This window comes from Enterococcus ureilyticus, from assembly GCF_001730315.1.
Classification (GTDB): Bacteria; Bacillota; Bacilli; order Lactobacillales; family Enterococcaceae; genus Enterococcus_L; species Enterococcus_L ureilyticus.
On sequence record NZ_MIKC01000034.1, the window covers coordinates 1 to 57671 of the forward strand.

62 protein-coding genes, 1 tRNA gene and 1 other annotated feature (1 of these 64 running past the window's edge) are annotated in these 57671 nt (G+C 35.8%); of the genes, 53 read left to right on the forward strand and 10 right to left on the reverse strand.

The window, feature by feature from the left end; genetic code table 11:
* Positions 1-388: IS3 family transposase (locus BCR24_RS10430; RefSeq protein ID WP_167351676.1), on the forward strand; the 388-nt coding region annotated here is incomplete at its 5' end.
* 83 nt (positions 389-471) lie between these two features.
* Here the strand turns inward: BCR24_RS10430 and zwf are convergent.
* Together zwf and efaR are read right to left on the reverse strand one after the other, a co-directional pair.
* Positions 472-1992 (reverse strand): glucose-6-phosphate dehydrogenase, encoded by a 1521-nt coding sequence (gene zwf, locus BCR24_RS10435; protein ID WP_069640465.1) that lies wholly within the window; start codon positions 1990-1992, stop codon positions 472-474.
* Positions 1993-2009: 17 nt separating this feature from the next.
* On the reverse strand, positions 2010-2657 hold the full coding sequence (efaR, locus tag BCR24_RS10440; protein ID WP_069640466.1) for a transcriptional regulator EfaR: 648 nt from the start codon (positions 2655-2657) through the stop codon (positions 2010-2012).
* A 346-nt stretch (positions 2658-3003) separates the two neighbouring features.
* Between efaR and BCR24_RS10445 the strand changes: the two genes are divergently transcribed.
* The 5 genes from BCR24_RS10445 (at position 3004) to BCR24_RS10465 (ending at position 6646) form a co-directional block, all read left to right on the forward strand.
* Entirely contained in the window at positions 3004-3390 is a 387-nt protein-coding gene (locus tag BCR24_RS10445; RefSeq protein WP_069640467.1) for a hypothetical protein, read from the forward strand.
* A gap of 133 nt (positions 3391-3523) precedes the next feature.
* Positions 3524-5029: a glycerol kinase GlpK gene (gene glpK, locus BCR24_RS10450; protein ID WP_069640468.1), complete on the forward strand. Its 1506-nt coding sequence runs from the start codon at positions 3524-3526 to the stop codon at positions 5027-5029.
* Positions 5030-5056: 27 nt separating this feature from the next.
* On the forward strand, positions 5057-5854 hold the full coding sequence (locus tag BCR24_RS10455) for an AraC family transcriptional regulator (protein WP_069640469.1): 798 nt from the start codon (positions 5057-5059) through the stop codon (positions 5852-5854).
* Between the two features lie 41 nt (positions 5855-5895).
* Positions 5896-6279: a VOC family protein gene (locus BCR24_RS10460; protein ID WP_069640470.1), complete on the forward strand. Its 384-nt coding sequence runs from the start codon at positions 5896-5898 to the stop codon at positions 6277-6279.
* A gap of 4 nt (positions 6280-6283) precedes the next feature.
* Positions 6284-6646 carry an MmcQ/YjbR family DNA-binding protein gene (locus tag BCR24_RS10465; RefSeq protein ID WP_069640471.1) on the forward strand — a complete coding sequence of 121 codons (363 nt, stop codon included), beginning with the start codon at positions 6284-6286 and terminating at the stop codon, positions 6644-6646.
* Positions 6647-6693: 47 nt separating this feature from the next.
* Here the strand turns inward: BCR24_RS10465 and BCR24_RS10470 are convergent, their stop codons facing one another.
* The 4 genes from BCR24_RS10470 to BCR24_RS10485 form a co-directional block, all read right to left on the reverse strand.
* Entirely contained in the window at positions 6694-7611 is a 918-nt protein-coding gene (locus tag BCR24_RS10470) for an NAD(P)-dependent alcohol dehydrogenase (RefSeq protein WP_069640472.1), read from the reverse strand.
* Between the two features lie 33 nt (positions 7612-7644).
* Positions 7645-7857, reverse strand: coding sequence for a helix-turn-helix transcriptional regulator (locus tag BCR24_RS10475; protein ID WP_069640473.1), 213 nt, complete (start codon positions 7855-7857; stop codon positions 7645-7647).
* Between the two features lie 2 nt (positions 7858-7859).
* Positions 7860-8297: a hypothetical protein gene (locus BCR24_RS10480; protein ID WP_069640474.1), complete on the reverse strand. Its 438-nt coding sequence runs from the start codon at positions 8295-8297 to the stop codon at positions 7860-7862.
* Between the two features lie 128 nt (positions 8298-8425).
* Positions 8426-9169, reverse strand: a complete 744-nt coding sequence (locus tag BCR24_RS10485; RefSeq protein ID WP_069640475.1) for a TraX family protein — start codon at positions 9167-9169, stop codon at positions 8426-8428.
* Between the two features lie 444 nt (positions 9170-9613).
* Here BCR24_RS10485 and BCR24_RS10490 point away from each other — a divergent pair, with 444 nt between their 5' ends.
* The 12 genes from BCR24_RS10490 to hisE all read left to right on the forward strand — a co-directional run bounded on the left by BCR24_RS10490 (position 9614) and on the right by hisE (position 18502).
* Positions 9614-10282, forward strand: coding sequence for a DUF4947 domain-containing protein (locus BCR24_RS10490; protein WP_069640476.1), 669 nt, complete (start codon positions 9614-9616; stop codon positions 10280-10282).
* A 24-nt stretch (positions 10283-10306) separates the two neighbouring features.
* Positions 10307-10621: a GyrI-like domain-containing protein gene (locus tag BCR24_RS10495; RefSeq protein ID WP_069640477.1), complete on the forward strand. Its 315-nt coding sequence runs from the start codon at positions 10307-10309 to the stop codon at positions 10619-10621.
* A gap of 185 nt (positions 10622-10806) precedes the next feature.
* Complete coding sequence (locus BCR24_RS10500; RefSeq protein ID WP_069640478.1) at positions 10807-11256, forward strand: GyrI-like domain-containing protein; 450 nt, start codon at positions 10807-10809, stop codon at positions 11254-11256.
* Between the two features lie 360 nt (positions 11257-11616).
* Positions 11617-11885 (forward strand) — a binding site (T-box leader).
* 164 nt (positions 11886-12049) lie between these two features.
* Positions 12050-13240 carry an ATP phosphoribosyltransferase regulatory subunit gene (hisZ, locus tag BCR24_RS10505; protein WP_069640479.1) on the forward strand — a complete coding sequence of 397 codons (1191 nt, stop codon included), beginning with the start codon at positions 12050-12052 and terminating at the stop codon, positions 13238-13240.
* Complete coding sequence (gene hisG / locus BCR24_RS10510; RefSeq protein WP_069640480.1) at positions 13237-13878, forward strand: ATP phosphoribosyltransferase; 642 nt, start codon at positions 13237-13239, stop codon at positions 13876-13878. Before hisZ ends, hisG begins: the two co-directional genes overlap by 4 nt.
* Positions 13875-15155: a histidinol dehydrogenase gene (gene hisD, locus BCR24_RS10515; protein ID WP_069640481.1), complete on the forward strand. Its 1281-nt coding sequence runs from the start codon at positions 13875-13877 to the stop codon at positions 15153-15155. The genes hisG and hisD overlap by 4 nt, the downstream gene beginning before the upstream one ends.
* Positions 15156-15209: 54 nt before the next feature.
* Positions 15210-15794 carry an imidazoleglycerol-phosphate dehydratase HisB gene (gene hisB / locus BCR24_RS10520; protein WP_069640482.1) on the forward strand — a complete coding sequence of 195 codons (585 nt, stop codon included), beginning with the start codon at positions 15210-15212 and terminating at the stop codon, positions 15792-15794.
* The gene (gene hisH / locus BCR24_RS10525; RefSeq protein ID WP_069640483.1) at positions 15795-16421 is read left to right on the forward strand and encodes an imidazole glycerol phosphate synthase subunit HisH; all 627 of its coding nucleotides are present in this window, start codon (positions 15795-15797) and stop codon (positions 16419-16421) included.
* Positions 16399-17124 (forward strand): 1-(5-phosphoribosyl)-5-[(5-phosphoribosylamino)methylideneamino]imidazole-4-carboxamide isomerase, encoded by a 726-nt coding sequence (gene hisA / locus BCR24_RS10530; RefSeq protein ID WP_069640484.1) that lies wholly within the window; start codon positions 16399-16401, stop codon positions 17122-17124. The genes hisH and hisA overlap by 23 nt, the downstream gene beginning before the upstream one ends.
* Positions 17114-17869: an imidazole glycerol phosphate synthase subunit HisF gene (hisF, locus tag BCR24_RS10535; protein ID WP_069640485.1), complete on the forward strand. Its 756-nt coding sequence runs from the start codon at positions 17114-17116 to the stop codon at positions 17867-17869. Before hisA ends, hisF begins: the two co-directional genes overlap by 11 nt.
* Positions 17866-18171, forward strand: a complete 306-nt coding sequence (gene hisI, locus BCR24_RS10540; RefSeq protein WP_069640486.1) for a phosphoribosyl-AMP cyclohydrolase — start codon at positions 17866-17868, stop codon at positions 18169-18171. Before hisF ends, hisI begins: the two co-directional genes overlap by 4 nt.
* 19 nt (positions 18172-18190) lie before the next feature.
* Complete coding sequence (gene hisE / locus BCR24_RS10545) at positions 18191-18502, forward strand: phosphoribosyl-ATP diphosphatase (RefSeq protein ID WP_069640487.1); 312 nt, start codon at positions 18191-18193, stop codon at positions 18500-18502.
* A gap of 55 nt (positions 18503-18557) precedes the next feature.
* Here the strand turns inward: hisE and BCR24_RS10550 are convergent, their stop codons facing one another.
* Positions 18558-18956, reverse strand: a complete 399-nt coding sequence (locus BCR24_RS10550) for a DUF4828 domain-containing protein (protein ID WP_069640488.1) — start codon at positions 18954-18956, stop codon at positions 18558-18560.
* Between the two features lie 220 nt (positions 18957-19176).
* On the opposite strand from BCR24_RS10550, the gene sfsA reads away from it, so the two are divergent.
* From sfsA to BCR24_RS10610, 12 genes are all read left to right on the forward strand, one after another.
* Positions 19177-19914 (forward strand): DNA/RNA nuclease SfsA, encoded by a 738-nt coding sequence (sfsA, locus tag BCR24_RS10555; protein ID WP_069640666.1) that lies wholly within the window; start codon positions 19177-19179, stop codon positions 19912-19914.
* Between the two features lie 8 nt (positions 19915-19922).
* Positions 19923-20924 (forward strand): Gfo/Idh/MocA family protein, encoded by a 1002-nt coding sequence (locus tag BCR24_RS10560; RefSeq protein WP_069640489.1) that lies wholly within the window; start codon positions 19923-19925, stop codon positions 20922-20924.
* 26 nt (positions 20925-20950) lie between these two features.
* Positions 20951-22234 (forward strand): DEAD/DEAH box helicase, encoded by a 1284-nt coding sequence (locus BCR24_RS10565; RefSeq protein WP_069640490.1) that lies wholly within the window; start codon positions 20951-20953, stop codon positions 22232-22234.
* Positions 22235-22261: 27 nt separating this feature from the next.
* Positions 22262-24976 carry a sigma-54-dependent transcriptional regulator gene (locus BCR24_RS10570; RefSeq protein WP_069640491.1) on the forward strand — a complete coding sequence of 905 codons (2715 nt, stop codon included), beginning with the start codon at positions 22262-22264 and terminating at the stop codon, positions 24974-24976.
* A 166-nt stretch (positions 24977-25142) separates the two neighbouring features.
* The gene (locus BCR24_RS10575; protein ID WP_069640492.1) at positions 25143-25463 is read left to right on the forward strand and encodes a PTS sugar transporter subunit IIB; all 321 of its coding nucleotides are present in this window, start codon (positions 25143-25145) and stop codon (positions 25461-25463) included.
* 30 nt (positions 25464-25493) lie between these two features.
* The gene (locus BCR24_RS10580; RefSeq protein ID WP_069640493.1) at positions 25494-25814 is read left to right on the forward strand and encodes a PTS lactose/cellobiose transporter subunit IIA; all 321 of its coding nucleotides are present in this window, start codon (positions 25494-25496) and stop codon (positions 25812-25814) included.
* A 152-nt stretch (positions 25815-25966) separates the two neighbouring features.
* Positions 25967-27400 carry a PTS sugar transporter subunit IIC gene (locus BCR24_RS10585; protein WP_422851604.1) on the forward strand — a complete coding sequence of 478 codons (1434 nt, stop codon included), beginning with the start codon at positions 25967-25969 and terminating at the stop codon, positions 27398-27400.
* A gap of 77 nt (positions 27401-27477) precedes the next feature.
* Positions 27478-27696 carry a hypothetical protein gene (locus BCR24_RS10590; protein ID WP_069640495.1) on the forward strand — a complete coding sequence of 73 codons (219 nt, stop codon included), beginning with the start codon at positions 27478-27480 and terminating at the stop codon, positions 27694-27696.
* 20 nt (positions 27697-27716) lie between these two features.
* Positions 27717-27914: a DUF3188 domain-containing protein gene (locus BCR24_RS10595; protein WP_069640496.1), complete on the forward strand. Its 198-nt coding sequence runs from the start codon at positions 27717-27719 to the stop codon at positions 27912-27914.
* A complete protein-coding gene (locus BCR24_RS10600; RefSeq protein ID WP_069640497.1) occupies positions 27914-28327 on the forward strand; it encodes a DUF3284 domain-containing protein in 414 nt (137 codons plus the stop codon). The genes BCR24_RS10595 and BCR24_RS10600 overlap by 1 nt, the downstream gene beginning before the upstream one ends.
* Before the next feature lie 273 nt (positions 28328-28600).
* A complete protein-coding gene (locus BCR24_RS10605; protein ID WP_069640498.1) occupies positions 28601-30004 on the forward strand; it encodes a PTS sugar transporter subunit IIC in 1404 nt (467 codons plus the stop codon).
* Positions 30005-30206: 202 nt separating this feature from the next.
* Entirely contained in the window at positions 30207-31382 is a 1176-nt protein-coding gene (locus tag BCR24_RS10610; protein WP_069640499.1) for a GNAT family N-acetyltransferase, read from the forward strand.
* Between the two features lie 52 nt (positions 31383-31434).
* Here the strand turns inward: BCR24_RS10610 and BCR24_RS16895 are convergent, their stop codons facing one another.
* Complete coding sequence (locus tag BCR24_RS16895; protein WP_167351677.1) at positions 31435-31581, reverse strand: hypothetical protein; 147 nt, start codon at positions 31579-31581, stop codon at positions 31435-31437.
* 180 nt (positions 31582-31761) lie between these two features.
* Here BCR24_RS16895 and BCR24_RS17300 point away from each other — a divergent pair, with 180 nt between their 5' ends.
* Positions 31762-31884: a hypothetical protein gene (locus BCR24_RS17300; protein ID WP_275579434.1), complete on the forward strand. Its 123-nt coding sequence runs from the start codon at positions 31762-31764 to the stop codon at positions 31882-31884.
* Between the two features lie 93 nt (positions 31885-31977).
* Positions 31978-32051: transfer RNA gene (locus BCR24_RS10615), tRNA-Arg, on the forward strand.
* A 56-nt stretch (positions 32052-32107) separates the two neighbouring features.
* Here BCR24_RS10615 and BCR24_RS10620 read toward each other — a convergent pair.
* Positions 32108-33346, reverse strand: coding sequence for an aminopeptidase (locus tag BCR24_RS10620; protein ID WP_069640500.1), 1239 nt, complete (start codon positions 33344-33346; stop codon positions 32108-32110).
* Between the two features lie 255 nt (positions 33347-33601).
* Between BCR24_RS10620 and BCR24_RS10625 the strand changes: the two genes are divergently transcribed.
* Positions 33602-34174 carry a TetR/AcrR family transcriptional regulator gene (locus BCR24_RS10625; RefSeq protein ID WP_069640501.1) on the forward strand — a complete coding sequence of 191 codons (573 nt, stop codon included), beginning with the start codon at positions 33602-33604 and terminating at the stop codon, positions 34172-34174.
* A 69-nt stretch (positions 34175-34243) separates the two neighbouring features.
* On the opposite strand, the gene BCR24_RS10630 is transcribed toward BCR24_RS10625, so the two are convergent.
* On the reverse strand, positions 34244-34687 hold the full coding sequence (locus BCR24_RS10630; protein ID WP_069640502.1) for a flavodoxin: 444 nt from the start codon (positions 34685-34687) through the stop codon (positions 34244-34246).
* 404 nt (positions 34688-35091) lie between these two features.
* Here BCR24_RS10630 and map point away from each other — a divergent pair, with 404 nt between their 5' ends.
* From map to BCR24_RS10730, 20 genes are all read left to right on the forward strand, one after another.
* On the forward strand, positions 35092-35856 hold the full coding sequence (gene map / locus BCR24_RS10635) for a type I methionyl aminopeptidase (protein WP_069640503.1): 765 nt from the start codon (positions 35092-35094) through the stop codon (positions 35854-35856).
* 19 nt (positions 35857-35875) lie between these two features.
* The gene (locus tag BCR24_RS10640) at positions 35876-36790 is read left to right on the forward strand and encodes a YihY/virulence factor BrkB family protein (protein WP_069640504.1); all 915 of its coding nucleotides are present in this window, start codon (positions 35876-35878) and stop codon (positions 36788-36790) included.
* Positions 36791-36921: 131 nt separating this feature from the next.
* Positions 36922-38058: a glycosyltransferase family 4 protein gene (locus BCR24_RS10645; protein ID WP_069640505.1), complete on the forward strand. Its 1137-nt coding sequence runs from the start codon at positions 36922-36924 to the stop codon at positions 38056-38058.
* A gap of 229 nt (positions 38059-38287) precedes the next feature.
* Entirely contained in the window at positions 38288-39070 is a 783-nt protein-coding gene (locus BCR24_RS10650) for a glycosyltransferase family 2 protein (RefSeq protein WP_069640506.1), read from the forward strand.
* A complete protein-coding gene (locus BCR24_RS10655) occupies positions 39070-39903 on the forward strand; it encodes a glycosyltransferase (RefSeq protein WP_069640507.1) in 834 nt (277 codons plus the stop codon). The genes BCR24_RS10650 and BCR24_RS10655 overlap by 1 nt, the downstream gene beginning before the upstream one ends.
* Positions 39904-40620, forward strand: coding sequence for a glycosyltransferase family 2 protein (locus BCR24_RS10660; RefSeq protein ID WP_069640508.1), 717 nt, complete (start codon positions 39904-39906; stop codon positions 40618-40620).
* Between the two features lie 119 nt (positions 40621-40739).
* Complete coding sequence (gene rfbA / locus BCR24_RS10665) at positions 40740-41609, forward strand: glucose-1-phosphate thymidylyltransferase RfbA (protein WP_069640509.1); 870 nt, start codon at positions 40740-40742, stop codon at positions 41607-41609.
* A 13-nt stretch (positions 41610-41622) separates the two neighbouring features.
* Positions 41623-42195 carry a dTDP-4-dehydrorhamnose 3,5-epimerase gene (gene rfbC / locus BCR24_RS10670; RefSeq protein ID WP_069640510.1) on the forward strand — a complete coding sequence of 191 codons (573 nt, stop codon included), beginning with the start codon at positions 41623-41625 and terminating at the stop codon, positions 42193-42195.
* Between the two features lie 22 nt (positions 42196-42217).
* Positions 42218-43246 (forward strand): dTDP-glucose 4,6-dehydratase, encoded by a 1029-nt coding sequence (rfbB, locus tag BCR24_RS10675; protein ID WP_069640511.1) that lies wholly within the window; start codon positions 42218-42220, stop codon positions 43244-43246.
* 100 nt (positions 43247-43346) lie between these two features.
* Positions 43347-44177 carry a dTDP-4-dehydrorhamnose reductase gene (rfbD, locus tag BCR24_RS10680; protein ID WP_069640512.1) on the forward strand — a complete coding sequence of 277 codons (831 nt, stop codon included), beginning with the start codon at positions 43347-43349 and terminating at the stop codon, positions 44175-44177.
* A gap of 162 nt (positions 44178-44339) precedes the next feature.
* Complete coding sequence (locus BCR24_RS10685) at positions 44340-45509, forward strand: nucleotide sugar dehydrogenase (RefSeq protein ID WP_069640513.1); 1170 nt, start codon at positions 44340-44342, stop codon at positions 45507-45509.
* Positions 45510-45656: 147 nt separating this feature from the next.
* Positions 45657-46610, forward strand: a complete 954-nt coding sequence (locus BCR24_RS10690) for a glycosyltransferase family 2 protein (protein WP_069640514.1) — start codon at positions 45657-45659, stop codon at positions 46608-46610.
* Between the two features lie 234 nt (positions 46611-46844).
* A complete protein-coding gene (locus BCR24_RS10695; RefSeq protein ID WP_141707054.1) occupies positions 46845-48659 on the forward strand; it encodes a hypothetical protein in 1815 nt (604 codons plus the stop codon).
* A 119-nt stretch (positions 48660-48778) separates the two neighbouring features.
* Positions 48779-49714, forward strand: coding sequence for an NAD-dependent epimerase/dehydratase family protein (locus BCR24_RS10700; protein ID WP_069640516.1), 936 nt, complete (start codon positions 48779-48781; stop codon positions 49712-49714).
* On the forward strand, positions 49711-50868 hold the full coding sequence (locus tag BCR24_RS10705) for a glycosyltransferase (RefSeq protein WP_069640517.1): 1158 nt from the start codon (positions 49711-49713) through the stop codon (positions 50866-50868). Before BCR24_RS10700 ends, BCR24_RS10705 begins: the two co-directional genes overlap by 4 nt.
* Before the next feature lie 88 nt (positions 50869-50956).
* Complete coding sequence (locus BCR24_RS10710; RefSeq protein ID WP_069640518.1) at positions 50957-52414, forward strand: oligosaccharide flippase family protein; 1458 nt, start codon at positions 50957-50959, stop codon at positions 52412-52414.
* 38 nt (positions 52415-52452) lie between these two features.
* Positions 52453-55254 carry a GBS Bsp-like repeat-containing protein gene (locus tag BCR24_RS10715; RefSeq protein WP_069640519.1) on the forward strand — a complete coding sequence of 934 codons (2802 nt, stop codon included), beginning with the start codon at positions 52453-52455 and terminating at the stop codon, positions 55252-55254.
* Positions 55255-55591: 337 nt separating this feature from the next.
* Positions 55592-56398: an ABC transporter permease gene (locus tag BCR24_RS10720; RefSeq protein ID WP_069640520.1), complete on the forward strand. Its 807-nt coding sequence runs from the start codon at positions 55592-55594 to the stop codon at positions 56396-56398.
* A 21-nt stretch (positions 56399-56419) separates the two neighbouring features.
* Entirely contained in the window at positions 56420-57634 is a 1215-nt protein-coding gene (locus BCR24_RS10725; protein WP_069640521.1) for an ABC transporter ATP-binding protein, read from the forward strand.
* A protein-coding gene (locus tag BCR24_RS10730; protein WP_069640522.1) for a glycosyltransferase crosses the window boundary here: on the forward strand, positions 57631-57671 show its 5' end (the start). 3169 nt of this gene lie beyond the right edge of the window; only the first 41 of its 3210 coding nucleotides appear in the window; its start codon is at positions 57631-57633; its stop codon lies off the right edge, out of view. Before BCR24_RS10725 ends, BCR24_RS10730 begins: the two co-directional genes overlap by 4 nt.

Below are 57671 nucleotides of genomic sequence, written 5' to 3' on the forward strand. Positions count from 1 at the left end.
TCTGTCCTATCGAATATCAGAAAAACCAAATGCAAAGGCCGTTCTTGATGCTCAAAAAGAAGCCATAGAACAAACCGCGGACTGCCCCTATCGTCGGACTTTCCATTCTGACCAAGGCTGGGCTTACCAGATGAATGGTTATAGAAAGCCTTTAGCGGAGAAAAAAATATTCCAGAGCATGTCCCGAAAAGGGAATTGTCTTGACAATTCACCGATGGAAAGCTTCTTTGGTCTATTAAAGCAAGAAATTTATTATGGTGTGATTTATACAAGCTTTAAAAGGTTGAAGAGGGCAATTAAAGAGTGGATTAATTACTATAATCATCACCGAATCAAAACAAGGCTCGGCTGCAGTCCCGTTCAATATCGCAAACGGATGACCGCATAAAAACCCGACCAAATTTCTTCGGTCGGGTTATGGTCTAACTATTGGGTCTCACTTCATTTTTCGTTTTGATTCACACTCTTTTTTTATTCTAATTTTCCACGTTCTCGGTACCAAATATCAGGTTCCCAATCCCAAGTGAAACCATCTTGTTTCAATAAATCAAATGCAGCATCAGGTCCCATGGAACCCGCTGCATAATTTGGGAAATCAACAGATGTTTTATCCCAAGCTTGACGAATAATATCCACAATGCGCCAAGATTGCGCAACCTCATCCCAATGAGAGAAGTTTGTACCATCACCATTCAAACTATCTAATAAAAGTTTTTCATACGCTTCAGGGCTATTTCCTGTCGTTTCAGCGCTGTGTCGATAATCTAATTTTACAGGCGTTGTAGTAAATCCTTGCCCGATTTCTTTGCCATTCAATGTCATTGAGAAGCCTTCTGTTGGTTGGATGTAAATGGTTAAGACGTTCGGTGGTAGATCGGTTTTCTCTCCACATTTATCGATATCATCTTTGAATACATTGACTGGGACTTGTTTGAAAACAATATTGATTCGTGTCCCTTTTTCGGTCAGACGTTTTCCTGTACGGATGTAAAATGGAACCCCAGACCAACGGAAATTATCAATCAGGAATTTACCAGCAACAAATGTCTCAGTCTGAGAATCTTCCGCAACATTTGGTTCTTTACGATAGGCAACAAATTTTTGGTCATCAAGTTCTCCTTGACCATATTGCCCTCGAATAAAGTTTTCTAGGGCTTCTTTTTCTGAATACAGACGAATCGCTTGTAAGGCTTTGACTTTTTCAGCACGAATTTCAGCTTCTGAAAAGGCAACAGGAGGCTCCATTGCAAGTAAAGCCACGACTTGCAGGATATGATTTTGAACCATGTCTTTTAAGGCCCCACTATGGTCATAATAACCACCACGGTCTTCAACACCGAGACTTTCTGCAAACGTGATCTGAACATTATCGATGTAACGATTATTCCATTGTGATTCAAAAATGTTATTTGCAAAGCGGATCGCTGAAATATTTTGGATCATTTCTTTTCCTAAATAATGATCGATTCTAAATATATCTTTTTCAGGAAAGACTGCTCGAATTTCTTCATTTAATTGATAAGCTGAAGCATAATCAGAGCCAAATGGTTTTTCGATCACTAAACGATCAAAGCCATTATCAGTTAAAATCGCTTGTGATTTTAAGTGTTGGACGATCGTGCCGAAAAATTGTGGCGCCATCGCTAAGTAGTAGATATGATTACCGCCTAACTCATATTGTTCATTTAAGGTGTCGGATAATTTTTTTAGAGTATCGTAATGGTCAGAATCATTCACGTTATGAGCTTGGTAGTAGAAGTGACTTGAAAAAGCTTCTGCTTCTTCCTTTGTTGGATTCAAGTCTTTAATTGTCTCGCGTACGATTTCACGATAGTGATCATCTGACCATTCTCTTCTTGCTGTTCCGATAACAGCAAAGTGATCAACTAAGTTTCCTTTGCGATATAAACGGAATAAAGAAGGATACAGTTTTCTTTTTGCTAAATCGCCAGTGCCGCCAAATATAGTAAATAGCGCTATTTTTTCGTTCATTTTATGTCCCCACTTTCTTATAGTTGATCAACAAAAATCGTACTTGCCGCTTTATAGCTGATCGCTAATTCTTTTTTAGTATTGCTTATGCTGATTGGACCTTCATAGGCTGCAATTGCATCAATCGTGTATTCCTCATGAATTTGTAAATCGATCGAGACTAGATAGTCTAATAACTCTTTTTCATCCAATACTCGAGCAATCCGTATGATCGTTCCAACAGGATAATCTATTAAAGTTTGTCGTTTTTCTTCGTGAACAGGTTGATCATCTCCCGGGATGACCCCACCATGAGGACAAAATTTAGGCTGATTCAAATATGCAGATAAACGATTCGCCAACGTCTGAGACGTAACATGTTCCAGCACCTCTGCATCATCATGTACTTCATTCCAAGAATAATTTAGATGTTCAACTAAAAATACTTCCCATAAACGATGTTTACGAATCAGCGTACTGGCTTTTTTTAAGCCTAATTCAGTAAGTTGAACACCTTGATAAGGTGAATGTTCAACCAGTTTTTCTTTTACTAACTTTGAAATCATTTCACTGACAGAAGCGGCTGAAACGTCTAAGCCAGAAACGATTTGTTTATTGTTGATTTTATTTTCATCGCCACCTAATTCAAATATCAGTTTTAAGTAGTCTTCGCGATTCGGGGTCATATAGTTCATCCTTTCAAAGAAGCCATCAGGATAAGTTTATCAGAAAATTGTTTTTTTGACCATTTAATAATATGTTAATCTTCAAAAAAATCTTTGTCCTGCTATTTATAGACGAACAGGATAAACAAACATCGTATTGATAACGTTTTCTTTAGGGATAATGGAATGAAAGCTCAAATGCTTAGTGCATTTTAGTATCTAATAAAAATGAATTGTTAAAAAATGATGAGAAATCAGTTTTAGACAGAAAAATTCTTAATATCTTTTTATGAGTAAAATAACTATTGATTATTCTTTTAGGAATGGTTAAACTAACAAAGTAACTGAAATGTAAAGGGGGAGTAAAATGAAAGTACCGGGGATTTGGAAGGGACTAGGTTGGTTTTTAGTGATCATTCCGTTGATTGGTTTATTTGGTCTACTAAAATTAATTGTTGAAATAGGTATTGGTTATACCTTTGCTGTATTGGGCGTGTTAATGTGGCTAAGTTTGCTCAGCGTAGTCTTTTCAATTGTTGTTGGAGTATTGCTGATCAGAGGAAGTATTTGGGGCTATTATTTAACAAAAGTTTTAATGGTTATTTCGGTCATCAATATTGTTTTTCTGTTGTTCGATTTTGATTTAAGATCATTTGTATCTTTGATCTTTAGATTAATTATATTAAGTAAAGTTATATATGCTGATACAACGAATTTATACTTATCAGAATTAAGAAGTGCTTCAAAAAACTAAATGCTTAAACAAAATAGAAAAACATGCTGAGAGTCTAAAAATCTTAGCATGTTTTTTTATTTGTGCTAGAACAGGACTTTTGATTGAATTATGTTTTATAATGAAAGTATCATTTTTGGGGAGCGAACGAGGCATGTTAAAAAATAAATATATCTTATCGATTGATCAAGGAACGACAAGTTCAAGAGCGATTATTTTTAATCATCAAGGACAAGAAATAGCGAAAGCACAAAAGGAACTGACACAATATTTTCCAAATCCTGGCTGGGTAGAACATGATGCAAATGAAATTTGGAACTCGGTTCAATCTGTGATTGCAGACGTATTGATTGAGTCTAAGTTAAAACCTGTTCAAATCAAAGCGATTGGGATTACGAATCAGCGTGAAACAACAGTTGTTTGGAATAAGGAAACGGGAGAACCGATTCATCGGGCGATTGTCTGGCAATCAAAGCAGACAAATGAGATTGCTGATGAACTAAAAGCTAATGGACATCAAACCTTTATTCAACAACAGACAGGATTGATCGTGGATTCTTATTTTTCAGCAACTAAGGTAAAATGGCTGCTGGATAATGTTGCAGGAGCGAAAGAACAGGCACGAAATGGTCAATTGCTTTTTGGCACAATCGATACTTGGGTTTTGTGGAAATTAACAGGAGGGAAAGTCCATAAAACAGATTATACCAATGCTAGTCGTACGATGCTGTTTAATATCCATACCTTAGATTGGGATCAGGAGATTTTGGATATCTTGGATATTCCTCGAATAATGTTGCCAGCAGTCTGCTCTAATGCAGAAGTGTATGGCTATACAGAAGATTATCATTTTTATGGAGAAAATATTCCGATCGCTGCCATGGCAGGTGACCAGCAGGCGGCTTTATTCGGTCAAGCGGCTTTTGAAAAAGGAATGGTCAAGAATACCTATGGAACTGGTGCGTTTATTGTGATGAATACTGGTGAAACAGCGATTCTATCTACCAGTGGTTTACTGACGACGATCGGTTATGGACTCAATGGAAAAGTGACGTATGCATTAGAAGGAAGCATTTTTGTTGCAGGTTCTGCTGTACAGTGGTTGCGTGATGGGCTAAAACTGATTGAAAAGGCGAATGAATCGCAAGCCTTAGCAGAGCAAGTCACGGATTCTGATGGCGTGTATGTCGTTCCAGCGTTTACTGGTTTAGGAGCACCTTATTGGGACCAAGAAGCACAAGGCGCAATCTTTGGGTTGACTAGAGGAACAACAAAGGAGCATCTGATTCGTGCCACATTAGAATCGATTGCTTATCAGAGTGCGGATGTGATCAAAACAATGGAAAATGATTCAAATATTGAGATCAAATTATTAAGAGCTGATGGCGGTGCCTCAAAGAATGACTTATTGATGCAATTTCAAGCAGATATCATTGATAAACCAGTGGAAGCGGCTGATTTTTCTGAAACAACGGCCTTAGGTGTAGCTTATTTAGCAGGTTTAGCGGTAGGTTTTTGGCAAGACTTAGCTGAAATCAAATCATTTGTACAGACCGGCAAACGATTTGAAGCGCAAATCACAGAAGAAAAACGCAATGATCTATATGATGGTTGGCGTCAAGCGGTTCATGCAACGATGGCTTATAAAAAGAAAGAATGAATCTGATGATATAAAGGAGGCGAATCAATGTATCAACCAGAAGTTTGGCAAGGCCTGACCAGTACGTACCAAGAAATCAAACCTGATAATCGTCTGAACGCTTACATTCAATCTTACTGGTTTAGCCATGGTAATCGTACCGAGGAACCAGCTAGGATCATCCCAGATTTATGTTCAGATTTGATTGTTCAATTAAGCCCTGAGTTGGATATTTTATCCATTGAGCTTTGCGGTCCAAGCACGAACTTCTTTTATTCAATTTTAGAACAACCAGTTATATATCTAGGGATCCGATTTTATTTAGGTGGTCTGTATCCTTTTTTCAATCACTCTTTCAAGGAAATGAAAAATCAGCTTTTAGCATTAAATTTTATTGATAAGGTATTTGCTAATGATTTAGCTGACGTACTTTCTGGGAAAAAATCGTTTGCTGCGATAATTAAAAGTGTCGATTTTTATTTCCTGAAGCGTTTTAATCGTTTGGAAACAAAAAAGATTTCTCAGCCAGTTCGAGAATTTATCACGAGTCATTATGAGACGATAGACTATCGAAAAGAGGGAATAAATAATCTGATTTCTGAGAGAAGTTTACAGCGCTTGTTTAGAGAAGAAACTGGCTTGTCACCTTATGAAGCCTTTGACGTACTGCGTTTTCAAAAAGTTTACCAAGAGTTATTGATCGATCCTCAGATCAAGCAACTGGATCTTGTGGAAAAGTACCATTTTTTTGATCAGGCGCACTACACGCGAAAAATGAAAAAAATGACGGGTTTAACGCCTAGTCAAATAAAGCAATATGTCGGAATTTTACAAGACAAGTATTAAGCGACTGATTATAATAGAAGAAAAGAATGGAGGGCATCAAGATGCGTTTAGATATGGTCGGAATCATTGTAGAATCAATGGCGCAAGCAATTCTATTTTATGAACGCTTAGGTTTTGAAGCAATAGGAGAAAAACAGGCTGATTATGTAGAGCTGAATCAGTCAGAGATAAGAATTTCACTAAATACAAAAAAAATGATTGAAGGAATTTATGGTTACCCACCAAAAAGTGACGGAGATAAAATCGAATTAGCCTTTCTTTGTGATGATCCAGCCGAAATCGATCAGCGGTGTGAGGAAATGAAAAACTTTGGTTATGAGATTTTTCGTGAACCTTGGCAGGCGTTTTGGGGACAATATTATGCGATCATAAAAGATCCAGATGGTAATCTACTCAGTCTATTTTGTAATGAGCAGAAGGTATAAAAAGATGAAAGAGACCATTCACTATTTAAAAGAAGAAGCAAAAAAATGGCCCGGTGCAACGGTCAATTACCGAGAAGACTGGGATTGCGATTATTTTGGGATCGAGAAAAAATGCTTTTGCATGCTTGGAATCAATAAAACAGGTGACTGGGTGATGACAGTTAAAGGTGATCCTAAGGAAAATGAATTGCTACGTGAGCAATACTCCGATGTGATTCCTGGATACTATGCGAACAAGACCCATTGGAATTCGTTTTTACTGGAAAAGTCATCATTTCCAGATGAACAGTTGGCGGTGTTTTTGAGAAAATCCTATACATTAGTTTTTGGGAAATTGACTAAGAAAGTGCAAGCAAAGTATGAATAAGTGAAGATAAAAACGACAAAGGCAACCGCGGTCTTTGTCGTTTTTATCTATGGTAAAGTGTAATTATTGGTCACAGTTAATGCTACATTGCCTTTTTTTCGACCAGTTTCCACATATTCATGCGCTTGCGCTGCATTTGCTAATGAGTAGGTTCTATCGATCGTTGCTTTGAATCGTTCTTTTTCAACTAGCTCTTTAAGAAGATACAAATCCTCTACAAGCCCTTTGACCATTCCTTTGGATACGGAAACGAATTTCCCATTTTTACTTGTAAGCTGTTTTCTCTTTGATTTGTTTAGCTTTCCAACAGCATCAAAGACAATATCATATGTTTTATCTAGTGTGTTAAATTCTTCGGTTGTGTAGTCAATAGTAGTATTGGCACCAAGTGAGTGAACAAATTCAAGATTTTGAGTGCTGCAAATTCCAGTAACATCTGCGCCAAAGTAGGTAGCAAGCTGTATAGCTGCTGCACCGACGGAGCCAGAAGCGCCGTAAATCAAGACTTTTTGATTGGGTGCAATACTAGCTTTTCTTAAAAAATGAAGAGCTGTTGTTCCGCCAAAAGCCAATGTAGCAGTTTCTTCAAAAGTAGCATTTCTAGGAGCTAACGAAACTACAGCGTTTTCGGGTAAACAGATATATTCTGCATAACCACCAAACTTCATTCCAGTTAAGGCAAATACAGCATCTCCCACCTTGAATTTTGTGCTATTTTCACCAACTTCTTCAATAATACCTGAAAACTCAGTGCCTAAAATGGGTTGTCTAGGTCGCTTAAAGCCAAACATGATTTTCATGATCGGACCATATCGTTTTGCTCCTCTAACAACACAGTCGCCAGATGTCACTGTTGTTGCATGGATCTTTATAAGAATTTGGTTGCTTTTCGGCGTAGGTTTTTCGATCTCTTGTAACATAAGAACATCTGGTACTCCATAGCCTGTACAGATGATGGCTTTCATATCCTTTTTCCTCATCTCCTAAAATTTCGGTTACTATCCTTTGTAAGAAAATACTACTTCTAATGGTTGATCAAATACTTTAGCAATCTTAAATGCTAGTTCCAAGGATGGAGAATATTTTTCTTGTTCCAATGAAATAATCGTTTGTCTTGTAACACCTACAGCATCAGCCAAAGCTTGTTGGGTCATTTCGCCATGCATAAAGCGCTGTTTCCGAATCGTATTGCTAATTAATGACTTTCCCATATTTAATACCCTCTTTCATAATAAAAAATGTAAGAAACGTAAGAAATAACATCGGAGACGAACACAGTGAAAGCCAAAATTGTAAACATTGTAGAAATAGGTTGATGGATGGCTAATGCACCCATTGCTAAAAATAAACCAAAAGCCAATAGAAAACAAAAATTTCGAACAGCTCTGAGCTCGATCAAACGATCCCGTTCATCTGAAATGGTTGGAGCCTTATTTTTGCTGAACATGTCATTGAGTAGATTAAAAATAATCAATACAACGATATTAGAGATGACTAAAACTAACAATAGTGTTAGAAAGAACCCGCCCCATAATGAAAGAACGTCAGCTTGATTTAATTGCAATTTATTTAAGTGACCTAAATATAAATAAAAGAAAATAACCACATTTGAAACCAACAAAACCAACGCCTTTTTTGATTGATAAATCATAAGAATCCTCCTAAATAGTTTTGTGTATAAACGTTTATTCAAGTTGTAAAAACATTTATACATAGATTATCATGAAAAAAGACCTGTGTCAAAGTATTTTGACACGGGTCTTTTTTTTCTATCTAATTCTAGTGATTCAAATACCAATTAACCAAGGTAATGATCCATAAATGTGCTGGATAAAATACATAAAATAAGTATTTAAAGCCTGGATTATCGCTGCCTTTTTTCCCATTATACAGATGAATAAAAGGAATCACTAAAATAAATAGAAAATCAGGATTTCCTTCAAGCATCATTCTGATTGTGTTAAAAGAGTAATCTGGTAAGCCTAATAACGGTAGTATAACCAATGGAATTGCTAAAACAAGATAAGATATATCTCTTTTTCTAGGGGTATCTCGGAAGAAATAACTAAGCAACATAAATGGAATAACAACGATACCTCCCTCAGCAGGAATCAGTCCTAAAACAGTTGCTACCGTTAAAATGATGGCTAAGACACTTAAGGAAATTTTAGAGACTGGTTTTTTTGTGTGTTTTGCAAAATCAATCAATGTTAAAATGCTCACGCCGATTGCTAACGTTAGAAAGATATTGTTGTAAGAATAATACATTGGGTCTTTGATGATCAGTGTGTTGATCAATGTATTCCCTACAAACATGATTGCAGCCCAGACATAAAGACGAAGCAGATAATTTTTTCGGTTTCTTGTATAATGAAACCCTTCAACTGCCATAAAAGCAAAGAATACAGCAACACATCGTGTGATCATATGGATTGGATCACCAAATTGTAGTGGTAAAAGTGGGACAAGATGATCTAATAGCATCAAGCTCATCATAATTAGTTTTAATTGATTCCCGTTCATTTCATTCTCCTAAATACATGTTATTTTATTACTTTTTATAGTATAAAAGAAATAAACATTTTTGGCGTTGGAAACGTCGAACAAATGCCTTACAAAAATGAGAGAGAACGGTAAGATGATTATTTAATGGTAGGATTCACTTTGATGGAGATAAACACATCAATGGATGTTGTATTAACATAGTAGGTATAAATTTATTTTGAAAAGTATTGGCATCTATTTTTATGGGGTTGTTCATTTGATTGCCTTCTTTTACACGATCACAGTCATGCCTTTTTGCATCGCATTCATCATGTTTTCTCATAACAAATAATATAGTAATAATAGAGTTGCTAGTTAGGCAATTCTATTTAAAACGATTATCTTCTTCAATCTATTTTCTTTACTTTAGAGTTATGATAAGCTTGATTAAGGGTTGACGAATATAAAACAAAGGAGAGTAAAATGAAAAAAACAATAGTATTTTGTGGGGTATTTCTAGTATTAATGAGCGGTTGCACTGCGAAAGAAGAGGCAAGTTCCAAAACGAATAAAACAACAAAAGAGACAAGTACTTCTAGTGTTCTCGCTGAAAGTACAACAAAAGAAACTGAAACTTCTACAAGCACAAAAAAAAGTGAAACAAAAAAAGCAGCCACAACTGAAAGCAGTCCGAAAAAAGAAACGAAAAAGACTGAGGTAAATGGGCATCTTTTTACACCTAATCCAGAGGATGATGATGAGGAAGTAAGCTATCAGTCATCAGGTGATGGTAATATCTCTGCTTTTGTTCCAGACTATTCGCAATACAATAAAGAACAAGTAATCAGTATGCTAGGTGAACCAAGTCAGATCATTACTGATTCTGCTACAATCCGTGACAGACTAGAAGATAGCGAATGGCAATTGATCAAAGCACAATATGATCTTGGTAAATTAAGTGAAGAGCAAGCGAAAGCGTTTATGTTTGCGACAAAAGATTTGTCACTAGCGGCTTCTATGAGCATGAAATTAGAATTACTAGTTTACGAAGACCAAGGCAAACCCAATGTTTACTTATCAGAAGATAGCGTTAAGTTTATTACACCGATGACCGACTATATTGATTTTAACGGAAAAATAGAAACGATTTAATTTGGCTAATGGAGAGGTTGAGATGTGACTTGTAGAGTTATATTTCAGCTATTTGTAGAGAATAACCTTACGAAAATTGGGAAGTCGACTTACCGACTTACCTGTCTGATTGCTGAAAAAAATGAACAAACAAGAGTTTTTCCAAAAAGCTTAGGTGCCACATCCACATACACTGGACCATACACCGAACTGGCTTCAGTATATAGTAAAATTTTGAAGTGGATCGAGGAACAAGGATATAAGATGAACGGTGCACCTTTTGAAATCTATCAAACTGATCCTAACACCACAGAATCAGACAAAAATATTGTTGAAGTCTATTTCCCAGTAGCACTTTAAAGAGATAGTGAGCGTTAATAGCAGGTCAACAGATAATTATTCTGTTGGTCTGCTATTTTTAATTTGTATTCATGGCTTTAAAAAAGTTTTAAAATAAGTCTTGAAAATCATTTTAATAGGCATTACTCTATATTTGAGAACGACATTGATCAATATCCTCTCAAATATAAAGGAGGAGATAACGGATGAAAATTGATATCATACCCAGCCAACGAATTTTTTATTTAAGACGAATCGGAGGCTATGGAAAAGCCAACAAAGAATTGATGACAACCTTTAAAGAACGAGTAAAAGCAGAGAATTTGTTTGATGAAGAGACAATTATCTATGGGATCGCTTGGAGTGAACCAAATACACCGAAAGAGAAGTGTATCTATGATGTTTGTGTGGTTGTATCAGTAGAACAAAACAACATCGAAGGCATGGAGGAGACGATACTTAAAAATGGAAAATATGCGATTTTTAAGGTAAACCATACTGACGAAGCAGTTCAAGAATTTTGGATGGCGTTGATGAAACCTGATTTTCAAAAGAAACATTCTATTACGATTGATTTCAAACGTTCTATTTTAGAAAGATATGCTGTAAATCAAATTGAGGCAGGTTATTGCGAATTTTGTGTGCCGATTAATTAAATGAAGCTTGAGATGAAGCTACGCAGTTATGCTTTTGGAGTGTGTCTCTATAACTTAATGCTATTTGTTTAAATACCTCTTAATCAAAAATTGCTTCAATTTATCTTTGCTTGTGGATAATGAATTCTAAGATTTCCCGATTGCTTTAGCTAATGGAGTTATTCAGTTTTTTTCGATATCTTTTTAGAACAAAATCAATTGTTCTGGTAGCATAATCTGCCTCCTTTTTCATGAATAATTAAAGTACACACGATTTTAAATAGAAAAAAATTTCTCCAGTGTTTAATGTGAATTTTTCAAAAACTATTGACTATATTTGTTTTTCGTGATAAATTGTTTAAAAATATATGAGAAAAAAATGAAAGAACGATGATCAGAATAGTAGATGAATTGCTTCGTTTTAGAGAGTTTCCGTTTGCTGCAAGGAAATAACGAACACTCATCGAACACGCCTGTAAGTTGTTTTTCTGAAATACAACATTTGGTTAAACAAAAATTGTTTTCTAAATGAGTAGGAAAAATCGGAGAGTCCGTTATCACTCCTTAGTTTATCTAACTAACAGAGGCTTTTACTGTGAAGTAAAAGCGAATCTGAGGTGGGACCACGTGAAAAGTTTCTCGTCCTCTTGGCTTATTTGCCAAGGGGACGATTTTTTTATCTAGCTTCGCAAGCTAGCTCTTTAGGAAAAAGATAAAAATAGTTTGTGGTAAAAAAACACCACAATCGATTTTTCCTGCTTTTCAGTTAGAGCTGAACGAGCGCGCTGCACTTTTAAGTTTAGGAGGAATTCATATGAAATGGAATCGCAGTTTACCGTCAGGAACAAAAGATAAGCTATTCCGAGAAGCAAATGGGGCATATCAATTAGAAAAACAAGTCAATGATATTGTGAAAAAAAGAGGGTACCAACGAATCGATACACCAGTGATCGAATTTGAAGATGTCTTTTACAGTGAAGAAAAAAATGAAAAAGAATTTTACCGTTTTTTTGATAAGCAAGGACGCTTACTTGTTTTACGACCGGATATGACGATGCCAATTGGTCGTGTCATTGCCACAACAGGTATTCAGCCTCCTCTTAAATTAGCTTATAGTGGCAAAGTTTTTCGCTCAAATGATGATATGTTGGGCGAGCAAAATGAATTGACACAAGCCGGAATTGAATTGATCGGCTATTCTTCTTTAAAAGCAGAAATTGAATGTATTACCTGCGCTATTGAAATTCTAGAAGCCTTAAAAATACCCAATTTTCATTTTGAATTAGGCCATGCACAAATTTTCCGCTTGATCGTAATGAAACTGGGATTAGATGAAGCCGCAAAAACAGAACTTCAAAACCATTTTAGTAATAAAAGCTTAACCGATCTCAAGCAATTTGTTGAATGTTATCCTAGTGAATTAGATGCATTTATTTGTGCAATTCCGCGACTATTTGGTGAAGCACAAGAGGTGCTGCCGATTGCTAAGGCACTGTTGCCGGTCGAGTCAACGATCATCAACGTAATCGATGAAATCGAAACGTTAATGGACATTATTAACAGCTATCATCAAAAAATCTCGCTCACTGTCGATTTAGGCTTAGTGACATTGATGGATTATTACACAGGCGTTTTGTTTAGCGGCTATGCTGATTTAGTACCGGATATTTTTTTAAGAGGGGGCCGCTACGATCATTTGGCGGAACAATTTGAACATCCTGTGATTCCAGCTGTGGGGCTAGGAATTAATTTAGATACTTTGGTTGCATTGCAATACCAACTCAATAATCTTGCTACTTTAGATCAGCCAACGACATTAGTTCACAGTAGTATAACGCAACTGGCACAGGCAGAAGCACTAGTGAAGGAGCATCATGATTATCAATTATCATTGTTCGAAACATTGGAAGAAGCACTAGACTATGGCAGAAAGTGGCAGTATCAGCAAATTATTGAAATAACAGAAGATAAAATACAGGTAATAAAGGTGGGTGAGCGAAATTGATACCATTGACCATTGCATTGACAAAAGGACGTTTGGAAAAGCAAACATTAACTTTATTTGAACAAGCAGGAATTGATGTCTCCTTTATGCAAGACAAACAGCGCAAATTGATTTTCACTAGTCCCGATAAACGCTTTAAATTTCTTTTAGTAAAAGCAGCTGACGTAACGACTTATGTACGCCATGGTGTAGCGGATCTAGGAATCGTTGGGAAAGATGTGCTGATCGAGCATCCTTTTGGCTATTATGAAATGCTGGATTTGAAAATCGGTGTCTGCAAATTCTCAGTCGCTTCTACCAAACAATATCGACCAGATGACTATAAAAGAAAACGCATTGCAACCAAATATCCAACAGTTGCCTCAGAACACTTTCGTAAAAAAGGGGAGGATGTTGAAATCATCAAGATCGAAGGCTCCGTGGAAATTGCACCAGTTTTGGGATTGGCAGATGCAATCGTTGATATTGTTGAAACAGGTACGACCCTAAAGGAAAATGGTTTGGAAATTTTTGAAGATATTTGTCCAATTTCGGCTCGAGTAATTGTCAATAAAGCAATGCTCAAACGTAAGCGCCAAGCTATATTTCAGTTGTTTGATGAATTAGAATGCGTGATTGAAGGGGGAAAAACGAGATGAAATGGCTGACTGGAAACACGAAAGAGATTTTAACAGCATTAAACGAAGAGGCAAAACTGACGCAAGTGGACAATCAAAAAGTTGAAGAGCAAGTTCGTCAAATCATCCAAGAAGTCATCCAGAACGGTGATCAAGCGTTAAAGGCTTATTCTAAAAAATTCGATCAAGTCACGTTGCAGGATTTGTCCATCTCAAAAGAGACGATCGATTTGGCTTATCAACGAGTAGAAATAGAAGTGATTAAAGCTTTAGAAGCGGCCAAAGAAAATATTGTCAGTTATCATCAAAAACAAAAACAACATGACTTTATGGACACAGAACAAAAGGGTGTTTTACGGGGACAACTAGTCTTACCCTTAGCACGTGTAGGGGTTTATGTACCTGGTGGAACGGCTGCGTATCCTTCTTCTGTACTTATGAATGTTTTACCTGCAAAAATTGCTGGTGTCAAAGAAATCATCATGGTCACGCCTCCTTCAGACGAGGGGATTCCTGACGTGATTTTAGCAGCAGCAAAAATAGCTGGAGTAGACAAAATTTTCCAAGTTGGCGGTGCTCAAGGAATAGCGGCGCTTGCATATGGAACTGAAACAGTGTCAAAAGTCGATAAAATCGTAGGACCAGGGAATATTTATGTAGCGACCGCTAAAAAACAAGTATTTGGTACAGTAGGAATCGATATGATTGCAGGTCCTTCTGAAATTGGGATTTTAGCAGATGAAATAGCTAATCCAGTTTATATTGCAGCAGATTTATTGTCTCAAGCAGAACACGATACGCTTGCTAGAGCGATACTCATAACGAATTCTCCGAACCTTGCGACCCAAGTAGAAAAAGAAATCGTGCGGCAACTAGCGACCTTGCCTCGTAAGCAAATTGCAGAACAAGCGATTCAAAACCATGGTCGCATCATCATCGTAGCAACTATTGAAGAGATGTTTACGATCATGAATGAAATTGCTCCAGAACATTTAGAAGTGCAACTGACTGACCCAATCAGCTATTTACATGAAATAAAAAATGCTGGATCGATTTTTCTAGGAGAATATGCCTCAGAACCCGTAGGCGATTACTTTTCAGGAACCAATCATGTCTTGCCAACAAGCGGCACTGCAAAATTTTATTCACCGCTGGGCGTTTACGACTTTGTGAAGTATAGTCAAGTCACTTATTATACAAAAGAAGCTTTAGCCGATGCAAAGGATGCAATTACAATTTTAGCAAGAAAAGAGGGCTTAGAAGCACATGCTCGTGCGGTCGAGTGTCGCTTCAACTGATGCTATTTTCTAGCAGAACGGACTAATGTCTTTAAATTTGAAGGGAGAAGAAGAATGAGAACAACTACTTTAAAAAGAGAAACTGCAGAAACCAAAATTGAATTAGCGCTAGATTTAGATCGCCAAGAACCAGTAACTGTTGCAACAGGAGTTGGATTCCTTGATCATATGCTGATTTTGTTTGCGCGTCATAGTCGTATTTCATTGGAAGTCAATGTTGTGGGGGATTTGGACGTAGATAGTCACCACACAGTAGAAGATGTTGGGATCGTTTTAGGTCAGTGTATCCGTGAAGCGTTGGGCGATAAAAAAGGCATTAATCGTTATGGGACAAGTTTTGTACCAATGGATGAAACGCTAGGGATGGCTTCATTGGATTTAAGTGGGCGTTCATATCTCGTTTTTGATGCCGTATTTGATAATCCTAAATTAGGCTCATTTGATACAGAATTGACTGAAGAATTTTTTCAGGCACTCGCTTTCAATACTCAAATGAATCTTCACTTAAAAATTTTACATGGGAAAAATACCCATCACAAAATCGAAGCACTATTTAAAGCGACTGGGCGAGCATTGAGAGAAGCCATTACTGAAAATCCAGAAATTCAAGGAGTCAACTCCACGAAAGGAATGCTTTAGATGATTATTATCATTGATTATGATACAGGGAATACTCGAAATGTCCAAAAAGCATTAAATTACGTTGGGTTAGAAAATAAAATTTCGGCTGATCCTATTGAAATACAGGCAGCAGATGGCTTGATCTTACCGGGTGTCGGTGCTTTTTCATTAGCGATGGAGGAGCTTAAAAAACGGGGATTAGTCAACGTGATCCAAGCGGCAGCTAAAAAAGACACACCCATTCTAGGTGTTTGTTTAGGGATGCAGCTTTTACTAGACGGGAGCCTAGAAAATGGCTTTACAGAAGGCTTGGGATTGATTGAAGGGCTTTGCGAAAGATTGCCAGATGATCCTAATTTACTAGTGCCGCATATGGGCTGGAATGAACTGATCGTCACCCATGAAACCGCGCTCACAAAAGAAGTGAACGGCAAATATGTTTATTTTGTTCATTCTTATTACGCAGATTGTGAACCTGATGTGATTGATGCGTTAGCACAATATTCAATCAAAATACCAGCAATGATTTCAAAGGGAAATATATACGGAACACAGTTTCATCCAGAAAAAAGTAGTGAAGCAGGACTGATGATTTTAAACGGATTTAAGGAGGTGGTCGAACATGCGAATATTGCCGGCGATTGATATTAGAGAAGGAAAAGCGGTTCGTTTAGTGCAAGGTGATTTTTTACAAAAAACGATTGTGAATAATGATCCAGTAGCGCAAGCACAAGAATTTAAAGATGCAGGCTTAGAGATGATGCATGTCGTTGATTTAGATGGTGCATTAGTGGGAAAAGCAGAAAATGCTTCTTTGATTGAGCAAATGAAGAGAAAGACGGGTTTAAAAATAGAACTTGGCGGAGGAATCCGGACAATAGAGCAAATAGACAACTATGTGGCAATTGGGATCGATCGGATCATTATCGGTTCGGCAGCCTTAAGAGATCCTGAATTAGTGAAAGCAGCAGTCAAAAAGTATGGGGATAAAATTGCAGTTGGGATTGATGCTAAAAATGGAAAAGTAGCAATCAGTGGCTGGCTAGATGTTAGTGAAACCGATTATTTACAAATGGCACAAGAAATGGCAGCAATTGGGGTTAAAACGATCATTTATACAGATATTGAAAAAGATGGAACCTTAACTGGCCCAACTTTTGATGACTATGAAAAGCTTTTAAAAGCTGTACCAGCTGTACAAATCATTGCTTCTGGTGGCGTAAGTAGTCAAGCAGACTTAATACAACTAGCTGAGTTAGGTTTATCCGGAGCAATTGTTGGTAAAGCCTTTTACAATGGGGCGATCACCTTAACAGAAATGTTGGAGGTAGAAGCATATGCTGACTAAACGAATTATTCCGTGTCTAGATGTGACAGATGGACGTGTCGTTAAAGGAGTGAACTTTGTTGGCTTAAAAGATGTTGGTGATCCTGTTGATATCGCACGCTTTTATAATGATCAGGGTGCAGATGAACTGATTTTTCTGGATATTACGGCGACAAGTGATGAGCGAGAGACGATGATTGAATTGGTTGAACGAACTGCTGCAGAAGTTTTTATTCCTTTGACTGTAGGTGGCGGAATTCGCTCAATTGAGGATATGAAAAAGATGCTGCAGGCAGGGGCAGATAAAATATCTCTCAACTCTGCAGCACTCAAACAACCAGAATTGATCAAAATAGGAGCAGAAAAATTTGGCTCACAATGTATCGTAGTAGCAATCGATGCGAAACGAGTCGAAGATTCTTGGCATGTCTTTGTGAAAGGTGGACGTGAAGATACAGGAATAGATGCAATCACCTGGGCAAAAAAAGTGGTTGCATTGGGCGCAGGTGAAATATTACTGACAAGTATGGATGCAGATGGAACTAAAGAAGGCTATGATCTTGCTTTGAATCAAGCCATTTGCTCAGCAGTGAATATTCCAGTTATTGCGTCAGGCGGTTGCGGCAGTACAGCGGATATCGTAGAAGTATTCCAAAAGACCAAAGTTTCCGCCGCCTTAGCTGCGAGTATTTTCCATTACGGCGAAGTAGCAATTCCAGCATTAAAAGAAGAGTTAGCACGTAACGGGATGGAGGTTCGTCGATGAAACCAGATTTTACGAAAGGCTTATTACCTGCAATCATAATAGAAGAAAAAACAAAGGAAGTACTAATGCTGGCCTATATGAATGAAGAAAGTTATCAAAAAACACTTGAAACCAAACAAACCTGGTTTTATTCACGTTCACGACAACAGTTGTGGAATAAAGGAGCAACAAGTGGCAATACTCAAAAAGTAAAACGGATCGTGACGGATTGTGATTCAGATACATTACTTATTACAGTAGAGCAAACAGGACCTGCTTGTCATACTGGAGAACATAGTTGCTTTTTTAATGTGATTATTTAACCTAAAGGAGGTAAGGCGTATGATCGAAGCGCTATATAAAGAGATACTTGCACGTAAGGAACACCCAAAAGAAGGATCGTATACCAATTATTTATTTGAAAAAGGATTAGATAAAATTTTGAAAAAGGTTGGTGAAGAGTCGACAGAGGTGATCATTGCCGCTAAAAATGATCAAGCAGAACTAATTGCTGAAACGTCTGATCTCGTTTATCATATGCTTGTTTTGTTAGTTGAAAGAGACATTTCTTTGGAAGAAATCATAGCTGAATTAGCGAAAAGAGAAGGAAAATTAAGTAAAACCAAAGAGCGTAAACAAATTGATGAACTTTAAAAAAGTTAAAAAATAAAGCAGCATCTCATAAAAAACAATTATGAGACAGGCTGCTTTATTTTTCAGTTGGATCATTCAAAGAATCAACTGCTTCTAGAACATACGTAACATCATCTGCTTCATCATACAATGAAGCGGGTTTACCATTTAGACATTGTACGATGAGATGATACCCATATTCATCTTGGGCTACTAACCGTTTATTCGTTAATTCAACCAGCATATAACTTAATTTTTTACCATCAACAAACATTTGGAGATCGTTTTCAATCTTCAAGGTATGTTGAATCGCTTTTTGTTTGTTAACGAACCACCAGCTCCCTAAATAACGTTTATATAAATTAGGAATAATTGAATCAGCCTGAGGTTTTTCCTGTTTCTTTTTCAAGAATAATGACCCAGCGATTCCAGTAATAAGTGATGCACCTAAAAATAATGACCAATGTTTTTTCATACTATCATTCTCCTCTAAAATAATCATAGCACGAAATTAAAAAACAGACTATTCGAAAATCCCTTCCTATAAAAAAACTTAATGAAGTTGGTATTTTGATTTATCCAACTCATTTTTTCGACTAAATTTTTTGCTCAACGCATGGAGTGTCAAAACAAAAGTTTGACGATGCTTTTTCATTCAAAATATGGTATTGTTTTCAAGAAAGGGTGTTACAATGATTACATATCCAAACGTGTATTTAGCACATTTTATTGATAGACCAAATCGTTTTATTGCAAAGTGTCGTCTGCGTGAAAGCGGTGAAATGGTAACGGTTCACGTAAAAAACACTGGTCGTTGTAAAGAACTATTTTATCCAGAGGTGGAAGTTGCGTTGTCGTACCAGCCTTCACCAAAGAGAAAAACAGATTATGATTTGATTGCGGTCAAAAAAAAGGATGCTTGGTTCAATATCGATAGTCAAGTTCCTAATGCGTTAGCAGCTCAAGCATTAGTGGATGGTACAATCGTTTTACCTGATTTAAAAGGAAAGATCGTCACAGTCAAAAGAGAAAAAAAATTTGCACAGTCTCAATTTGATATATTGGTAGAAACAGATACAGGACATCAAGCCTTTGTTGAAGTCAAAGGAATGACCTTAGAAAATAACAAGTTAGGTGCATTTCCTGATGCCCCAACCTTACGTGGTTTAAAACATGTGACGGAACTGATTGAAGCCATCAAAGAGGGCTATCAAAGCTATGTCTTATTTGTGATTCAGTTTGAAAACGTTGAAGCGGCTACGATCCATACCAACATGCAGCCAGCCTTAGCAGCAATGATTTCGTCGGGGCAAAAACAAGGTCTAAGTGTCATTGCTTACAATTGTCGTGTCACACCTGATACAATAGCAATAGAACATCCAGTACCATTTGATGTCACAAAAATGTTTGAAGATCCAAATTCAGAAAGGTGAGGGTAAATATGATTCACTTAGGTATTATTGGAACAAACTGGATTAGCCATCAATTTGTCAAGGCAGCATTGGAGACCAATCGCTATGATTTAACTGCTGTTTATTCACGCAAGCTGGAAACGGCTCAAAAATTTGGTGAAGAATATGGTGATGTTGAATACGCTACAAATTTAGCGACATTTTTTGGGATTGCTCATATGGATACAGTGTATATTGCTTCTCCTAATTCATTACATTTTGAACAAGCAAAACAAGCACTTCTTGCAAAAAAAAATATTATTGTTGAAAAACCAGCCTTCTCAACTCCTGAAGAGATGGCAGAAATTATTGAATTAGCAAACCAACAACAAGTTTTCTTTTTTGAAGCAGCACGAAATATTCATGAGAAAAGCTTTAAAAAAATCGGCGAACTATTGCCTTTAAAAAATCAAATTACAGGTGCAAATTTCACCTATATGAAATACTCCTCACGTTATGATCAAGTGCTTGACGGACAAGAACCAAATATTTTTTCTCCCCATTTTTCTGGAGGAGCTATGGCTGATTTAGGTGTTTACTTAGTCTATGCCGCTGTTGGTTGGTTTGGGTTGCCAAATGAAAGTCATTATTTTGCAAGAAAAATTCCAACTGGTGTTGATGGGATCGGGACAGCGATTTTAAGATATGATTTATTTGATGTGACACTTCAAACTGGAAAAAATGCGGATTCATTTTTAGATTCCGAAATATATTTTGAAGGCGGCACATTGATTTTGGATAGTGTGAACGCAATTTCCAAAGCTGAATTTCATGATCGAAATCACCAGGAACGTGATATCATTGCGTTAACGACCGAAGAAAATCCGATGATCGAAGAAGCCCATGACTTTGCATATGTACTAGAAAATCCTGATGATCCAACGATAGGTGTACGTTATGAAGAGTGGGTGGAATTGTCACGTAATGTGAATAAAGTTGTTACAGCATTAAGGAAAAGTGCCGGTATTGTGTTTGATGCCGACAAAGATTAAGTAGTTTTAATGAAGAAAGGACTATTATGACAATTATTAAAAATTTACCAGAAGCGTGGCAAACCCATTGGCAAGCTTCTGGTTTTAGCGAGCCATCAATGATTCAAGAGAAAAGCTTCCAACCTTTAAAAGAAAAAGAAAATGTGCTAGGTATTTCACCAACAGGCTCAGGTAAAACATTAGCGTATGTATTGCCGTTACTTTTAAATGTAGAAAAAGGTCAAGGCAGTCAATTATTGATTTTAGCGCCTTCACAAGAATTGGCGGTACAAATTAGCCAAGTTGTTCGTGATTGGGCAACGTTACTTCATTTAAAAACACAAACGCTGATTGGCGGGGCAAATGTAGGCCGTCAAATCGAGAAATTGAAGAAGAAACCTGAAATTTTAATCGGGACACCTGGGCGAGTATTAGAGTTGATCAAGACCAAAAAAATTAAAAGTCACTTGTTACACACAATTGTGATGGACGAAGTGGATCAGCTTTTCCATGAAAAAGAATTAAATTTAACGAAACAAATTTTAACGAGTGCACCAACAGAATTTCAATTAGTCTTTTATTCAGCGACAGCAGATCGAGTGGCCGAAGAAGCGCAAAAATTAGCAGATCAGCTGACCGTGATCGATGTAACAGCTGAAGATCAATCCAGTGGAGTTGTAAATCATCATTTTATAGCCTTATCACCGCGGAAAAAAAGTGACTATTTAAGAAGTTTAGCGTATACGCCGGATTTTCGTGCAATGGTCTTTTTCAATCAAGTGGCTGATCTAGGCTCTGTGGAAGAAAAATTACTTTACGAAGGACTAGCGGTGGCTGGATTAGCTTCGGATCAGAACAAAACTTTACGTAAATTAGCGATCGATCAATTTTCTAAAAAACGGGCAGTAATGCTTTTGACAACGGATATTGCGGCTAGAGGCTTAGATTTTAATGCGATTCCCTTTGTTGTCAATGCTGAAGTCCCTTTATCAGAAGAAAGCTATATACATCGAGCTGGACGTGTTGGCCGAATGGGTGCTGCAGGTTCTGTCATCACCTTTGTCAACGATGCAACGAAAAGAGATTATCAACGTTTGATGAAAAAAATCGAGCTCCCTTACCAAGAAGTCTTTCTGTACGATGGAGCCATCCATTCAACACGAAAAGAAAAAAGTATTACTGAAGACAAAGGTGCAATAACTGCGACTCCTAAGAAAGATGCACCAACAAAAAAAGACACTAGTGGGCAGACAGCAAAGCCTAAAAAGCGTCCGAAAAACAATAAAAATAAAGGTGCTAGACGCAAATCGTCAATAATAGAGAATAAGTAAGAACGTCATGATTTGAGGAGGCTATCCATGAAATCGAGAAAAGACGAGATTTTAGCAGTTTTAGAACTAAAAAAACAAGGGATGACAGCAGCTGATGTTGCCAACGAGATGGCAATCGATCGAAGCAATGCCAGTCGTTATCTAAGTGAGCTTTTTAAAGAACAGAAAATAATTAAAAGTGACGGACGTCCAGTTGTCTATTCCGTTGTAACGGAAGAAGAAAAGGTTCATGTAGACAATTCTAGCGAGGTCACCTTTGATAACTTAGTCGGAGCACAAGATTCTTTAAAGGTCAGTATCCAACAGGCAAAAGCGGCGATTTTATATCCACCGCGTGGCTTACATACAATTATTTTTGGGGAGACTGGAACCGGTAAATCGCTTTTTGCAGAATGTATGTATCATTTTGCTGTTGATTCTAAAACATTGGCATCAGACGCACCGTTTGTTTCATTTAATTGTGCTGACTATGCTCAGAATCCACAGTTACTGTTTGGGCATATTTTTGGTGTGAAAAAAGGAGCTTATACTGGGGCAAATGAAGACAGTCCTGGTTTGATGTCAAAAGCAGATGGCGGGATTCTGTTCCTAGATGAAATCCATCGTTTACCACCAGAAGGACAAGAAATGCTCTTTACCTTTATTGATAAAGGAATCTATCGTCCACTTGGTGAAAGTGGTCAAACCTATGAAGCATCAGTCCAAATCATTGGGGCAACAACAGAATCTTCAGAAAGCTTTTTGACGACGTTTAACCGCAGAATTCCAATGGCGATCACGTTACCGTCCTTAGATGCTCGCTCGCTGGATGAGCGCTATGACATTATCTCGTTGTTTATCAAACAAGAAGCCAACCGTTTAAATCAGCGGATCGATATTAAACGAGAAGCCATTTTGGCTTTTATGCTTTATGAAGCAGAAGGGAATATCGGTCAAGTCAAGCGAGATTTGAAACTGGTTTGTGCCAAGTCATTCCTGCATTATCGTACGCATAATGAGTCTAGTTTAGTCATCCGAAAACGAGATTTACCTTTGCAAGTGCAAAAAGGATTACTAAAAATCAAAGAAGTATCGGATCGTTTAGATCGCTTTGTTGATAGCAAAAGTAATTATTTAAGCTTTGAGCCGGGGACAAATGAAGTGGTCTGGTCACAAGATCCAGCTCGTGATATGCAAGTGTACAATGAAATTGAAGAAAAAGTTGCAACCTTATCAGCAAACGAACTAGAGAATGTGAATTTAGAACAGCTGATTTCTAGTGACATGGATGCTTATTTTCAAACCTATGTAGACGAATTGACACAAAATCCTGTGCATAAAGAATTATTACCAGAACCGATTTGGAAATTGACAGACCGCCTATATGATATTGCAGAAAAAAGATTAGAACGTATGTATAATGAAAAAGCTCGCTTTGCGTTTGCCCTACATCTACAAAGTACCATTGATCGAGTGAGAGAAGGGCATGTGATCGTTCATCCTAATTTGAATAATGTCCGTAAGAAAATGAAAAAAGAATTTCAAGTAGCAATGGACTTGTCTGCCATTATCGAAGAAGAGAACAATATTGAAATCCCATTCGACGAAATTGGGTTTATCAGTATGTTTTTATCGATCAATGTGGGAAACAAAGAAAAAGTTCACGAAAATAATGTAGGTGTAGTTGTTTTGATGCATGGGGATTCAACAGCTTCCAGTATGTTAAAAACCGCGCAAGAATTACTTGGCACGGAAACCGGTGCAGCGATGAATATGCCGCTTACAATGGAAGTTCAAACCATGTATGAACAATTAAAAAGTTTTGTCTTGAGTCATCGCGAGAAATTGGTGAATGGGATGTTGCTTTTGACAGATATGGGTTCATTGAACTCATTTGGAAATCTAATTTTTGAAGAAACGGGTATTCGGACAAAAGCGATTACTATGACTAGTACGATGATCGTTTTAGAAGCGATCCGGATGGCTAGTGTTGGACGAAGCTTAGAAGATATCTACCAAAATATTCAAATGTCCTTTGAAAGTATTATCCGAGAACAGTTTAGAACCAGTCCTCAAAATCGAGAAGAAGTCAAAAAAGCTGTTGTTGTGACTTGTTTTACTGGGGAAGGCGTTGCCGCTAAACTGTATCAGCGAATTTTACCTGTGATTGATGAAAACAAAGTCGAAATTATCCAAATGCAATTTTTAGAACGTGAAGCGTTTAAAAAGCATATCGACAGTTTAATGGAAGAATATGAAATCAAAGCCATTGCGGGAACAGTAGATGTTGAGTATCAGAATATTCCCTTCTTCTCTGCATACGATATCTTTGATGATGAAAAATTGAACGTACTAAAACGTATTGCAGGCGATGAAGTGCCGACAGAAAAAATCGTGAAATCATTAAGTGGAACGATTACAGCAGTTGATTCTTTACAAAAATTGATTATTACATTACAAAAAACAGTACATCAGATTCAAACGGACATGCATATTATTGTCGAACCTGGGGTAGACGCAGGGATCGTGATTCATCTAGCTTTCTTAATCGATGGGATTTTAAAAAGAGAAAAATCAAACGAATTCGATAATCTGACGGAGTTTATGAAGAAAAACCGTTTAGAATCAGATGTAATCAGAACTAATTTGATGGCAATTGAAAAAACATATCGCTTATCCTTTACAGAATCGGATATTGCCCACCTAACGCAACTATTTTTAGAAAATAGGATCGAAGTAGCAACTGAGTATAAAAAAATATAGTAGTGTGTACACGTGAATCAGTGTGTAGCTAATGGAAAATAGTGTGTACACAATATGTATAGACCAAAACCCTTGTTACAATCGGATTTGGTCTATACGTATCTTTGGCACACTTCTTGCTTTATATAAAAGTGTAAGTACAAAAAAATTAGAAGGAGTGGTAATAATGGCTAAAAAAACAATTATGTTAGTATGTTCAGCAGGGATGAGTACAAGTCTATTAGTAACAAAAATGCAAAAGGCAGCAGAAGATCGTGGAATGGAAACAGACATTTTTGCAGTATCTGCATCAGATGCTGATAACAACTTAGAAGCAAAAGATGTAAACGTATTACTTTTAGGTCCGCAAGTTCGTTTCATGAAAGCGCAATTTGAACAAAAACTAGCACCTAAAGGTATTCCGTTTGATGTAATTAATATGTCAGACTATGGCATGATGAATGGTGAGAAAGTCCTTGATCAAGCAATTGCTTTAATGGACAAATAAAAAAATAAAAAATGAACGGAGTTACAAAACGTGGAAGATCAACAAAATTTAGAAGCAGTAATGGGATTGATTATGTATGGTGGGAATGCTAAAAGCGATGCAATGGAAGCGATTGCGGCTGCGAAAGCAGGAGATTTTGAATTAGCAGATCAAAAAATCGTTGATGCAGAGGAATCTTTAGTCCAAGCACATCATTCTCAAACAGGAATGCTAACACAAGAAGCGCAAGGAAATCATATCCAAGTGACTTTATTGACTGTTCACAGTCAAGATCATTTAATGACATCGATCGCTTTTACAGATCTAGCAAAAGAGATCATTGATTTATATCGCCGTATGGACAACGAGTAAGCTATGTTATTTTCTTTTTTGAACGGAAGAAAATAGAGGTTAAAGTTTTTGAACGGAGCTTTAACAACTACATTGTTTTAAGGAGTATCTTTGCTCTTTAAATATATATTATTTATAGGAGGAATTAAAAAATGGATGGATTAACAGCCTGGATGGAGAAATACATTCTACCTGTGGCCGGCAAAATTGGTGCACAAAAGCACTTAGTCGCACTACGTGATGCTTTTATTGGGACAATGCCGGCAACAATGGCAGGTTCGATCGCCGTAATGATCAACGCGATAATTCGTGACTTGCCCCAACAATTTTTCTCTGATTACGCAACAAACCTTGCCGCAGACAAGGGAATCTTTGCAGTTATTAATGTTATTATTGGCATCAATGGATTTGTTTGGAACGGAACTTTGGCAATTGCTGGTTTGATTTTTGCTTTTTCTTGGGGTTATAATCTAGCAAGAGCGTACAAAGTAAACGACTTAGCTGGTGGTATCGTTGGTTTGGCAACATTGATTCAAGGAATTGCTTTTTCTTATTCTAATACTTTAGAGACAGCTGTTCCAAAAGAATTAATGAACACAATCAATGCTGGCTCTGCAGATTCTGGTTGGTCAGCTACAGCTGAAGGCTTAACAGCAGGCGGTTGGGGTTGGTTAAAACTAGATCACCTAAATGGTAATGCATATTTCACTGTCATGATCATGGGTGCAATTTCTGTTATTATTTTCTGTAAATTAATGTTGGCGAATATTACGATCAAAATGCCTGATTCAGTTCCGCCAGCAGTATCAAAAGCATTTGCTGCGATCTTGCCTGCAACGATCGCGTTATATGTTATCGCAATTATTAACTTTGTAGTAGGTAAATTAACAAATGGACAATTGATCATCGATCTGGTCCAAAAATATATTGCAGAACCATTCTTGGGCTTATCTCAAGGGTTAGGTGCGGTATTAATTGTAACAATTTTTGTTCAAATTTTCTGGTTCTTCGGAATTCATGGTCCAAACGTATTGGCACCAGTTTTAGAAGGAATCTGGGGACAAGCACAATTGATCAATATCGATATTTTCCAAAAAGGCTACAAAGGCTTGACTGGTACACCAGCTGTCTTGAAAGCTATTGATGAAGGCAAAGCGTACATGTGGGTTCGTGGTTCATTTGACGCCTTTGCGTGGTTTGGTGGTTCAGGTGGTACGATCGTCTTGATCATTGCTATCTTGTTATTCTCTAAACGTGCTGATTACCTAACTGTTGGTAAATTATCATTAGGACCTGGTATCTTCAACATCAACGAACCAATCATGTTTGGTTTACCGATCGTATTAAATGCTATCATGTTTGTACCATTCTTAGTAGCACCAGTTGTTGCAACAACAATTGGTTGGTTGGCAACATACTTCGGCTTAGTAGCGCCAGTATCTCAACAAGTAACATGGGTTGTTCCGCCAATCTTGCTATCATTCTTAGCAACAGGAGCAGACTGGAGAGCACCAATCGTAACAATTGTATGTATGGTTGTAACATTCTTGATCTGGACACCGTTCGTTATTGCGGCTAACAGAATGGAACCAACTGATTTCGAATAAACTAAAATTAAATAGCGGATTGCTTTCACTTTTAACAAGGTGAGAGCAACTGCTTCATTATTTAAGGAGAGATTAAAATGATCACAATCGCAAGTGCAATGCAACAAGAAGAAATCAAGAACTTATTAGAAAGCTATGAGGGTGGAGATTTTACATACACTTTTAAAGAAAAAAAAGGCATCAAATTAGCATTTGACGTAACAGGGGACAAAGAAGAAGCAGCTAAAAAAGCAAAAGAATTAATCAAAGCACAACCTTGGGGCGGTGTCTTGTTCTTCCAAGCAGCTGCAGTTTAAAAAGATTGGATGGATGTAAAATGGTAAGAAATGGTTTATTTGTCTGCAGTATTGGCTTAATTATAATTTTATATGCGCTTAATCCTGCATCAATGACATATGATTTGTTAAGTATGACGACAGGTATTTTCTTAGTAGTTGTTGGAGGCTACTTTTTCTTCAAAGGAAGAAAGAAAGAAGAACAAAATAAGAAAAAGAACAACGAGGTGAAAAGATAATGGAAATTATCAAGAAAATGAATATTCCTGCATCTGTTTTTTATGACCAAGTCATGGATTCTGTTTTGTTTGATATACGAAAGCATACGGGCAAAAGTTTAACCAGAAAACAACTCAACAACTTTGAATATGTTAAGGAATTTTCGAAAAATAGTCGAGCGCGTATCAAAGTAGAAAAACTTGTTGAAAATACGTCTTACCATTTTCGAACATCTACCACAAAAAATGATTTCTTGGTTCAATATGATATCAAACCACTAGATGAAAAATCGTGTGAAATTCGGTATAATGAAAAAATGGAATCGTATGGATTTTTACAAAAAATGAATGATGCTGTACTTGGTACGATACTTATGTTTTTTAAAAAACGCCAGTTTACTAAAATGTTAAAAATGATGGAAGAGTCATATTGATAAGAGTGTCATAAAGGCACTCTTTTTTTTACGTTCTTTTACACACAAATCACACTGTGTATATTGTGTGTAAAAGTAGAGTGTAAAGGAAACGCTTTATGATATAAAGATTTTGGTCTAGATCAATTTGGCATGATTTTTGCTTATTATAAGAATGTAAGATTATATTGATACAACATTTTTGTGTTGTAAATGCGTTTATGAACTGGTCTGGATGAATCTGTTTTAAAAAGTGAAAGCTTTTTGAATAAATAAATTTTGGGAGGAAAAAAAATGAATGGATTAACAGCTTGGATGGAAAGATACATTTTACCTGTAGCTGCGAAAATTGGGTCACAGAAACATTTAGTTGCACTCAGAGATGCGTTTATCGGTATGATGCCGGTTACGATGGCGGGCGCCATTGCTGTCTTGTTAAATGCATTTATGCGTGATTTCCCTAACACGTATATTGGGGAAGGGAATGCTATTACTAGTTTCTTTGAACCAGTGATTGCAATCAATGGTTTAGTTTGGACCGGAACCTTAGCGATCATGGCCGTTGTTTTTGCTGCATCTTTGGGCTATAACATTGCAAGAGCTTATGATGTCGATGCTTTATCAGGTATGTTGGTCTCATTAGCTGCATTTTTTATTGGGTTGCCACAAAGTGCAACAGCGACTGTTACTTTGGCCGAAAAATTGCCAAAGAATATTGCCCAACTTTTCACGGATGCAGGTGCTACTGTTAACACAGTTGATGGTGTTTCAGCAGTAGATGCAGGTGCTTGGGGGTATTTCCCATTTAGTCAATACATGGGTGGAACAGGTTTATTTACCGCAATGATTTTTGGTTTTATTTCTGTTATTATCTTTGCTAAATTGATCAAGAAAAATATTGTCATCAAAATGCCTGATTCAGTACCTCCAGCAGTTTCAAAAGCGTTTGCTGCTATTATTCCAGGTGTGGTCGCTTTATATGTTTCAGGATTGATTTATCATGTGTTTGAAAAATTAACAGGTAAACTATTGATTGACTGGATCTCAGAATCGATTCAGACGCCTTTACTTGGTTTGTCTCAGGGCTACGGGGCAGTTGTTTTGATTGTGTTGCTCGTACATGTGTTATGGTTCTTCGGCTTACATGGCACCAACATTATGTCCCCCGTTTTACAATCAATTTATGGTGTGGCAATGGTTGATAATACGAATGCTTACCAACAAGGACAAGAAATCCCTTATAAATGGGTTGCTGGTTCCTTTGAGGCTTTTGTGTGGCCAGGTGGAGCAGGTGTTACACTCGTTTTGATTATTTCAATCTTACTGTTCTCTAAACGTGCGGATTACAAAACAGTCGGTAAACTCGGCTTAGGGCCAGGAATCTTCAATATCAATGAACCAGTAATGTTTGGTATGCCGGTTGTATTGAATCCAATTATGCTGATTCCATTCATTGTTGCACCATTAGCAACCGCTACAATCGCTTACTTTGCGACAATGGCTGGTTTAGTAAATCCTGTAGTTGTGAATGTGATTTGGGTTATGCCGACGATCATTAGTGGCTTCTTAGCAACGGCTGGTGATTGGCGTGCAATTGTCTTAACCCTTGTAAATCTGGCTGTCGCATTGGTAATCTGGGCGCCATTTGTGATTGCAGCCAATAAAATGGATCCAACTCTAGGTGAGCCAGAAGAATAAGCGAAACAGCTATTGTGATGGTTTAATGTAAATGAATATGAATGAACGATACTGGGATAACGACGTTAGTGGTCGTGTCCCAGTTATTTTTATAGGTTGCAGCGTTAGCTTTTTTCTGGACATCGTTTTTCATTGGGGTACAATGAAAAATAAAGAGTTACTTTTAGTTAGGGTGGTCACAGTGGAAAAAGAAGTCTGTCTTATGAGTGAAGAAAAAATTGATGGGATGTTTGATTTAGCTGCATATGCCTTTAATGCCGCTAGAACTGAAGAACGCAAAGAGCGTTTTAAGAGTATAGTTAGACATTCTTTGAATTATGGGTATTTTTCAGAGGATGTCTTAACCAGTCAAGTGATTTGTACGCCATTTAAAGTAGCATTTCATGGAATAAGTTATCAAATGGCTGGAATCGGTTGTGTATCTTCTTATCCTGAATATCGTGGACAAGGTGGTATTTCAACGATTATGAAACAGATGTTAACAAAATTAGCTTCAACTAAGGTTGAACTTGCTTACTTAGCCCCATTTTCTTATCCTTTTTATCGGAAATATGGTTTTGAGCAAGTCTTTGAACAAATTAGTTATACAGTTAAAGCCCAAGATTGGCCAAATGTGAAGGCCATGTCTGGTAAGATAAAACGAGTTACTTATGAAGAAGCTAAAAGTGTTTGTCAGCACATTTACTCTGACTTACCAAACAATCAAAGAGGGGCTGTGATTCGGGATGCTTGGTGGTTTAATTATACATTTGGTCTAGATGATAAGAATCAATTTGCACTCTATGAAGATGAATTGGGAAATCCACAGGGATACTTGATTTATCAATCGAGTGCAGAACGCTTTGTGATTAAAGAATGGGGCTATTTAACGAAGTCAGCCTTTCAATCTCTCGTTCGATTCATTGGTTCGCATAATGGTTCGTCAAGAGAATTTCATTTAGAAATAGGGTTTGACGGCACGAATTTAAGCTATCTAATGTCCTCTCCATTGGTAGAAATGAACATCACGCCTTTTATGATGGGAAGAATTGTTGATCTAGAAGGTTTTCTTGGTAAATATCCTTTTGCAAAAGGGAATGAAGAAACTTATATTCTTAAAGTTGAAGATGAGTACGGTCAGTGGAATGAAGGTATATGGAAATTGTGCGTAACCAAAAGTGGTCAGAGTTTTATAAGAAAACTTGAACAAATTCCTGAATCATTGAGAGAAGATGAAATGATTGTAAGCACAATCCAAATCTTGACGCAGCTTTTCATGGGCTATCGTACAGGGAGTGAATTAAGGTTTTATGGAAAGCTTGGTGGAAATGAAGACTTGATCCAGTCATTAGACCAGCGTTTAGTGAAAGGTAAGCCGATTTTATCTGATTATTTCTAAAAAATAGGCGAAGTGAGTTCGTTATTTAAATACTCACTTCGCCTATTTGGATTTATGGATTCCTTTTATTATCTTGCGTCTTTTCTTTTGAAGGGGAGTCATGGTACTCTTCTAAGGCTTCTTTAAAAATGTCTTCTTTTTCCTGCTTATATTGATCTTGACGCTCGGCAAAAATCTTTTCTTTTGTCTTATCAGTCATACATGTTACCTCCATCTCTTTTTTTGTTGATTGCAAGTGGTACAGTTCTATCCTAACATCTATAAAAATACTAAGCGAGTTTTTTGTTTAGGAGCAAATGATTGGTACAAGTTACTGAAAGTCCTTATAATATAAATATAGAGGCACAAAATTGTCAATTAATGAAAGGCCGTGAAAAGTATGAGCAAAACAAAAGAAGAAAAAGTTGCAAGAAATGGTAAGATCGGCAAAACTTTAGCTGTAGTCATCGGAGGGCTTTACTTCGTTAAAATGCTGAAGGGCAAAAAAGAAAGTAAAAAATAAAGGAGAAGAGGGATTCTGATTTTAAGTCAGGATTCCTCTTTCTTTATTTTTCATTGACAGTGACTATAAAGACTTTTAAAATAGAGAAAGAATGTTCTCGTAGCTCAGTAGGATAGAGCGATCGCCTCCTAAGCGATAGGTCGCTGGTTCGATTCCAGTCGGGAACGTAATAAATCCCTACGAAATGTTAATTTCGTAGGGATTTAGTTTGTACCATTATCTCTTATGCCCAATCCCCATTACGGAAAATAGGCACCCGTGTACCATCTTCTCTAATTCCATCAATGTCCATTTGATCTGAGCCAACCATAAAGTCAACATGAGTTTGACTGCGATTTAGACCAGCCTCTGTTAGTTCTTCTTCACTCATTTCTGTTCCACCTTGCAAATTAAAGGCATACGCTGAGCCAAAAGCCAAATGATTTGAGGCATTTTCGTCGAATAAAGTATTATAGAAAATAATACCCGATTGAGAAATCGGAGATGGGTCTGGAACTAAGGCAACTTCACCTAAATGTCTTGCCCCTTCATCTGTTTCTAGTAATTTTTCCAGTACCTCTTCACCTTGTTCAGCAGAAAAATCAATAACTTTTCCATCTTTAAAGGTGAACTTCATTCCAGAAATAGTGGTTCCTGCATAACTTAGGGGTTTAGTACTTGAAACAACACCGTCAACATGACGTCTATCTGGTGCGGTAAAGACTTCTTCTGTTGGCATATTGGCCATGAACTTTTCACCACGTACGTTATCGCTGCCGGCACCTTCCCATAAATGATTTTTAGGTAAGCCTATGACTAAGTCGGTCCCAGGAGCAGTATAGTGCAGTGCTTTAAATTGCTCTTTGTTTAACTCTTCAGCTTTTGTGGCAAGCTTATTGTCGTGGGCTTTCCAAGCTGCAACTGGATCGGATTCATAAATACGAGTAGTTTTAAAAATCTCATTCCAAAGAGCATCAACCTGTTGTTCACTATTTTCCAAATCAGGAAACACTTTTTCAGCCCATTGTTTTCCAGCAGCTGCAACGACTGTCCAGCTAACTTTATTGGACTGTGTTGCTTTTCTTAAGTTGACCAATGCTTTTCCAGCAGCTGATTGAAAAGTAGCGACGCGATTTGCATCAACTCCAGCTAAAGCATCAGGATCGGCTGAGACAACACTGATACGGCTAGCCCCTTTAGCAACCCAATCATCAGTTTGGTCTATTTTATATTGAGGAACAGTTTCTATAAATTTTTCGTCTGCATGTAATAAGAATTCACGTTGAATACTATCATCATTCCACTGGACAATTACCTCGCCTGCCCCTAATTTATAGGCTTCTTCTGTAATTAATCGGGCTAAAGGCGCCTGATCAACACTAATTTGTAAAACGATACTTTGTCCTTTTTGAACGTTGACACCAGTTTCGACAATAAGTCGAGCGTATTTTTTTAAAATCTCATCAAAATTCGGTAATGTCATAGAATAACCTCCTAGATTTTCATTCATATAATCGTCCATATCATAACACGTACAGAGTACGAACTCAAACAATCGAGAAGGCTACAGTCATTATTTAATTAGTAAAAAAGACGCTCGAAAGTCCAGTCTAATCAAATAAATAAAATAATATAAATTGAAGGACTAGTATTTTGCAGATTAAACAAATCGTGTTACAATAACTATAGTATTTATATGGAAGCGTTCTAAAGGATAGGCAGAGGGGATTGGAAGATTATGGCAAGAAAAAAAACGATTACTAAAGATCAGATTTTAAATGCTGCATACGAAGTAGTGGCCACTGAAGGCTTTTCGAAATTCACCGCACGGAACATTGCAACCAAAATGAAATGCTCAACACAACCAATTTACTTAGAATTTAAAAATATGGATGATTTAAAAGAAGAGCTATTTGAAAAGATTCATCAATATTTAGCAAAAGAAGTATTCCCTGTGACTCATACTGGAAATACAATTGTGGATCTAGCCTTGAATTATATTCACTTTGCTAAAAATGAAAGCAAATTATATCGTTCGTTGTATTTAGAAGAATATGGCGGCGGAAAAAGAATGCAGGAATTTTCCTATAGTTACTTTTCGAATGCAGTCAAGCAAGATCCTGTGTATAAGAAACTAAGTGATACACAAATCAATTCACTTCATATGGGCACATGGATCGTTGCAACAGGCATCGCAGCCTTGATGACTTCTGGCATCATTCGTCCAAGTGATCAACAAATTGAACAGTTGATGAAAGAAGCGATCGATCAGATTTTACAGCGGGAAGAGCCAATCGATATCGATATTTAAACCTAATTGAAAGAGGAGGCAGGAGTAAAACCCATTAAGTTTTATTCCTGCCTCCATTTGTTCGATTTTTTATTTTACTGCTTCTGATAACTTTTTAGCAAAGGCTTCAAGATTTTGAATATCTTCCTCTTCAGCTGCTAGATCGACTTTTACACTTTCTGCGCCTTTTACAGCCCCAATTTTTGTGAAAACAGCATCAAAATCATCTACTGATTTGCAAAAATCATCGTAAAATGTATCGCCAGAACCGCAGACACCATATGTTTTTCCAGATAAATCGATTTCTTGTAACTCTTCATAGAAATCGACGATTTCATCTGGTAATTCGCCATCACCATAAGTATAGGTTGCGACAACACAAATATCTGCATCTTCAAAGTCCTCAGGATCAACTTGAGTACACTCGTTGATTTCAACTTCAATATCTAAATTTTCAAAGGCTTCAGCGACGATATCTGCGATTTCTTCTGTATTTCCAGTCATGCTTGCATAAACGATTTTAGCTAAGGTCATTGGATTTCCTCCTTCAAATAATACCACTTTGATTATATCAGAAGAACAAAGGACATGTAAATTACAAAATGATTCTTAGAGGAGAAGAATCGGCTTATATAGCACCGTTTATGGAAGGCGAGAGGAGGGAATTTGAAAGTAAACGATTTTTAACAACTACTTTTCAGTGAAATTTTCATAAAATATGATAAAATACTCTTAGATAAAGATTATCTAGCTACGTGGGCTAGTCACTAAGCGCTGCCCCAATCGTATCAATTCCTAAGAGCTAAAACTCTATGGATTGAAGGTTTCGGGAAAAAGATAAAAATAGTTGTGGTAAGGAGCACCAGATTTATTTTTTTATTTTCCAGTCAAGGCGGACCAAGCTCTTTCAGCTTTTAAATTTAGGAGGACGATAGTAAATGATTACACTAAAATCACCAAGAGAAATTGAAATGATGGATGAATCTGGAGAATTATTGGCAGATGTACACCGTCACTTACGTACGTTTATAAAACCAGGAGTGACGAGTTGGGATATTGAAGTATTTGTTAGAGACTTTATTGAAAGCCGTGGTGGAATTGCAGCACAAATTGGGTTTGAAGATTACAAATATGCAACATGTTGCAGTATCAATGATGAAATTTGTCATGGCTTTCCTCGGAAAAAACCGTTAAAAGACGGCGATTTGATCAAAGTTGACATGTGTATCGATCTAAAAGGAGCAGTTTCAGATTCTTGCTGGGCTTATGTAGTGGGCAACTCTACGCCAGAATTAGATCATTTGATGGCAGTCACTAAAAAAGCTCTCTATTTAGGGATTGAGCAAGCAAAAGTCGGTAATCGCATTGGAGATATTGGACACGCAATTCAAACATACGTAGAAAGTGAAGATCTATCTGTAGTAAGAGACTTTGTAGGCCATGGCATTGGACCGACCATTCATGAAAGCCCGGTTATTCCTCATTATGGCGAGGCTGGTAAAGGGTTACGCTTGAAAGAAGGAATGGTCATTACGATCGAGCCTATGATCAACACAGGAACTTGGCGTATGAAAATGGATCCAAATGGCTGGACAGCATATACTTTAGATGGTGGCATAAGTTGTCAATTTGAACATACACTAGCTATAACAAAAGATGGTCCTAAAATTTTAACTTCTCAAGGAGAAGAAGGAACATACTAATCGATTAGAGGAGAATTTTATGAAACTGGTGGACAAAGTAAAAAAAAATGAAAACCTTATGCGTTTTATTGAAACAACACAGCATCGCATGGTTGATTCAGAGATTGGCAATACGTCGGTCGTGGTAGCTTATTATTTACTTTTGTCCCTGTTTCCTCTATTGATTGCGGTGGGGAATTTGCTGCCGTACTTACATATCGATCCAAACGAAGTCTTGCCTTACATTGCAGAAGCAATCCCTAAGGCCATTTTCGATGACTTAAAACCAGCAATTCAATCTTTGCTTACACAACGTTCGGGCGGATTGCTGTCAATCTCTGCGTTGGCGGCTTTATGGAGTGCTAGTCAAAGTATCAATGCATTGCAGACGGCAATGAATAAAGCTTTTGGTGTTGAACAACGTAAAAACTTTATTATTGTTCGTATTATGTCTTTACTTGTGATTCTCTTGTTTATGATTGCAATCGTTGGTGTTGTGGGTGTTTTAGGTTTAGGTAAAACGATTTTAGATTTGCTGCAACCAATACTGCATTTTTCAACTGATTTTATTGATACCTTCCAAGCGTTGAAGTGGCCGATTACGTCATTGGTTTTACTTGTCATTATGTGTCTGATTTATCGAGTTGTTCCTAATGCGAAGCTGAGTTTTCGTTCGATTATTCCAGGTGCTGTTTTTGCAACGGTCGGTTGGATGTTGCTTTCACAAGCTTTTGGGATATATATCAAATATTTCAGCTCAAAAATCGCCAGCTATCAAATCATTGGAAGTTTCATTATCCTGATGTTATGGCTGAATTTTGCAGCAACAATCATTATTTTGGGCGGTATTATCAATGCAGTAGTCAAAGAGTATCTATCAAACGAAAAAATTCAACACCGCTATGGCTTGATCAATCGTCTAGTAGATAAGATTAAAGAAAAATCAAAGAAATAGACTGAATCTGCTTGATTCAACAAAAGAATAAGAGATTAGACTTTCTTCTTCAGCGGAAACACCTGTTCCAACTTGTAAATGTTGAATGATTCGGTATAATATACGATGTACATTAAGAAAGTAGGGTCATCATGTCGATGTTTATTTATGAAATTGTGATTCGTCTATTTCTGACGTTTATCTTATCGTTGATTGTAACGCCAATAGTAAAGCTGTTGGCTTTTAGAATAGGGGCATATGATGCGCCAAGTGAAAGAAGGATAAATACAAAAAATATGCCGACAGCTGGAGGCTTGGGTATTTATTTTGTTTTTTCGTTTTCTTGTTTAGTATTATTTCAGTCGATTATTCCCATAGATTATATATGGCCGATTCTTTTGGGCGCAGGAATAGTAGTGGTGACAGGCTTGATCGATGACATTTATGAGTTATCTCCAAAGAAAAAAACAGTGGGTATCTTACTAGGTGCCTTAGTTATCTACTTTGTAGCAGAGATTCGAATCGATTTTGTGAGCTTACCTTTTTTCGGTCAAATCGACCTACGTTGGTTTAGCTTACCACTAACGTTATTTTGGATACTAGCAATCACTAATGCGATCAATTTGATCGATGGACTAGATGGCTTAGCATCAGGTGTTTCCATTATCAGTTTAACAACAATTGGTGTAATTGGTTATTTTTTCCTCCATGCGAAAACGGTTTTTATTCCAATTGTAATTTTTGTTTTAGTCGCTAGTATTGCAGGATTTTTTCCTTATAATTTTTATCCTGCTAAGGTGTTTCTAGGTGATACTGGGGCTTTGTTTTTAGGCTTTATGATTGCGGTCATGTCATTGCAGGGATTGAAAAATGCTACGTTTATTACAGTCATTACACCTATGATCATTTTAGGTGTACCGATCACAGATACCGTCTATGCAATTATTCGACGCTTAATGAACAAACGACCGATCTCTTCAGCGGATAAAATGCATTTACACCATCGTTTGCTGTCACTAGGTTTTTCACACAAAGGGGCAGTTATGACTATTTATGGTTTAGCGTTAGTCTTTTCGTTTGTGGCTTTGCTGTTTAGCTATGCAAGTAATTTAGGATCCATTTTATTGATTGCCGTCAGCGCAATCGGTTTAGAGCTATTTATTGAAATGATTGGTTTAGTTGGTGAAAATCATCAACCACTGATGTATATTTTACGTATGTTTGGAAATCGTGAGTTCCGTCAACAGCAAATGGAAAAACGCTTAGGCAAGCATTCTAAGAAAAAGTGAATAATCGATGCATTTCTTTTTAGATTTATTAAGCTCTGTTATAATTTGTAGACTGAGTAAAGGTGAGAGCGGGACAAAACATAATAAGTTTTCTCCCCTCTCGTGAGTTCAATGATTCATGGAAACAATACAGCGTGTTTTAGTCGTCTAACAAGTGTGCTAAAGATATAGCTAAACAGTTTAAAATTGAATGATTTACCTGATTTTATTGTAAACGAGGGGCAAAAATATGAATGATAGCATAACGATTTCCATTGTTACACACAATAGCCGTCATATTTTTGATGTGCTTGATAATTTAAAAAATGAATTAGGGTTCAAATCAAAATATGACATACATATATTTGACAATGGGTCAGAGCAAAGTTATCTAAATAAATTAGAGCGCTATGGTTCGTTTATTACACTGCATGCTTGTAAAGAAAATAAAGGCTTTGGCTATGGACATAATCAGGTTTTACAAGAGGTAGAAACTAGTTATGGTGTTATTTTTAATCCAGATGTTTTGATTACCAAAGATACTTTAGACAAGATGATGCAACGGATAAAAAAAGAAGAGCAATTGGCCGCTGTTTGCCCTAAGGTACTAAATTCAGATGGAACAACCCAGTATTTAGTCCGACAAAAATTAGATGTGTTTGATTATATGCTTCGTTTTATTCCGTTTCAATCTGTTAAGAAACTATTTAATAAACGCTTGAGTTACTATGAATGCCGCGATTTGCCAGAGGATAAAACTTCTTATATCAAAATGGGATCAGGTTGTTTAATGGTCGTTGATGTCGATAAATTCAAGCAAATTGGTGGTTTTGATGAGCGATTCTTTATGTATTTTGAAGACAACGATCTTTGTATGAGTTTTGGAAAGGCAGGATATAAAATTTTGTATACACCTTTTGAAACGGTGATTCATTTATACGAAAAAGGGGCACACAAAAATAAAAAGTTATTTAAAATCTTCTTACAATCAATGGTCAAATTCTTTAATAAATGGGGCTGGAGGTTTTTCTAGTGGAGAACAAATTAGTCATTACACTGGTTCTATATCGAACAGAATTTTCACAAACCCCCAGTTATGAAATTATCAAAAAAGCGATTAAGAAGAATAAGTCTGTTTATTTATTCGTTTACGATAATAGTGAAAAAATACAAGGTAATAAATTTTTTCATAAAGAAAATGTCCTGTATATCCATGATAAAACAAATCCAGGCTTAGCTGAGGCATACAATAAAGGAAGTCTGTATCTTAAAAAGATTCAAGGCGATTTATTGCTGTTACTGGATCAAGATACCCTCTTAGATGATACTTATATTGAGACATTATTGAATTTAAAAGTAAATCAAGCTATTGGCGCCTATGTTCCAATTATTCATTCTCATGGGAGACAGATATCACCGGTATTTTCCGATCAATATATTGGACGTGACTCTAAGTTACCAAAAGTCGGTGTCTATTCAGAACCTATCATGGGGATCAACTCAGGGACGGCTATTTCAAAAGAGATGCTCGACAAGATTGCGCCATTTAACACAGCTTTTCCTTTGGATTTTTTAGATCATTGGCTTTTTTGGAAAATACACCAGCTAAATAAAAAAATCAGCGTTTTAGACCATCAACTGATGCATGACTTATCTGTGTTAGATTATAAAACGGTCAGTAGTCAAAGGTATGAATCGATTATTCGTGCAGAAACGTTGTTCTATCAAAAATACGATCAAGATAAATTTTATACTCACAGAAGGCATTTGTTTTTGAGAGCAGTCAAGCAATTTTTATTTGTTAAAAATCGTAACATTTGGCGCCGAACATTCTTAGAATATCGAACATTAATGAAAGGAAAGTAAATGATCTCAGTTTGTATTGCTACATACAATGGTGAAAAATATTTAGAAGAACAACTTGTTAGTATTTTGCCTCAAATAGGACCTTCTGATGAGCTGATAATATCTGATGATGGATCTGTAGATGAAACGTTGAATATCATTAAAAACTATCAGGAGCAAGATCAGCGGATCAAGTTTTTTAAAGGTCCTGGAAAAGGCGTAATCGCTAATTTTGAGTTTGCAATTAAACAAAGTCAAGGAGAGTTTGTTTTTTTAGCAGACCAAGATGACGTTTGGTTACCAGAAAAGGTTCAAATAATAATAGCTTTCTTCCAAAAGCATCCAAAAATAGATTTGGTAATTAGTGATTTAGTGATCGTAAATGAGAGTCTTGATGTAATAGAAGCCTCTTATTTTGATTATCGTAATGTAAAACTTGGGTTTATTCATAATATCGTTAAGAATAAGTACATTGGAGCTGGTATGGCGTTTCGTGGGACCTTAAAAAAGGAAATACTACCCATTCCTAATAATGTGCCGATGCATGACATGTGGATTGGTCTAATTGCTGCATCAAAAAACAAAAGTGCGATGATTCCACAAAAACTTACTCTTTATCGCAGACATGCTAGTAATGCAAGTGAAATTGATACAGGCGCAAGTCGCTATCAGCAATTAAAATGGCGAATGGCACTCATTATCGCTCTTATAGGGAGAAAAATACTGAAAGTAAAATGAGAGTTATTTTACAGTTTTGTAAAATAACCTCAAAAAGCATGACAAGTCTCTATGATAATGCGATAATGTTTAGTGGCGTAAGCAATTAAACGAAATAAATAAATTAAAGGAGTTTTTCCATGAAAGGAATAATTTTAGCTGGCGGAAGTGGAACAAGACTATACCCATTAACAAAGGCAACCTCAAAACAATTAATGCCGATTTATGACAAACCAATGATTTATTACCCAATGTCAACCTTGATGTTGGCTGGAATCAATGAAATTTTGATTATCTCAACTCCAGATGATACTCCACGTTTTGAAAGTTTGTTTGGTGATGGGAAAGATCTTGGAATCCATATTGAATATGCAGTACAAGAAAGCCCAGATGGACTAGCGCAAGCGTTTATTATTGGTGAAGAATTTATTGGTGACGATAGTGTTTGTCTTGTTCTAGGCGATAACATATACTACGGTGGCGGTCTATCTAATATGCTGCAGCGTGCTGCGTCAAAAGAAAATGGCGCTACTGTTTTTGGCTATCACGTAAATGATCCAGAACGATTTGGTGTTGTTGAATTTGACAATAATATGCAAGCTCTTTCTATAGAGGAAAAACCAGAGAAACCAAAATCAAATTATGCCGTAACAGGTCTGTATTTTTATGATAATGAGGTAATCGAGATTGCCAAAAACATAAAACCATCTGATCGTGGTGAACTAGAAATCACAGACGTCAATAAAGTTTATTTGGAAAAAAATAATCTATCTGTTGAATTGATGGGTCGTGGTTTTGCTTGGTTAGATACTGGCACCCATGAGTCTCTTTTAGAAGCATCAACATTTATTGAAACAATTGAAAAGCGCCAAAATTTAAAGGTAGCTTGTTTAGAAGAAATTGCTTATCGAATGAAGTACATCACGAAAGAACAATTAGTTGAATTGGCCCAACCTCTGAAAAAAAATGGTTACGGACAATACTTATTACGATTAGCAGAAACAGAGTAGGGGCGAATAGATAATGAAAATTATGGATACTAAGCTGAAAGATGTAAAAATAATCGAAATGGACGTTTTTGGAGACCATCGTGGTTTTTTCACTGAAAGCTATTCTAAAGAAAAGTTTACTGAACAAGGATTAGATTTCGATTTTGTCCAAGACAATCACTCGTTATCCAGTGAAGCCGGTGTACTACGTGGGTTGCACTTTCAAAAAGGTGAAGCCGCTCAAACCAAATTGATTCGTGTAGTTACTGGTGCGGTGCTAGACGTCATCGTTGATATCCGAAAAGGAAGCCCAACTTATGGACAATGGGAAGGGTATATTCTATCAGAACATAATCATCGTCAATTATTAGTTCCTAAAGGCTATGCACATGGCTTTGTTACTTTGACGCCAGATGTTAACTTTATGTATAAGTGTGATAATTATTATAATGCAGCGGCTGACGGTGGGATTGCCTTTGATGATCCTGATTTAGCAATTGAATGGCCGATTGCTATTGAAAAAGCAATCACATCTGAAAAAGACAAGAAGCATCCAACCTTAAAAGAATTTGAATCAGAAAATCCGTTTATTTACGGTGAAATATAAAAGACTAGGAGCGAGCTTGAAGATGAAAAACATTATTGTTACTGGTGGAGCTGGTTTCATCGGATCAAACTTTGTTCATTATGTAGTGAACAATCATCCCGAAGTTCATGTTACTGTATTAGATAAGTTGACATATGCTGGGAACGAAAAAAATCTTGAAGGATTACCAACCGATCGCGTTGAATTAGTTGTCGGAGATATAGCAGATGCTGAATTGGTTGATCGTTTGGTCAAAAATACAGATGCTGTGGTTCACTATGCAGCAGAATCTCATAATGACAACTCATTGAATGACCCATTTCCTTTCGTACAAACTAATATCATTGGGACATATACACTAATTGAAGCATGTCGTAAACACGACGTACGTTATCACCATGTTTCCACAGATGAAGTGTATGGGGATTTACCATTACGTGAAGACTTACCAGGACATGGTGAGGGGGAAGGCGAAAAATTCACAGCTGAAACACCTTATAACCCATCTAGTCCTTATTCTTCAACGAAAGCAGGGTCAGATTTATTAGTAAAAGCTTGGGGACGTTCGTTTGGACTGAAAGCAACGATTTCTAATTGTTCAAATAATTATGGTCCCTACCAACATATTGAAAAATTTATTCCGCGTCAAATTACCAATGTTTTAAGCGGAATCACACCAAAATTATACGGTGCCGGTAAAAATGTCCGTGATTGGATTCATACAAATGACCATTCTTCAGCAGTTTGGACAATCTTAACAAAAGGCAAGCTTGGTGAAACGTATTTGATTGGTGCTGATGGAGAAGAAGATAATAAAGCTGTAATGGAACTGATTTTAGAGCTAATGGGGCAACCCAAAGATGCTTATGAGCATGTAAATGATCGTCCAGGACATGATTTACGTTATGCAATCGATTCTTCAAAATTACGCGAAGAATTAGGTTGGACACCAGAATTTACGAACTTCCGTGATGGATTAGCTGATACAATTCAATGGTATACAGAAAATTCTGATTGGTGGACAGCTGATAAAGCTGCTGTAGAAGCAAATTATGCTAAAAATGGGCAGTAGCTTGTGATAAAAAAAGTTAACGCTCTTTGACACAGTGACTGAAATAAAAATTAGTAAGGCAGGAGAAGTCCTGCTTTTTTTCTTGAGGGAGGAAATAACCATGATACTTTTAACTGGTGGCAATGGCCAATTAGGAACAGAATTGCGTCATTTATTGGATGAACAAGGATTAGAATATGTTTCGACTGACTCAAAAGAAATGGATATTACAAATGCGGAACAGACAATGGCGTTTATTACTGATTTAAAACCTGAATTGATTTATCATTGTGCAGCCTATACTGCAGTGGACAAAGCTGAGGATGAAGGAAAAGAGCTAGATGAAAAAATTAATGTAGAGGGAACACAAAATGTAGTCGATGCTGCCAAGGCTGTCGATGCAACGTTAGTTTATATCAGTACAGATTATGTATTTGATGGCACAAAAAAAGAAGAGATGTATAAGGTTGATGATCAAACAAATCCTCAAAATGAGTACGGCCGTACAAAATTGCTAGGGGAACAAATCGTTCAAAAATCGATGGAAAAATATTACATTATACGGACTTCTTGGGTGTTTGGCCAGTATGGTCATAATTTTGTTTTTACAATGCAAAAATTAGCTGAAACGCGGGATCAATTGACGGTAGTCAATGATCAATTTGGACGTCCGACCTGGACTAGAACCTTAGCAGAATTTATGGTGTTTGTCATAAAAGAAAATGCTCCCTATGGCGTATACCATCTGTCAAATGATAATAGCTGCAGCTGGTATGAATTTGCAAAGGAAATTTTGAAAGATACCAAAGTAGAAGTCCTACCAGTTGACTCAAGTAAATTTCCACAAAAAGCAATTCGACCTAAATATTCGGTGATGGATATTAGTAAAGCGAAAGCCTTAGGATTTGAAATTCCGACTTGGCAAGAAGCGTTGCAAATGATGTTGGATTAATTTAGAAAAAGGCAAGTAGAAAACACTTTGCTTGCCTCATACATAGTTCATTGTGTTAGCCGGAAACGGTATTTAAACTATAGTATCTTTTATTTTACTAATATCTACGTTATAATTATTGAATTGAATTCATAAAAGGATACTGATTGGAGGAAATACAGAATGAAAAAGATTTCTATTTTTGGTTTAGGATATGTTGGACTTGCCAATGCGTTATTGCTAAGTCAAAAGGAACAGGTGAAGGCTTATGATATTGTTGACGAAAAAATTGACTTATTAAATGAAGGCATTTCTCCTTTAGAAGATACAGAAATACATACGTTTCTAGATAGAAATGATTTAAATATCGATTTTTCAAAGGATTTTGAAGAGGCGGTAAGATTTGGAGAATATTTAATTATTGCGACGCCAACAGACTATAATGAAGAAAAAAATTATTTTGATACATCTACTGTTGAAAATGTTATTGAACGAGCGCTTGCTATTCGTAAAGATGCTGTATTTATTATAAAATCAACTGTACCTGTTGGCTATACAGATACTTTGAAGAAAAAGTATCAAACTGAAAATATCATTTTTTCACCTGAATTTTTACGAGAAGGTCGAGCATTATATGATAATCTTTATCCTTCAAGAATCATTGTGGGGGAATGTTCTGAACGTGGGGAACAAATTTCAGCAATGTTTTTGGAAAATACTGTTGAAAAGAATGCCGAAGTGTTGTTGACTCATGCTACAGAAGCCGAAGCGATAAAACTATTTTCTAATACTTATTTAGCCTTAAGAGTAGCTTACTTTAATGAATTGGACACTTATGCTGAGGTTAGAGGATTAGATGCAAAACAAATCATTGAAGGTGTTGGATTAGATCCAAGAATTGGTTCGCATTATAATAATCCTTCCTTCGGATATGGCGGTTATTGCTTACCTAAAGATACAAAACAATTACGTGCGAATTATGATAAGGTTCCTAATAACATAATTGGAGCGATTGTGGATGCGAATACAACGCGTAAAGATTTCATAGCAAATCAAATATTAGCTAAAAAACCTAGCGTTGTAGGAATTTATCGTTTAACAATGAAATCGAATTCTGATAATTTTAGATATTCGTCTATTCAAGGCATCATGAAGCGAATAAAAGCTAAAGGTGTTGAGGTTATCGTTTATGAGCCTACTTTTGAGGAAGATACATTTTATAATTCAAGAGTGGTCAAAGAATTACAAGAGTTTAAAAATGAGTCAGATGTCATTGTAACAAATCGTATAGAAAACGATCTGTTAGATGTATTAAATAAAATCTATACACGAGACATATTTAATCGCGATTAAGGCATAGCTTAGAATCTATACAGCAAAATATCAATGGATACTGCAGTCACAAGGATATGTATGCTTGCTTGAAATAGAAAGTAAGACGTGGTATTCTTTCAAGGGATATTTGCCAAAGATAAAATAGACAAAAGAAGGATGAAATTAATGAAATTAATAATTCAAATTCCTTGTTATAATGAAGCAGAAACACTGGAAATTGCATTGAATGATTTGCCAAAGGAAATCAATGGAATTGATGATATTGAAGTGCTGATTATCAATGATGGAAGTAAAGACAATACTGTTGAAGTTGCAAGAAAATGGGGTGTTAACCATATTGTGAATTTTAAACGCAATAAAGGGTTGGCAAAAGGCTTTATGGCGGGTATAGATGCTTGCTTACGTAATGGAGCTGATATTATTGTGAACACGGATGCAGATAATCAATACAATGGTTCAGATATTGAAAAATTAGTACAACCGATTTTAGAAGAAAAAGCAGATATTGTGATTGGAGAACGACCAATCGCTGAAACAGAACACTTTTCACCTTTAAAGAAGAAATTACAAAAATTTGGTAGTTGGGTTGTTAGAAAAGCTTCAAAATCAGATATTCCGGATGCACCGAGTGGATTTCGAGCATATAGTAGAGAAGCTGCTATGCAAATGAACGTTGCTAATGAGTATACCTACACCTTAGAGACCATTGTTCAAGCTGGTAGAAATAAGATTTCAATGACTTCTGTTCCGATTAGAACGAATGGCGAATTAAGACCATCAAGATTGTTTAGTAGCATGTTTGGTTACGTCAAAAAATCAATGTTAACGATCCTTCGTGCATTTATGATGTATAAACCGTTAATGTTTTTTACATTTCTAGGGAGTGTATTGTTTGGAGTAGGTGCTATTATAGGAATTCGTTTTCTTATATTCTTCATCATGGGGACAGGAAATGGTCACATTCAATCCCTTATTTTAGCGAGTATACTATTATTAATTGGTTTCCAAACATTTGTTATTGGCTTACAAGCAGATTTGATTTCTGCGAATAGAAAAATTTTAGAAGATATACAATATAGAGTGAGAAAAATGGATTACGATCAAACGAATAAAGACTAACAGTGTTTAACTAAGTTATAAAGAGAGTATAATAAAATAGTGATGAAAATTGGAACAAAGCAGATGCTATTGTTTCAATTTTAATTATAAAAATGAAAAGTTTTTTATTGGTTAATTATCTAAATCATTTAGACTATTCAAAGTTAAATACTAAATTAAATTGAACCGCTATTTTTAAAGATTTTCTTGTGTATAAATTAATGATTAGGTAAATTTAAAATTTTTGAAAGACTGGTGAAAAAATTAATGTTAGCAAGGATAAAGGGTATTTTTGCAAATAAAAGGAAAACTAATTTTATATTGTTAATGATACTCGTAGGATTAACTCTTGTCAGAGTGATAATTCAATTTAAAATACCACCTGTTACTTTGGCTGGTAAGGGTGTTGATGAGCATGTGTTTGTCGTTCAAGCTACTGAATTTATTAAAGGTAATTGGTTTGGAGATTACGATTTTATTACTATCGTTAAAAATCCAATGTTTTCCTTTTTCTATGTATTACTAAATAAATTCTCAATTCCTTATCCATTAGGTCTAATGCTATTATTCATTACTTCGTGTCTAGCATTAGTTTACGCTCTTGCTCCAATTGTCAAAAATAAATATGGACAATCATTGATTTACTTGTATTTACTTTATAGTCCAGTTATGTTAGATAAGCATTTTGGCTTTCGATTGTATCGAGATGCTTTATTGATGCCTCTTATATTATTGGTATTAGCTAGTTTAATTGGATTGTTTCTATACAGAAATCGTTCGAAAAAAATCTTGATTTTTTGGGCATTATTAGCAGGGATCTCATTTAGTTCCTTTACTTATCTACGAGAAGATAGTGTGTGGTTAAAACCACTTTTCTTCACGGCTCTTTTAATCACCTTTATTTTCCTAGTTTTTATTAAAAGGCCTTGGAAAGAAAAAGTTTATCGAATAATGTTTCTTGTCATTCCTATTCTAGTTTTACAAGGTTGTACTTATGCAATCAGTTATCAGAATTTACAAAAATATGGCGTTTTTACAGTTAATGATTATACGCAAACAAATTTTAAAAATGTTGTGTCAGATTTGATTTCAATTGATGACGGACGTAATCAAGAATATATTTGGGTTTCAGAAGATACCTTTAGAGAAGCATTATCAGCCTCCCCTACATTAAATAAAATTTCAAAAGAAGTAGATTGGCTTTACGATCCTGAAAATGGAATGACTGTTGAGATGGAAGATAGTGGAGATCACGAAATATTTGGTGGGAATATTGTTTGGGATTTACGTTTAGCAGTTGCACGAGCTGAACAAGGTTATCGACAAGAGATGATCGTTGATGGTAAAAGTGAAAAAGGTGGAAAAGTAACAGACGAGTACTTTAAAAAAGTTCACGAAGAATTATCGGAAGCGTTTGACCAAGGACAGCTAACTAGAAGATCAGAGGGGCTATCTGTTTCAGCATCCTCTCCTGCAAAAACTTGGAGTGACATAAGGAGAAATGTATTTCCTAAAATGAAACATACACTACGGGAAAATGTATTTTATTCTAGATATGGCATTGGGTTAGACGGAATAAATCCTGGGCATAGCTTAACAACTGTAAGTGGTGACCCAGAAGCAGTTAGAGAAATTGAAATGTTGATTAATTTCCCTTTAAATTATCCCATAGGAACACCAGAAGCTGAGTTTAATAAGCCAGTTACTTATATGGCAAAAAGAATAAATGGTATTATTTCTCTCTATAAATGGACTAGTCCAATCGTCATTCTGATTGCAATGATTGGATTCCTTTATTCAGGTGTGCGCCTTATAAAAAAAGATTATTCAGAAAAAAATATTACTGTTTTTTTAGTTGGACTTGGTCTAATCCTCTCTTATGCTGTTTTACTTTTTGGAATTGCTTGGGCATATTCTTGGGTCTCTGGAGATACGATGAGTCGTCTTTATTACTATAGTAGTGGGGCAATACCAGTCTTACAAATACTGTCTATCTTAGGTGGTATTTCATTTGTTGGTCTTTTAAGAAAGATACAAACCAATCATAGTAAACACCATCGTAAGCATTAAATAGTGAAGAGACTAATTTGTAGTTCACTTAAGAAACAACGAAAAAATGAACGACAAGCGTCATTATTTAGTCTCTCTAGTAAGATTTTTCAAGTAACGGCTGGAAAGGGAGTGTATGAATGAATTATTTGATTTTGGGCGCTTCAGGATTTATAGGAAAAAAGATAGCAAAAGAATTAATTGAAGAAAAGGGGAAAATTCGTCTATTTGATCGTAATTTTTCTAATTTTAATAATAGCGATGATGAAGATGGTCGATTTGAGTTTGTATCAGGTATTTTTTCAAGAGATTATGATTTTTGTAGCTTAACAAAAGAAATAGATGTTGTTTTTCATTTGATAAGTACAACGATTCCTTCTACGGAAATCAGTTTTGCGCAAGAATTAGATGAAAATGTAGCTGCTTCATTGCGACTGTTTGATGCTTGTAAAATAAATAATGTGAAAAAAGTAATATTTATATCCTCTGGTGGAACAGTGTACGGTAAAAGTTTAGGTAAACCATTTAAAGAGGATGATCCCACCAATCCGATTAGTTCTTATGGCGTCCAAAAACTGACTATTGAGAAGTACTTACAACTTTATGGAAGTGAGTTTGGATTGGATTATAGGATTGTTCGTTTGGCAAATCCCTATGGTCCAGGTCAAAATCCACTAGGGAGTCTTGGCATAATTACTAAATTTACCTACAATATAATTAATGATATTGGTATCACTGTTTTTGGTGATGGTAATATTGTTAGAGATTATATTTATATAGACGATGCGATTAAGGGGATCTTAAGTATTTCAAATTATGAAGGTAAAAATAAACTGTTTAATTTAGGTTATGGTAAAGGCCATTCAATTATTGAGATTATAGAAATTATAGAACAAGTTTCAGGGAAAAAATTTAATATTGAATACAAAGAAAGTCGAGACGTTGATGTAGATTTTAGTGTTTTAGATATTCAACGTTATCTTGAAATTACCGACAATAAAAATATGATTTCAATTACTGATGGCGTAAAATATTTGATTGATTATTTTCTAGAAGTAGAAAGGAATGCTAAATGAAAAAATTACTAGTCACAGCTTCCACTTTTCCTAGATGGCAAGATGATACGGAACCTAAGTTTATTTATGACTTATGTAAAGAATATGCAAAATACTATGATGTCACTGTTTTAGTTCCTAGTACATATGGAGCGTTGAACAAAGAAGAGATGGAAGGATTGCATGTTGTTCGTTATCGTTATTTTCCGATAAAGAAGCTAGAGACGTTGGCTTATCCTGGCGCAATCGTTCCTCGTATCAAAGAAAAAAAATCTAGAGCATTACTTGTTCCATTTATGTTTATCGCAATGTATTTTGCTATTCGAAAAGAAATGAAAAAAGTGGATGCTGTTCATTCAAACTGGTTGATTCCACAAGGAATTATCCAACAGTTTTTTAAAAAGCCCTTCGTTTTGACTGGTCTTGGTGGCGATGTTACTTCTTTGAACAAAGGCTTTATTAAAAAAATGAAAATGAGAACGTTATTAAAAGCGTCAGCTGTAACCGTTGTGTCAAAAGATCTAAAAGAACATCTGGAAAAAGAATATAGGTATGAAAAAGCAGAAGTAATTCCTATGGGTGTCGATTTAACGAAATTTTCACCTAAATATCGACAAGATAATTTTTTTGAAACTAATGGTAAGCCAGTCATTTTATTTGTAGGGCGACTTGCAGAAAAAAAAGGCGCAAAGTATTTAATTCGGGCTATGGCAAAAATTGACGCCGTTTTAATTATTGTAGGAGATGGACCAGAAAAAGAAGTGTTAATGCAGGAAGCTAACCATGTACAAGCTGATATTCGGTTTGTTGGTTCTAAGAATAAAGATGAACTTGCGGTTATCAATGCGTCCTGTGACATTTTTTGTGTACCATCTGTTGTTGCAAAAGACGGAGATAAAGATGGTCTGCCTGTTGCTTTGATAGAAGCGATGGCTTCAGGAGTACCCGTTGTTGCTTCCGATGTAGGAGGAATTAATGAAGCTGTTGAAGATAATGTGAATGGCTTTTTGGTTGAACCTAGCGATGTTCAAGAATTGGAAAGTAAGTTAAACGAATTATTAAGTGAGAGGAACAGGCGTTTAGATATGGGGAAAAAGGCAAGGTTAAAAGCAGAAGAATTTGATTTTATTGAAATCGGTAAAAAATATAAACAGATTTTTGATAATCTTTCCTAAATTACCTCCGATTATTTAAGGGAAGATTATAGTGACCATAAAAGCTGAGTGAATGAATCAATCATGAAAGAAATTGAGGAGAAGCCCTATGTATCAAGGATTACTTTTTAATATCATTTATAATGTTTTATTTGTCTTGACCGGTTATATCATGCATTACTTTTTGGGCTCAGTAATGACACCTGCTCAGTATGGTATAGTAGGTACGATTATTACTATTTTGGATTTTGAGTATTTGTTTTTGAATAATGGTGTCAGACAGTCTCTTTCCAAAGAATTATCAAAAAAAAGATATAATATTAAAGATTTATTACTGAAAAGTTTAGTATTTCAACTTCTTCTGATTAGTGTTCTGTTTTCAATAAATTTTTTTGGTGCGCCAGTTTTTGCAAATGTTTTAAATGATCAGTCCTTTTCGGTTTATTTGAAGTATGTAGCGTTTATTATTCCAATTAATGGTATTTATGTGTTATCGTTGGGAATCAATGATGGTTTGAAACATTTTGTTTCGAGTGCTTGGATAGGCATTTTTTATGCGATTGCAAAATTAAGCGTAATCCCATTTGTTATTTATGTGTTTACGGATCCTGTTATTGGTACAGTTATGGGGTTCTTATTTGCGATATTTGTAGCGCTAATTGTTGGGATTATTACCATTATTAGGAATCGAAGAGATCTTATAGCTGATTTTAAAGCGAAGATACCTTTCAAAAGTTATATACACAGTGTCTTTAGCTTTTCTTTATTCTTTATTATTGTTTCGGTAGTGTTAAGTGTGGATACTTTAGTCGTTAAATCAGTGGTTGCTGATAAGGACATGGCAGGTTATTACACTGGAGCCGTAAATTTTGGTAAAGTTTCTTATTTCTTGTTATCTGCATTTTTTACGATTATTTTGCCAACGACCACTGCAATGTATGTTGCTGGAAATATTGACCGGATGAAAAAGACAGTTCGTGATATGATGTTAATTATAGTTGCATTTATTATGCCGATAACTTGCATAATTTCTGCATCAAGCGGTACATTACTATCTGTTTTTTACAGTCCAGAGTATAAAGAAGCGACTATGACATTAGCTATCCTCGCATTTTCACACTTTTTTATGGGCGTAGCAGTAATGACGAACATGATCATTTCTTCTACAAACGAGAAAAAGTTCTCAACATGGCTGGCGTTAATAATGTTAGTACTTGACATCACTGCTTGTATTATTTTGACGAATTATTATGGAATTATAGGAACAGCAATTTCAAGTATTTTATGTACATTTTTTACTATGTTGATTTCAGCTTTATTTATGAAAAAGATTTTATTCAATCTAATCAATAAAGAAATAGTGAAGATAATAGTATTCAATCTTATTCTATGGATAGTTGTGTTTCTAATATTCAAGGTTATCTCTATTAATAATATTTTTTGTCTTATTCTAATTTATGGAATCTTATATGTGGCAGTATTGGGCATATTATTATCGACAAAACTGCTGAAGATTGAAAAATTATATGCTATTTTGGGGAAAGATAAAGAAAATAAGATAGTGTAAAAAAGTTGTCGATGCTGAGTATGTAAAAGGATGAGGGAATGATAAAAATTATGAAAAAATATATAATTATGCTAATGCTATTGAGTGTATCTACAATTAACACAATACCTGTAAGTGCTGAGGATGAAGTATCATCTAGCAATGAATTACAACAGTCTTCTCAATTATTGTCGGAAATAAGTACTAGCTCATCTGAGCAGACTTTCGAAACAACTGAAAGCCAAGAAGTTAACAAATCTACTGAACCTACACAAGATGAAATAATGTCTTTTGAAGATTATTATGAGAATGTACCCTCAAGTCGTTCTGACTTAAATCCTCCAGCCGTTAGTCGAGCAAAAAGAGAAACAAGAGCAACAATTGATCGAGTAAATGCCGGAGAAGCAAATCGTCCAACAGTTAGCTTTATTGATGTGTCTTCTCATAACGCTACGATTACAGTTGATCAATATCGTATGATGAAAGGCTATGGAATAAAAGGGGTGGTTGTCAAGCTGACGGAAGCAACAACATATTTGAATCCATTTGCTCAATCACAAATTCAAAATGCCTTAGCTGCAGGATTAAAAGTATCTGCTTATCATTATAGTCATTATACTTCAACAGCTTCAGCTCAAGCTGAAGCAAGATATTTTGCAAGCAAAGCGCAATTGCTAAACTTACCTAAAGAGACGGTTATGGTTTCAGATATAGAAGAGTCAAAAATGTCAAATTCCTCATTAAACGCCAACACTAAAGCCTTCAAAGAAATGTTAAATTCTCTAGGATATAATAATGTGGCTTACTACCTATCAAGAAGTTGGTTAAGTGAGGCTGGGGGTGTTTTTAACGTAAATCAATTTGGAAAAAATAATATTTGGGTCGCGCAATATCCTTATACACCTACTGCATCACAAAACTGGAACAATGATTATTCTTCTTGGCAATGGTCATCTAATTTTTATTTTCCAGGAATCGCCCATCCATTTGATATTAATACTGATTATACAGGTTTGTTTACTGGAAATGGCTGGGACGGTAGCGTGAATGTCACTGGAAAAACGACTATTAAAGATATAGACGGTAAAGAAAATATGATGAATCTTTCTGCAACTGTAGATTCTGGTAGGTTTATACCATATAAAGTCTATTTTGCAGTGTGGTCGGATAAAAATGGTCAAGATGACTTAATTTGGTACGAAGGGAAACGTGACAGTAACGGCTTTTGGAGTACAAATGTAAATATAGCGAATCACGCAACAGATGGTACCTATATTGTTCATACCTATGCCCAAATGAGTACAAATAGTTCATCTAAAATAATGCTCAATAACAGTAATTTTACTATTTCTTCACCTTCTTTGAGTGCTTCTATTGGGCAATATTCAAATGGAGGGTTTGATGTTATCGTTAATCCGATAACAAAATCAGGAGTTAAAAAAGTTCAAGTTCCTTCTTGGAGTAAATCGGATCAATCAGACATTAAATGGTATGATGCCACTCTTCAAAGTGATGGAACATATAAAGCTCGAGTAAAGATTAGTAATCATAATTATAATCAAGGAATTTATCGAGTTCATGCTTACCTCTATACTAATAATAATTTATCATCTGCTAGATCTGTTGGTACAGTTGAAGTGAAATTAAAAGGAACTAGTGGAACGATCATGATTGATGATATAGATGGGAAAGATATAACATTTAAAGCTAATTCCACTATATCAATGGGTGAATACGCTGAACCAACTGCTTTGCAACATGCTGTGTGGAGTGATGAGAACGGTCAAGATGATATAGTTTGGTATACAGCAAAAAAAACTGGGGCAGGTTCTTATACAGCAGAGTTTGATATACGTAAACACAAATCAGCTGGAAATTACAGCGTTCATACCTATGCTAAACTGCCTAATGGTACAATGAAAGCTATATCACAGGACTCATTTGTTGTGACAAAACCAAGCTTTGAAGCTTCTATCGGTAAAGTTGATATTTCAAAAGGAACATTTGATGTTATTATTAATCCTTCTTCTAAATCAGGAGTGGACAAAATTCAAGTGCCGATTTGGAGTGTCGCAAATCAGTCAGATATAAAGTGGTATGATGCTAGTTTACAATCAAATGGCACGTATAAAACAACAGCCAAAATAAGCAATCATAATTTCAATGACGGTATTTACAGAGTTCATGTTTATCTTTACGGGAAAAATGGATTGCGCACAGCAAGCTCTATTGGCACAACAGAAGTAAAACTTGATGGAATCACAGGTGAAACTTCTATACAAAATATAGATGGCAAAGAGATCAATTTTGAAGCAAAAACGAAGTTTACTATGGGGGCATTTGGTACGCCAGCTGCTGTATATTTTGCCACTTGGAGCAACGAATATGGGCAAGATGATATAGTTTGGTATAATGGTAAAAGGAATACAGATGGCTCTTACAGCACAAAGGTCAATGTAAATAAACACAAATCTGTTGGTCCGTATACTGTGCATACTTATGTTAAATTGGTAAACGGAAGAATGAAAATGATTTCTAATGATTCTTTTACGGTGACAGAACCTGTGTTAAAAGTTTCTACGCAAAATGTCAATAAGTCAAAAGGGACATTTGATGTTGTTATGGAAGTGGATACTGTATCAGGCGTTGATAAATTAGAGGTTCCTGTTTGGACAGATAAAAATCAAAAAGATATCAAGTGGTATCCTGCAATTAAACAATCTAACGGTACTTATAAAGTTACAGTTAATAAAAAAGATCACCAAAATAGTACAAGTAACTATACTGCTCATGTTTATCTTTACAGTAAAAATGGGTTAGTAACAAGACGTAACGGAAATGCTGAAAAAGTTTCTTTTTAATTTCTTAAACAAAAGTCTATCATTTTATTTTCAACGTATTAAGGCTTAAGCTTGATTTTCATGCTTAAGCCTTTTTTTGCTTTGATTAGAAAGACAAAAAATATCTAAAAAGATAAGAGTTCTTTAAGCCTCTCTTATTATATTAATAGGAAAACTTGATTTATAGTGCATTTTTAAGTAGAATGGTACTGTTAATCTATAAACGGAAAGTTTCTTTTTTTAAAGGATTATTGCTAATTAAATAATATAAAAGTAAGTTGAGAAGGTGAGATTTGCGAACGATAGCTAAAGTTAACAAAAAAGACAAATAAATTTGTGTCGGAAGGAATAAATTCAAATGATTAAAGATCTTTTTTCTTTTGTAAGAGATATCTACAGAAACAAACGTTTAGTATTACAATTTTCAATAAATGATTTTAAAGCTAGGTATGCGGGCTCTTTTTTTGGTATCTTTTGGGCGTTTATTAACCCGTTGGTTACAGTACTAACTTATTGGTTTGTTTTTGGTTACGGGATTAAGGCCGGTCTAACAGACGGAAAGTATCCTTTTATAGTTTTTCTAATTACTGGTATTGTCCCATGGTTCTTTTTCTCAGATTCACTGACGTCAGCCACCAATGTTTTTAGAGAATATACGTATCTGGTGAAAAAAGTTGTGTTCAATATTCGTATTTTGCCAACAACAAAAATATTAGCTAATTTGTATACACATCTATTTTTTATATTTATTACTTTGATTATTTGTATTCTAAATGGCTTTACACCTACTTTACAAACAGTTCAACTTCTTTATTATTTGTTTTGTTTAGGTGCTTTTTTAACGGGTCTTACTTGGATTACAGCTTCAATTCAACCATTTTTACCTGATGTAATGCAATTTATAAGCATTATCTTACAAACAGTTATGTGGACACTTCCAGTTCTTTGGTCACCAAGCCAATTTTCTCCAAGAGTTGTTCAGTTTTTGAAACTTAACCCTCTCTATTACGTTATTCAAGGATACCGAGAATCTTTCTTGAGTGAGGGATGGTTTTGGGAGCATTGGGCATTAGGGCTTTATTTTTGGATATTTACTTTAGGAATGTTATTAGTTGGTTCAATTATTTTTAAACGATTGAAACCTCATTTTTCAGACGTTCTATAAGAAACTTAAGGAGAATCAGTTATGTCAGATTATGCAATCAAAATAGACAAAATTACAAAAACTTATAATATGTACGCTAAGCCAACAGATCGTTTTAAAGAAGCGCTAGATCCACGACGCAAAAGTTATCATGATCTATTCTATGCACTAAAAGATGTCGATATCCATGTGAAAAAAGGGGAAATGATTGGTTTTATCGGAGAGAATGGTTCTGGTAAATCAACTATGCTAAAAATCATTACAGGAGTTTTAACACCTACTTCTGGATCAATTGAGATTGAAGGAAAGATATCCGCCTTATTAGAATTAGGTTCAGGATTCAATCCAGAGTATAGTGGGTATGATAATATTTACTTGAATGGAATGGTTTTAGGCTTCTCAAAAGAAGAAATTGACGAAATGGTCGATGATATTATTACATTTGCTGATATTGGTGATCATCTGTATCAACCTGTAAAGACATATTCTAGCGGTATGTTTGTTCGTCTCGCATTTGCAGTTGCAATTAATGTTGATCCAGATATTTTGATTATTGATGAAGCTTTGGCTGTTGGTGATTTGGAGTTTCAATTAAAATGTATGGATAAATTTACAGAAATAAAAAATTCTGGGAAAACAATCTTATTTGTTTCCCATGATATCAACTCTGTACGTCGTTTTTGTGATCGAGTTTATTGGTTGAAGAACGGTGAAGTTATTGAAGAAGGCGACGTGATGGATGTATCTTCAAATTATGAGAATTTCTTGAAGAAAAAATCCATCAAAACAATTGATACTGAAAGAGCAAAGCAAACAGATCAAGAAAATACAGTTCCAGATATTGTTGAAGTTAATAGTGCGGTGCTTCTAAATTCAGATTTATCTCCTGTTGAAATTGTTGAGCAAGATCAAAAAGTGATCGTCAAAATAAATTATACAGTAAAAAGAGAGTCGATCAAGAACCCGGTTTGTGGTGTTGCCATTCGTACGGTAGATAACCACTATGTTTGTGGCTTAAATACACTATTAGATAAAGTAACTATTCCTTGGGAGCAAGGAGAAAATACATTTTATATTGAATATGAAAAGATGTCATTGCTGACTGGCGAGTATTATTTTGATATTGCTTTCTTTGAAGAACATGCCACGGTTCCTTTAGAATATAAAACGAAATACTTGAAAATGTTCATTAGTGGCCAATATACAGGTGAAGGAATTGTTATATTAGATCATGAGTGGAAGGATACCATAAAATGAAGTATGATTTTGAAATGGATATTGATGAAAGTACTAG

Excerpts from the sequence above, each read along its gene's own strand:
- BCR24_RS10470 (WP_069640472.1), bottom strand. The coding sequence starts at position 7,611 with ATGAAAGCCATCATCTGTACAGGCTATGGAGTACCAGATGTTCTTATG.
- hisD (WP_069640481.1), top strand. The coding sequence starts at position 13,875 with ATGAAATGGCTGACTGGAAACACGAAAGAGATTTTAACAGCATTAAAC.
- BCR24_RS10475 (WP_069640473.1), bottom strand. The coding sequence starts at position 7,857 with ATGGGAAAGTCATTAATTAGCAATACGATTCGGAAACAGCGCTTTATG.
- BCR24_RS10630 (WP_069640502.1), bottom strand. The coding sequence starts at position 34,687 with ATGACCTTAGCTAAAATCGTTTATGCAAGCATGACTGGAAATACAGAA.
- rfbA (WP_069640509.1), top strand. The coding sequence starts at position 40,740 with ATGAAAGGAATAATTTTAGCTGGCGGAAGTGGAACAAGACTATACCCA.
- BCR24_RS10565 (WP_069640490.1), top strand. The coding sequence starts at position 20,951 with ATGACAATTATTAAAAATTTACCAGAAGCGTGGCAAACCCATTGGCAA.
- BCR24_RS10715 (WP_069640519.1), top strand. The coding sequence starts at position 52,453 with ATGATAAAAATTATGAAAAAATATATAATTATGCTAATGCTATTGAGT.
- BCR24_RS10600 (WP_069640497.1), top strand. The coding sequence starts at position 27,914 with ATGGAAATTATCAAGAAAATGAATATTCCTGCATCTGTTTTTTATGAC.
- BCR24_RS10700 (WP_069640516.1), top strand. The coding sequence starts at position 48,779 with ATGAATTATTTGATTTTGGGCGCTTCAGGATTTATAGGAAAAAAGATA.
- hisB (WP_069640482.1), top strand. The coding sequence starts at position 15,210 with ATGAGAACAACTACTTTAAAAAGAGAAACTGCAGAAACCAAAATTGAA.
- BCR24_RS10690 (WP_069640514.1), top strand. The coding sequence starts at position 45,657 with ATGAAATTAATAATTCAAATTCCTTGTTATAATGAAGCAGAAACACTG.
- BCR24_RS10590 (WP_069640495.1), top strand. The coding sequence starts at position 27,478 with ATGATCACAATCGCAAGTGCAATGCAACAAGAAGAAATCAAGAACTTA.
- hisE (WP_069640487.1), top strand. The coding sequence starts at position 18,191 with ATGATCGAAGCGCTATATAAAGAGATACTTGCACGTAAGGAACACCCA.
- rfbD (WP_069640512.1), top strand. The coding sequence starts at position 43,347 with ATGATACTTTTAACTGGTGGCAATGGCCAATTAGGAACAGAATTGCGT.
- BCR24_RS10480 (WP_069640474.1), bottom strand. The coding sequence starts at position 8,297 with ATGATTTATCAATCAAAAAAGGCGTTGGTTTTGTTGGTTTCAAATGTG.
- efaR (WP_069640466.1), bottom strand. The coding sequence starts at position 2,657 with ATGACCCCGAATCGCGAAGACTACTTAAAACTGATATTTGAATTAGGT.
- BCR24_RS10500 (WP_069640478.1), top strand. The coding sequence starts at position 10,807 with ATGAAAATTGATATCATACCCAGCCAACGAATTTTTTATTTAAGACGA.
- BCR24_RS10660 (WP_069640508.1), top strand. The coding sequence starts at position 39,904 with ATGATCTCAGTTTGTATTGCTACATACAATGGTGAAAAATATTTAGAA.
- hisF (WP_069640485.1), top strand. The coding sequence starts at position 17,114 with ATGCTGACTAAACGAATTATTCCGTGTCTAGATGTGACAGATGGACGT.
- hisH (WP_069640483.1), top strand. The coding sequence starts at position 15,795 with ATGATTATTATCATTGATTATGATACAGGGAATACTCGAAATGTCCAA.
- rfbB (WP_069640511.1), top strand. The coding sequence starts at position 42,218 with ATGAAAAACATTATTGTTACTGGTGGAGCTGGTTTCATCGGATCAAAC.
- zwf (WP_069640465.1), bottom strand. The coding sequence starts at position 1,992 with ATGAACGAAAAAATAGCGCTATTTACTATATTTGGCGGCACTGGCGAT.
- BCR24_RS10705 (WP_069640517.1), top strand. The coding sequence starts at position 49,711 with ATGAAAAAATTACTAGTCACAGCTTCCACTTTTCCTAGATGGCAAGAT.
- BCR24_RS10605 (WP_069640498.1), top strand. The coding sequence starts at position 28,601 with ATGAATGGATTAACAGCTTGGATGGAAAGATACATTTTACCTGTAGCT.
- BCR24_RS10610 (WP_069640499.1), top strand. The coding sequence starts at position 30,207 with ATGAGTGAAGAAAAAATTGATGGGATGTTTGATTTAGCTGCATATGCC.
- BCR24_RS10585 (WP_422851604.1), top strand. The coding sequence starts at position 25,967 with ATGGAGAAATACATTCTACCTGTGGCCGGCAAAATTGGTGCACAAAAG.
- rfbC (WP_069640510.1), top strand. The coding sequence starts at position 41,623 with ATGAAAATTATGGATACTAAGCTGAAAGATGTAAAAATAATCGAAATG.
- glpK (WP_069640468.1), top strand. The coding sequence starts at position 3,524 with ATGTTAAAAAATAAATATATCTTATCGATTGATCAAGGAACGACAAGT.
- BCR24_RS10625 (WP_069640501.1), top strand. The coding sequence starts at position 33,602 with ATGGCAAGAAAAAAAACGATTACTAAAGATCAGATTTTAAATGCTGCA.
- BCR24_RS10645 (WP_069640505.1), top strand. The coding sequence starts at position 36,922 with ATGTCGATGTTTATTTATGAAATTGTGATTCGTCTATTTCTGACGTTT.
- BCR24_RS10550 (WP_069640488.1), bottom strand. The coding sequence starts at position 18,956 with ATGAAAAAACATTGGTCATTATTTTTAGGTGCATCACTTATTACTGGA.
- hisA (WP_069640484.1), top strand. The coding sequence starts at position 16,399 with ATGCGAATATTGCCGGCGATTGATATTAGAGAAGGAAAAGCGGTTCGT.
- BCR24_RS10485 (WP_069640475.1), bottom strand. The coding sequence starts at position 9,169 with ATGAACGGGAATCAATTAAAACTAATTATGATGAGCTTGATGCTATTA.
- BCR24_RS10620 (WP_069640500.1), bottom strand. The coding sequence starts at position 33,346 with ATGACATTACCGAATTTTGATGAGATTTTAAAAAAATACGCTCGACTT.
- BCR24_RS10685 (WP_069640513.1), top strand. The coding sequence starts at position 44,340 with ATGAAAAAGATTTCTATTTTTGGTTTAGGATATGTTGGACTTGCCAAT.
- map (WP_069640503.1), top strand. The coding sequence starts at position 35,092 with ATGATTACACTAAAATCACCAAGAGAAATTGAAATGATGGATGAATCT.
- BCR24_RS10465 (WP_069640471.1), top strand. The coding sequence starts at position 6,284 with ATGAAAGAGACCATTCACTATTTAAAAGAAGAAGCAAAAAAATGGCCC.
- BCR24_RS17300 (WP_275579434.1), top strand. The coding sequence starts at position 31,762 with ATGAGCAAAACAAAAGAAGAAAAAGTTGCAAGAAATGGTAAGATCGGC.
- BCR24_RS10460 (WP_069640470.1), top strand. The coding sequence starts at position 5,896 with ATGCGTTTAGATATGGTCGGAATCATTGTAGAATCAATGGCGCAAGCA.
- BCR24_RS10650 (WP_069640506.1), top strand. The coding sequence starts at position 38,288 with ATGAATGATAGCATAACGATTTCCATTGTTACACACAATAGCCGTCAT.
- BCR24_RS10570 (WP_069640491.1), top strand. The coding sequence starts at position 22,262 with ATGAAATCGAGAAAAGACGAGATTTTAGCAGTTTTAGAACTAAAAAAA.
- BCR24_RS10490 (WP_069640476.1), top strand. The coding sequence starts at position 9,614 with ATGAAAAAAACAATAGTATTTTGTGGGGTATTTCTAGTATTAATGAGC.
- BCR24_RS10445 (WP_069640467.1), top strand. The coding sequence starts at position 3,004 with ATGAAAGTACCGGGGATTTGGAAGGGACTAGGTTGGTTTTTAGTGATC.
- hisZ (WP_069640479.1), top strand. The coding sequence starts at position 12,050 with ATGAAATGGAATCGCAGTTTACCGTCAGGAACAAAAGATAAGCTATTC.
- BCR24_RS10640 (WP_069640504.1), top strand. The coding sequence starts at position 35,876 with ATGAAACTGGTGGACAAAGTAAAAAAAAATGAAAACCTTATGCGTTTT.
- BCR24_RS10560 (WP_069640489.1), top strand. The coding sequence starts at position 19,923 with ATGATTCACTTAGGTATTATTGGAACAAACTGGATTAGCCATCAATTT.
- BCR24_RS10595 (WP_069640496.1), top strand. The coding sequence starts at position 27,717 with ATGGTAAGAAATGGTTTATTTGTCTGCAGTATTGGCTTAATTATAATT.
- BCR24_RS10575 (WP_069640492.1), top strand. The coding sequence starts at position 25,143 with ATGGCTAAAAAAACAATTATGTTAGTATGTTCAGCAGGGATGAGTACA.
- BCR24_RS10710 (WP_069640518.1), top strand. The coding sequence starts at position 50,957 with ATGTATCAAGGATTACTTTTTAATATCATTTATAATGTTTTATTTGTC.
- BCR24_RS16895 (WP_167351677.1), bottom strand. The coding sequence starts at position 31,581 with ATGACTGATAAGACAAAAGAAAAGATTTTTGCCGAGCGTCAAGATCAA.
- hisI (WP_069640486.1), top strand. The coding sequence starts at position 17,866 with ATGAAACCAGATTTTACGAAAGGCTTATTACCTGCAATCATAATAGAA.
- BCR24_RS10725 (WP_069640521.1), top strand. The coding sequence starts at position 56,420 with ATGTCAGATTATGCAATCAAAATAGACAAAATTACAAAAACTTATAAT.
- BCR24_RS10720 (WP_069640520.1), top strand. The coding sequence starts at position 55,592 with ATGATTAAAGATCTTTTTTCTTTTGTAAGAGATATCTACAGAAACAAA.
- BCR24_RS10455 (WP_069640469.1), top strand. The coding sequence starts at position 5,057 with ATGTATCAACCAGAAGTTTGGCAAGGCCTGACCAGTACGTACCAAGAA.